Origin of the sequence: Amaricoccus macauensis, from assembly GCF_014201905.1 — a bacterium.
Lineage (GTDB): Bacteria > Pseudomonadota > Alphaproteobacteria > Rhodobacterales > Rhodobacteraceae > Amaricoccus > Amaricoccus macauensis.
The window spans coordinates 57,672-99,075 of the sequence record NZ_JACHFM010000007.1 but is presented as its reverse complement, the minus strand read 5'-3'; the positions used below and the strand labels follow the sequence as shown (position 1 = coordinate 99,075).

The 41,404-nt window shown below is 70.1% G+C and carries 34 protein-coding genes (1 of these 34 running past the window's edge); 17 read left to right on the top strand and 17 right to left on the bottom strand.

Going from position 1 to position 41,404, the window contains the following annotated elements; genetic code table 11:
- The 8 genes from HNP73_RS21735 to HNP73_RS21700 all read left to right on the top strand — a co-directional run.
- A partial coding sequence (locus HNP73_RS21735; protein ID WP_281379323.1) for a calcium-binding protein occupies nucleotides 1-602 on the top strand: 602 nt, incomplete at its 5' end.
- A 387-nt stretch (nucleotides 603-989) separates the two neighbouring features.
- On the top strand, nucleotides 990-2,126 hold the full coding sequence (locus HNP73_RS21730) for a calcium-binding protein (RefSeq protein WP_184155154.1): 1,137 nt from the start codon (nucleotides 990-992) through the stop codon (nucleotides 2,124-2,126).
- 282 nt (nucleotides 2,127-2,408) lie between these two features.
- Nucleotides 2,409-3,821 carry a M10 family metallopeptidase C-terminal domain-containing protein gene (locus tag HNP73_RS21725; RefSeq protein ID WP_184155151.1) on the top strand — a complete coding sequence of 471 codons (1,413 nt, stop codon included), beginning with the start codon at nucleotides 2,409-2,411 and terminating at the stop codon, nucleotides 3,819-3,821.
- A gap of 180 nt (nucleotides 3,822-4,001) precedes the next feature.
- Nucleotides 4,002-5,282 (top strand): glycosyltransferase, encoded by a 1,281-nt coding sequence (locus HNP73_RS21720; RefSeq protein ID WP_184155148.1) that lies wholly within the window; start codon nucleotides 4,002-4,004, stop codon nucleotides 5,280-5,282.
- A 434-nt stretch (nucleotides 5,283-5,716) separates the two neighbouring features.
- Complete coding sequence (locus HNP73_RS21715) at nucleotides 5,717-7,210, top strand: hypothetical protein (RefSeq protein ID WP_184155145.1); 1,494 nt, start codon at nucleotides 5,717-5,719, stop codon at nucleotides 7,208-7,210.
- A gap of 163 nt (nucleotides 7,211-7,373) precedes the next feature.
- Nucleotides 7,374-8,297, top strand: a complete 924-nt coding sequence (locus HNP73_RS24015; protein ID WP_221288997.1) for a sulfotransferase domain-containing protein — start codon at nucleotides 7,374-7,376, stop codon at nucleotides 8,295-8,297.
- Nucleotides 8,298-8,795: 498 nt separating this feature from the next.
- On the top strand, nucleotides 8,796-10,550 hold the full coding sequence (locus tag HNP73_RS21705) for a type I secretion system permease/ATPase (RefSeq protein WP_184155139.1): 1,755 nt from the start codon (nucleotides 8,796-8,798) through the stop codon (nucleotides 10,548-10,550).
- The gene (locus tag HNP73_RS21700) at nucleotides 10,547-11,965 is read left to right on the top strand and encodes an HlyD family type I secretion periplasmic adaptor subunit (protein ID WP_184155136.1); all 1,419 of its coding nucleotides are present in this window, start codon (nucleotides 10,547-10,549) and stop codon (nucleotides 11,963-11,965) included. Before HNP73_RS21705 ends, HNP73_RS21700 begins: the two co-directional genes overlap by 4 nt.
- A gap of 87 nt (nucleotides 11,966-12,052) precedes the next feature.
- Here HNP73_RS21700 and HNP73_RS21695 read toward each other — a convergent pair whose 3' ends face one another.
- Nucleotides 12,053-12,406: a hypothetical protein gene (locus HNP73_RS21695; RefSeq protein ID WP_184155133.1), complete on the bottom strand. Its 354-nt coding sequence runs from the start codon at nucleotides 12,404-12,406 to the stop codon at nucleotides 12,053-12,055.
- A gap of 151 nt (nucleotides 12,407-12,557) precedes the next feature.
- Entirely contained in the window at nucleotides 12,558-12,827 is a 270-nt protein-coding gene (locus tag HNP73_RS21690; protein ID WP_184155130.1) for a ribbon-helix-helix domain-containing protein, read from the bottom strand.
- A 133-nt stretch (nucleotides 12,828-12,960) separates the two neighbouring features.
- Between HNP73_RS21690 and HNP73_RS21685 the strand changes: the two genes are divergently transcribed.
- The 3 genes from HNP73_RS21685 to HNP73_RS21675 are packed head-to-tail and all read left to right on the top strand — an operon-like array spanning nucleotide 12,961 to nucleotide 16,221.
- Nucleotides 12,961-14,331 carry a UDP-glucose dehydrogenase family protein gene (locus tag HNP73_RS21685; protein ID WP_184155127.1) on the top strand — a complete coding sequence of 457 codons (1,371 nt, stop codon included), beginning with the start codon at nucleotides 12,961-12,963 and terminating at the stop codon, nucleotides 14,329-14,331.
- 4 nt (nucleotides 14,332-14,335) lie between these two features.
- Nucleotides 14,336-15,364, top strand: a complete 1,029-nt coding sequence (locus HNP73_RS21680; protein ID WP_184155125.1) for an NAD-dependent epimerase/dehydratase family protein — start codon at nucleotides 14,336-14,338, stop codon at nucleotides 15,362-15,364.
- Complete coding sequence (locus HNP73_RS21675) at nucleotides 15,361-16,221, top strand: class I SAM-dependent methyltransferase (protein ID WP_184155122.1); 861 nt, start codon at nucleotides 15,361-15,363, stop codon at nucleotides 16,219-16,221. Before HNP73_RS21680 ends, HNP73_RS21675 begins: the two co-directional genes overlap by 4 nt.
- Nucleotides 16,222-16,245: 24 nt before the next feature.
- Here the strand turns inward: HNP73_RS21675 and HNP73_RS21670 are convergent, their stop codons facing one another.
- The 6 genes from HNP73_RS21670 to HNP73_RS21645 form a co-directional block, all read right to left on the bottom strand.
- Nucleotides 16,246-16,824, bottom strand: coding sequence for a GNAT family N-acetyltransferase (locus tag HNP73_RS21670; protein ID WP_221288993.1), 579 nt, complete (start codon nucleotides 16,822-16,824; stop codon nucleotides 16,246-16,248).
- Nucleotides 16,825-16,933: 109 nt separating this feature from the next.
- Nucleotides 16,934-17,950, bottom strand: coding sequence for a glycosyltransferase family 2 protein (locus HNP73_RS21665; protein ID WP_184155119.1), 1,017 nt, complete (start codon nucleotides 17,948-17,950; stop codon nucleotides 16,934-16,936).
- On the bottom strand, nucleotides 17,947-19,881 hold the full coding sequence (locus tag HNP73_RS21660; protein WP_246400027.1) for a beta-1,6-N-acetylglucosaminyltransferase: 1,935 nt from the start codon (nucleotides 19,879-19,881) through the stop codon (nucleotides 17,947-17,949). The genes HNP73_RS21665 and HNP73_RS21660 overlap by 4 nt, the downstream gene beginning before the upstream one ends.
- Nucleotides 19,882-19,891: 10 nt before the next feature.
- Nucleotides 19,892-20,719 (bottom strand): sulfotransferase, encoded by an 828-nt coding sequence (locus HNP73_RS21655; RefSeq protein WP_184155113.1) that lies wholly within the window; start codon nucleotides 20,717-20,719, stop codon nucleotides 19,892-19,894.
- A gap of 83 nt (nucleotides 20,720-20,802) precedes the next feature.
- Nucleotides 20,803-21,678 carry an SAM-dependent methyltransferase gene (locus HNP73_RS21650; RefSeq protein ID WP_184155111.1) on the bottom strand — a complete coding sequence of 292 codons (876 nt, stop codon included), beginning with the start codon at nucleotides 21,676-21,678 and terminating at the stop codon, nucleotides 20,803-20,805.
- A gap of 66 nt (nucleotides 21,679-21,744) precedes the next feature.
- Complete coding sequence (locus HNP73_RS21645) at nucleotides 21,745-22,542, bottom strand: hypothetical protein (protein WP_184155109.1); 798 nt, start codon at nucleotides 22,540-22,542, stop codon at nucleotides 21,745-21,747.
- A 274-nt stretch (nucleotides 22,543-22,816) separates the two neighbouring features.
- Here HNP73_RS21645 and HNP73_RS21640 point away from each other — a divergent pair, with 274 nt between their 5' ends.
- On the top strand, nucleotides 22,817-23,617 hold the full coding sequence (locus HNP73_RS21640) for a glycosyltransferase family 2 protein (RefSeq protein WP_184155107.1): 801 nt from the start codon (nucleotides 22,817-22,819) through the stop codon (nucleotides 23,615-23,617).
- A gap of 56 nt (nucleotides 23,618-23,673) precedes the next feature.
- On the opposite strand, the gene HNP73_RS21635 is transcribed toward HNP73_RS21640, so the two are convergent.
- The 3 genes from HNP73_RS21635 to HNP73_RS21625 all read right to left on the bottom strand — a co-directional run bounded on the left by HNP73_RS21635 (nucleotide 23,674) and on the right by HNP73_RS21625 (nucleotide 26,069).
- Nucleotides 23,674-24,342: an IS1 family transposase gene (locus tag HNP73_RS21635; RefSeq protein ID WP_184155105.1), complete on the bottom strand. Its 669-nt coding sequence runs from the start codon at nucleotides 24,340-24,342 to the stop codon at nucleotides 23,674-23,676.
- Between the two features lie 114 nt (nucleotides 24,343-24,456).
- On the bottom strand, nucleotides 24,457-25,224 hold the full coding sequence (locus tag HNP73_RS21630; RefSeq protein WP_184155103.1) for a glycosyltransferase family 2 protein: 768 nt from the start codon (nucleotides 25,222-25,224) through the stop codon (nucleotides 24,457-24,459).
- A complete protein-coding gene (locus HNP73_RS21625; RefSeq protein ID WP_246400026.1) occupies nucleotides 25,224-26,069 on the bottom strand; it encodes an ABC transporter permease in 846 nt (281 codons plus the stop codon). The genes HNP73_RS21630 and HNP73_RS21625 overlap by 1 nt, the downstream gene beginning before the upstream one ends.
- Before the next feature lie 330 nt (nucleotides 26,070-26,399).
- On the opposite strand from HNP73_RS21625, the gene HNP73_RS21620 reads away from it, so the two are divergent.
- From HNP73_RS21620 to HNP73_RS21610, 3 genes are read left to right on the top strand one after another with little or no spacing between them, the layout of a single operon-like run.
- Nucleotides 26,400-27,752, top strand: coding sequence for a KpsE/RkpR family capsule polysaccharide export protein (locus HNP73_RS21620; protein WP_184155098.1), 1,353 nt, complete (start codon nucleotides 26,400-26,402; stop codon nucleotides 27,750-27,752).
- Between the two features lie 7 nt (nucleotides 27,753-27,759).
- Nucleotides 27,760-28,422: an ABC transporter ATP-binding protein gene (locus tag HNP73_RS21615; protein WP_184155095.1), complete on the top strand. Its 663-nt coding sequence runs from the start codon at nucleotides 27,760-27,762 to the stop codon at nucleotides 28,420-28,422.
- Between the two features lie 58 nt (nucleotides 28,423-28,480).
- A complete protein-coding gene (locus HNP73_RS21610; RefSeq protein WP_184155092.1) occupies nucleotides 28,481-30,523 on the top strand; it encodes a glycosyltransferase 61 family protein in 2,043 nt (680 codons plus the stop codon).
- Between the two features lie 216 nt (nucleotides 30,524-30,739).
- Here the strand turns inward: HNP73_RS21610 and HNP73_RS21605 are convergent, their stop codons facing one another.
- The 4 genes from HNP73_RS21605 to HNP73_RS21590 all read right to left on the bottom strand — a co-directional run bounded on the left by HNP73_RS21605 (nucleotide 30,740) and on the right by HNP73_RS21590 (nucleotide 36,387).
- The gene (locus tag HNP73_RS21605; protein WP_184155089.1) at nucleotides 30,740-31,294 is read right to left on the bottom strand and encodes a protein kinase family protein; all 555 of its coding nucleotides are present in this window, start codon (nucleotides 31,292-31,294) and stop codon (nucleotides 30,740-30,742) included.
- A gap of 10 nt (nucleotides 31,295-31,304) precedes the next feature.
- Entirely contained in the window at nucleotides 31,305-32,543 is a 1,239-nt protein-coding gene (locus HNP73_RS21600) for a hypothetical protein (RefSeq protein WP_184155086.1), read from the bottom strand.
- Nucleotides 32,544-32,649: 106 nt separating this feature from the next.
- Nucleotides 32,650-35,322, bottom strand: a complete 2,673-nt coding sequence (locus HNP73_RS21595) for a coiled-coil domain-containing protein (RefSeq protein WP_184155083.1) — start codon at nucleotides 35,320-35,322, stop codon at nucleotides 32,650-32,652.
- Nucleotides 35,323-35,526: 204 nt separating this feature from the next.
- On the bottom strand, nucleotides 35,527-36,387 hold the full coding sequence (locus HNP73_RS21590; protein WP_184155080.1) for a sulfotransferase domain-containing protein: 861 nt from the start codon (nucleotides 36,385-36,387) through the stop codon (nucleotides 35,527-35,529).
- A gap of 620 nt (nucleotides 36,388-37,007) precedes the next feature.
- On the opposite strand from HNP73_RS21590, the gene HNP73_RS21585 reads away from it, so the two are divergent.
- Nucleotides 37,008-38,249 (top strand): hypothetical protein, encoded by a 1,242-nt coding sequence (locus HNP73_RS21585; protein ID WP_184155077.1) that lies wholly within the window; start codon nucleotides 37,008-37,010, stop codon nucleotides 38,247-38,249.
- 381 nt (nucleotides 38,250-38,630) lie between these two features.
- Nucleotides 38,631-39,734, top strand: a complete 1,104-nt coding sequence (locus HNP73_RS21580) for a hypothetical protein (RefSeq protein WP_184155075.1) — start codon at nucleotides 38,631-38,633, stop codon at nucleotides 39,732-39,734.
- 102 nt (nucleotides 39,735-39,836) lie between these two features.
- Here HNP73_RS21580 and HNP73_RS21575 read toward each other — a convergent pair whose 3' ends face one another.
- Both HNP73_RS21575 and HNP73_RS21570 read right to left on the bottom strand, forming a co-directional pair.
- A complete protein-coding gene (locus tag HNP73_RS21575) occupies nucleotides 39,837-40,664 on the bottom strand; it encodes a CpsD/CapB family tyrosine-protein kinase (RefSeq protein WP_184155073.1) in 828 nt (275 codons plus the stop codon).
- A 156-nt stretch (nucleotides 40,665-40,820) separates the two neighbouring features.
- On the bottom strand, nucleotides 40,821-41,404 hold the 3' end of the coding sequence (locus tag HNP73_RS21570; protein ID WP_184155071.1) for a GumC family protein. 964 nt of this gene lie beyond the right edge of the window; 584 of the gene's 1,548 nt are visible here — the last part of the coding sequence; the start codon falls outside the window, past its right edge — the gene reads right to left on this strand; its stop codon occupies nucleotides 40,821-40,823.

Here is a 41,404-nt window from a genome sequence, read left to right as displayed (position 1 = left end):
CCCGCGGCAGCCAGGGCGGCGAGACGATCTTCGGCACCTCGGGGACGAACATCCTCGGCGGCCAGGGCGGCAACGACACCGTCGACGGCTGGCTCGGCAACGACTCGGTCTACGGCGACGACGGCAATGACCTCGTCTACGGCGGCCCGGGCAGCGACCTCGTGAACGGCGGCACCGGCAACGACACGCTGGTCGGCGGCGACGGCGTCGACCGGCTGAACGGCAGCACCGGGCGCGACGTGCTGCAGGCGGGCTCGGGCAACGACACCTTCATCTTCGCCGCGACCAGCGACTCGCCGCTCGGCGCCGCGGTCTGCGACGTGCTGCAGGCGGGCGGCGGCGCGCCGGCCTTCCAGGGCGCGGGCGCCGCGGCCGGCGACAAGATCGACCTCTCGCAGATCGACGCCAACGTCACCGCCGGCGGCAACCAGGCCTTCGTCTTCGGCGGCACGGGCAAGGGCCACGTCTGGTGCACGAACACCGGCACCACCACCACGGTCTACGCCAACACCGACAACGACGCGGCCGCCGAGTTCCAGCTCAGCATCCTCGACGGCGGCATCCTCGCCTCCGCCTACAAGGCAGTGGACTTCATCCTCTGAAGCCCGCCTGACCAGGAGCGGAGGGCGCTGGCGCGCCCCCCGCCACCCCCACCCGGACGATATTTTCCGCCGGGCGGCGATTTTCAGAAGATGGAGATTTTTCAGATGCTTCGCACTTTTCGACAGGGCCGGGAGTCCCCCCGCCCGCCTTCCCACCATCACGATCGGCACCACGATCGGCACCGGCAACCCGGCCGCGGAGGTCCGGCGCATCACCCCCGACGGGGATATGCGCCCACCTCGGCCGGCACGGCGGCGCGCTTCACCCTCTGAAGCTCCCGCCCGACCCAGGGCGGCGGGCGCCGCGCGCGCCCCTCGCCACCCCCGCCCGGCCGGTATTTTCCGACCGGCGGCCTCAAGACCCGATAGAAAATGGAGATTTTTCAGATGGCTATGCTTTTCGACAGGACCGGCGTCTCGGGCGCGACCCTCTTCTCACCCGTGACTCTCGCCAGCCCGGGCAATGACCTGATCTACGGCGACAGCTTCGACAACATCATCCGACCCGGGACCGGCAACGACACGGTCTACGGCGGCGACGGCAACGACTACATCGACGACTTTCCGGGCGGCGGCAACGACTGGTTCTTCGGCGAGAACGGCAATGACATCCTCTACGGCTACACCGGCAACGACTTCCTCTCCGGCGGCAGCGGCAACGACCGCCTCTACGGCGAGAACGACAGCGACACGCTGTCCGGCGGCGGCGGCGTCGACTCGGTCTATGGCGGCAACGGCAACGACTATGTCTACGACGACGACTTCGTCGCCTTCGACGTGAACGACGGCGGCGCGGGCAACGACTGGATCGACTACTCGCTCGTCACCTTCGGGCTCGGGCTCGTCACGATCAACCTCAACACCGGCGTCACCTCCGTGGCGGGGGGTGGCAACACCGAGCAGGTGACGGGCTTCGAGAACACCCGCGGCAGCCAGGGCGGCGAGACGATCTTCGGCACCTCGGGGACGAACATCCTCGGCGGCCAGGGCGGCAACGACACCGTCGACGGCTGGCTCGGCAACGACTCGGTCTACGGCGACGCGGGCAATGACCTGCTCTACGGCGGCCAGGGCAACGACCTCGTGAACGGCGGCACCGGCAACGACACGCTGGTCGGCGGCGACGGCGTCGACCGGCTGAACGGCAACACCGGGCGCGACGTGCTGCAGGCGGGCGCGGGCAACGACACCTTCGTCTTCGCCACGACCAGCGACTCGCCGCTCGGCGCCGCGGTCTGCGACGTGCTGCAGGCGGGCGGCGGCGCGCCGGCCTTCCAGGGCGCGGGGGCCGCGGCCGGCGACCGGATCGACCTCTCGGCGATCGACGCCAACGTCACCGCCGGCGGCAACCAGGCCTTCGTCTTCGGCGGCACGGGCAAGGGCCACGTCTGGTGCACGAACACCGGCACCACCACCACGGTCTACGCCAACACCGACAACGACGCGGCCGCCGAGTTCCAGCTCAGCATCCTCGACGGCGGCATCCTCGCCTCCGCCTACAAGGCGATGGACTTCATCCTCTGAAGCCCGTCCCTGCGAGGATCGGTCCCTGAGGATCGGCCCCTGAAGATCGGACGGCGGCCCGGCGCCTCGGCGGCGTCCGGGCCGCCCGCTTCTGCGGGCATTTCAAGACTGCCCGCTTTTCGCGGGCATCCCCCGGCCGGGCCTGTTAAGGGTGGCCCGGCATTGCCGTCACCGCCCGGCCAGCTTTTTTCCGGCAGGCCCCGGATCCCCGCGCGTCCGCGCGCGCCCGGGAATTGCCCCGACCCCGGGCCGCACTGATTCGAAGCGGGAGATCCCGAGACCATGTCGACGCTGCCGACCTATGTGAACGACCAGATCGCCGAGCAGATCGGCGAGGGGTATTATGGCGCGGACCTGCGCTGGAACCTCGACAGCACCGGCCCCCATGCGCAGGCGGGCGTCATCACCTACGATCTGAGTGCTCTCAGCCCGGCGCGGGCGGCGCTCGCCCGGCAGGCGTTCGGGCTTTACGAGGCGGTGCTCGACATCGACTTCCGCCCCGTGGCCGGGGCCGCGGACATCCGCTTCGCCGACCGCGGCAACTCGGCCAACACCCGGCTCCTTCCGGACGGCGACACGATCACCGGGGCGGTGATCAACATCGCCGCCCGCTGGGACGGCGGCGGCAGCACCACCGGCGATTATGTCTTCCAGACCTTCCTGCACGAGATCGGCCACGCCCTCGGCCTCGGGCATCCCGGGCCCTACAACGAGACCGCGACCTACGTCACCGACACCAATGACCCGGACTACGGCGACAACTCCAACACCTTCCTGAACGACAGCTGGCAGGTGTCGGTCATGTCGTACTTCAGCCAGAGCGAGAACACCTCGATCAAGGCGGACCATGCCTACCTGATCTCGCCGATGGTGGCCGACTGGATCGCGCTCGATGCCAAGTACGATCTCGGCGGCTTCACCGGCAACACCACCTGGGGCTTCAACTCCACGGTGCCGGGCACGCTCTATGCCCACCTCGCGCGCTTCGCCAACAAGACCGCCTTCACCATCGTCGACACCGGCGGCAACGACACCGTCGACTTCTCGGGCTACGGCGCGGACCAGCGCATCAACCTCACCGCCGCGTCCTACTCCGACATCGGCGGGCTCAAGGGCAACATGGCGATCTCCCGCGGCTCGCTGATCGAGAACGCCGTCGGCGGCGCGGGCTCCGACACGCTCCTCGGCAACGCCGAGGCGAACGGCCTGCGCGGCGGGGCGGGCAACGACGACCTGCAGGGCGGCGCGGGGACGGACCGCCTGCATGGCGGCATCGGCTCGGACCGGCTGGCGGGCGGCGTTGGCGCGGACGAGCTCATCGGCTTCGCCGGGCGCGACGTGCTGATCGGCGGCGGCGGACGCGACACCTTCGTCTTCGGCGCCACCTCTGAATCGGCGGGCCGCACCTCCGACGTGATCCGCCCCGGCGGCGGCGCGCCGGCCTTCGAGGGCGCGGGCGCGGCCCTTGGCGATCTCATCGACCTCTCGGGGATCGACGCCAACACCGTGCGGCCGGGCGAGCAGTCCTTCGTCTTCGGCGAGCCCGGGCGCGGCCATGTCTGGTGCGTCGAGTCCGGCTCGCGGACGGTGGTCTACGCCGACACCGGCGGCGGGTCGCTGCCGGAATTCCGCCTCGACATCCTCGACGGCGACGTCCGCGCCGCCGACTACACGGTGGATGATTTCATCCTGTGAAGGCCCGGGCGCGGGCGCCCGGGCAGGGAAGGGGGGCGTAAACCGGGCTTGAAATCCGGTTAACGCCAAAAGTTTAGTCAAGCCATATCAATTGCTTGACCAGCTGCGCACCGTGCGCGGGGCCTGGTCTGGCGTCACCGTGGTTTGACGCCGGCCCCCGGCCTCTGTTTCATGCGCGCCATGACCAGGTCACGCTCTCCCGCGCGCCCGCTCCGGCGCATCGTCTTCGCCCACAAGAACTTTCCCGCCCAGTTCGGCGCCTTCGGCGAATGGCTGGCGGGCGAGGGGCGCGAGGTGGTGTTCCTGACCCAGCGCGCCGGCGCCGCGCACCCGGCGATGCGGGTCCTCGGCTCCCCCGACCACCGGGCGCCCGCCGAGGGCACGCACCGGTATCTCAAGGGCTTCGAGGCCGGCGTCATCACCGCCCAGGCCTTCGCCCGGGCGGGCGCGGGCCTGCGCGGCGAGGGCTTCATCCCCGACGTCGTCATGGCCCATGCCGGCTGGGGGGCGGGGACATTCCTGAAGGACGTCTGGCCCGAGGCGCTCTCGGTGCCCTACTTCGAATGGTACTACAACTGGCCGCACCCGGACCGCACCCCCGAGGACGGCCCTCCCGGCGAGCCGCTCGACACCCGCGCCCGCACCCGGATCCGGAACGCCCCGCTCTGGGCCGACTTCTCCGCCGGCGACCGCGCGCTCTGCCCGACCCGCTTCCAGGCCGCGCAGTTCCCGCCCTGGATGCGCGAGCGGCTGACGGTGATGCACGACGGGGTCGACACCGACGTTCACTCCCCCGGCGACCGCGGCCGCGAGATCCTCGCGCGCTGGGGCGTGCCCGAAGACGCCGAGGTGGTGACCTCGATCACCCGGGGCATGGAGCCGCACCGCGGCTTCCCCGAGACCATGCGCGCCCTCAGCCAGCTGCAGCGCCGCCGCCCGCGGCTCCACGCGCTCATCGGCGGCGAGGACCGCGTCGCCTACGGCGCGCAGCTCCCCAAGGGCGAGAGCTGGAAGGCGCGCATGCTGGCCGAGCTCGACCTCGATCTCTCGCGCATCCACTTCACCGGGCTGCTCTCGCGCTCCGACATGGTGGCGGTGATGCGCGCCTCGGACGCCCACATCTACCTGACCGTGCCCTTCGTGCTCTCCTGGTCGCTGCTCGACGCCATGTCGACCGGCTGCCTGCTCGTGGCGAGCGACACCGCCCCGGTGCGGGAGTTCATCGAGGACCGGGTGAGCGGGCTTCTGGTGCCGCCGCACGACGTCGACGCCCTCGTCGCCCGCCTCGAGACCGCGCTCGACGCCCGCGGCGGCGGCCTCGAGGCGCTGCGCACCCGGGCGCGGGCCAGGATCACCGGCGAGCTCGACGCCCGCCGGGTGATCTGGCCGAAGAAGCTCGCCTGGCTCGAGGCCTCCCTCGCGGCCCCGGCCGGCGCCGATGTCCGGCCCCGCCGCCGCTGACGCTGACGCTCCGCCGGCGGCAGGAAACTCATCTTCGGGATCACCGGCACCGTCTGTGGCGGCCCGCTTCGCTCTCCGGGCATATGGCGGGGCCGTACTGGGGCCGTACTGGGGCGGTACTAAAGGCGCCCTGTCATGACAGCCGCATCATAACATAAGCTCTGGACCTAATCCCAAATCTTTTGCGATTATAGACCTGTCGATCGCTCCTCCCTGATTCGGTGTACTGTCAATATCATTGACAGTACCTGGTCGTTTCGAGGTGGAAACGTTCACTAACCTTGCACAGGCTTTGGCGGGAGGGGGACATCATGACCCAAGTTCGGGTTTGGCTCAGTCATGATGGATATCGGGATCCCGATGACAATCTCTCCATGCTGCTCGGTGCCGCTTATGCCCGAACTGTCGCGCAGTCATCAGGGTCATCCGTCAAGGTGGGTGGAATTCTATTCGGAGATACCAAGGACGGGGGCCAATACTACACGCTCAATCCTGGTGGCCAGGCCCCGAGCAGTTTCGGAACCGATGCCCGCTACGGCAACGCAACCGCCAACAAGCAGGCGGCGGGCAACTACGCCTTCTTTCAGGAATACGGCAAGGCGGCGATGAAGTCGCTGGGGTCGGGATGGAAGCTCTACGATCTGCTCGCCTCGGATCAGGGCGGGCTCCGGGCCTGGAACTTCAACGCCACGGCGAAGTCGCAGATCACCGGGGCGTCGCAGGCACTGGCCGATGACATCCTCAACGCCATCGGCCAGACCGGCGCGGCGACGACGCCGGCGAAGATCGTGGTCTATTCCGCCGGCGGCGGGGCAAATGTCGCGGGCGAGACGATCGGCTACCTGCTGAACCAGGGCCACAGCATCGCGACACTGCTCAAGCACTTCGTCGTGGTCCAGCACGGCAACAACTGGGTGACGAACTACGAGAGTGCGGCGCGCGATCTCACCCGCGAGTTCACCGTGGCGATCTCGAACCAGAACTATGCCAGCTACGCGAATGGTGATCCGGGGCCGGACCTGAAGCACGCGCTCACCGCGAAGGTGACGGGCGATACCGTCTTCGCCGATGCCTTCGACAAGGCGCTCGCGGTCGCGACCGGCGGGCAGGCGTTCGCGAACCTGCCCTCGGGGGCGACGTTCAAGACCACGCTCGACGCCTCGGACGCGGGCAGCCACGCCTTCGCGGCGAACCCGGCCGCGCTCCTCGCGGCGATGGCCAGCCGGCTCGCGAGCAACGAGGGGCTGCAGGAAGGCTACGACTGGGCGCATCTCATCGACACCGGTTCCGGCACCCGGCTGCGCGAGATCGTCTCGAACTTCGACGCCGCGGCGATCTCGAAGCTGCTCTGGGGCAGCAGCAGCGGGGCGAAGCCCGGCAGCCCGGCCGCACCCCCCGCTCCCGGCCCCGATACCGGCCCCGATACCGGCACGGAAGCACCCGAAGGCGGCACGGGAGTCGCCCGGACAGTCCTGAGCCTCGCTTCCGGCAATGACGACCGCGAGACCCTCGGCGGCAGCACGAGCATCGATCTCGACCTCGGCATGAACACGACCCCCACCGGCAAGCAGGCGAACCGCGTGACGCTGCACTTCGGCGACCTGGCAGCGGCCGGGGACGGCGAGGGCGACGGTCACGGCACGATCGAGAGCGCCTACCTGCTCTTCGAGGCAAAGCGCAGCGCGACGGCTACCGGGCATCTCACGATTGCCGCCGAGGGCATTGGCGAGAGCGTCGGCTGGGCTCCCGGCGCCTGGACCGCGGGGGGAAGCTATCGCTCGGCCGACGTCTCGGCGCTCGTCGAGGCGGCACTTGCCGACGGCGACGACGCGATCACCTTCGACATCACCGGCTCCGGTACGCACGTGGCGCACTCGTTCGAGGCGAACGGCGGCCCGCAGCTCATCATCGACTGGCATCTCGCCTGAGGGCCACGCGCCATCGGGTTCCTTGTGACCCGGGTTCCTTGTGACCCGGGGGGCTTGCGGTCGGGGGGTGCAGCCGGGGGGTTTTTGCGGTCGCGAACTGGACCCCCGCCGCCACGCGGGGTAAGATCGCGGCTTGCGTACCCGTTGCCGTCCGGGAGTTTCCGTGTCCGTCCCTGTGCCTCCGTCTGCGTCCGTTTCCGCTCCCGCGACCTTCGCGGGCGTCACCACAGAGGCCGCCGCGACGGCCCCGGCTTCCGCCACGGAGACCGGGCTCGCCGTGATCCCGGCCGACCGCTTCGCGCTCATCATCGGCTCGATGAAGTGCGCCACCACCTCGCTCTTCGCCTATCTCGCCGAGCATCCCGGGATCGCGCCGTCGATCGTCAAGGAGCCGGAGTATTTCTCGCGGCACCAGGGCCACCGCCATCCGGTGGCGCGCTACGAGGAGCTGTGGCCCGACTTCGACCCGGACCGGCACCGCTACGCCATGGAAGGCTCCACCGGCTACACCAAGTTCCACGAGCGCGGCGCGGCGGAGACGATCCGCGCCTACGGCCTGCGGCCGAAGCTCATCTACATCGTGCGCAACCCGTTCGACCGGATCGAATCGCACTACAACTTCATGCTGCAGGACCCCGAGTGGCGCTTCGCCATCACCGATCCGACCCTGGTGCAGACCTCGAACTACTGGCTCTTCGCCGATGAATTCGCCCGGGCGTTCGGCCGCGAGAACCTGCTGCTGCTCGACTACGAGACGCTGTCGCGCGATCCGCGGGAGACGGTGAACGCCGCCTGCCGCTTCCTCGGGCTCGCGCCGCTCGAGACGATCGCGGCCCCCGAGGCGCGCAACGTCACGGAGCTGCCGCGCTCGGGGTTCGAGCGCCGGCTCCGGCGGCTGCTGCCGGGCGTTGGCGGCGGCGTCCCGGAAGTGGTGAAGGCGCCGGTGCGCCGGGCGCTCGCGGCGCTGCGCCCCGACAAGAGCCGGCTCTCGGCCGCCGAGCGCGCCCGGGTGAAGGAGACGCTCGCGCCGGACATGGCCCGGCTCAACGCGGACTTCGGCGTCGACGTGGGGAAGTGGGGGTTCTGAGGCGGGCCCGGGGAGCAACAGGCGCCCCCCGTACCCGGCCTACTGCCCCGTAACGACCCCGGCCACCGGCCCGGACAAGCCGGGCAGGCGGCGGCCATTCGGGCCTGCTAACCGTTCTTATGTTGTCGGATCCTGCTGTCGACCGGGCGCCGGCGACAGGATCGGCCGGTTCCGCCGGCCCGTCGCGCAATCCTGTTCGAGATAAGCGAACAGCCGCCGAGAAATTTCCCGCGCGGGAACCACTCTGGTGTGATAGCTTCTGAGGGATTACGAATCTCGCCCGGAGATTTGCGAACGATCCGGGCGATCACCAGAGTAAAATTGACTTGATTGTACGGATGTGGGGCTGGCCCGACCGACGGGAGTCCGTCTATTGGCGGACCTGTCGCGGTACGGGAACCACCAGTAACCGCAAAGGATCGGATCTGGTCGATGATTCGGCTCGGGTATGATACGACCTGTGCCGACATGGCATGACCGCGACGGAAAGGGTAACGAGTGCAGACCACGGCGACGGAAAGCCCGCAAGCGGCGCTGAAGGGAACGAAGCGGCTCTTCATTTCACTCGGGCTGTTCAGCCTGTTCGTGAACGTGCTGATGCTCACCGGCCCGCTCTACATGCTGCAGGTCTATGACCGGGTGCTGTCGAGCCGGTCCACGGCGACGCTGGTGTCGCTGACCCTGCTCATCGCCGGTCTCTACATCATCATGGGCGTGCTCGACTACGCCCGCGGCCGGATCGCCGCCCGCGTCGGCGCGCTGATCCAGACCCGGCTCGATCCCAAGGTCTTCGAGGCCGGCCTCAACCGGGCGCTGGTCTCGGGCGAGCGCGGCCGGCCCTGGTCGGGCCTGCGCGATCTCGAGGCGGTGCAGCGGTTCATGGCCTCGCCGGTGCTCTTCGCGCTCTTCGACATTCCGTGGACCCCGATCTTCCTCTTCGCGATCTTCACCTTCCACCCCTATCTCGGCTGGCTCGCGGTCGCGGGCGGCATCGTGCTCGTGGGCATCTCGCTGGCCAACCAGCAGATGACCAAGCGCTCGACCAGCGAGGCCACCGCCACCGCCATGGTCTCGGACTCCTTCGCCGAGACGGTGCGCCAGCAGGCCGAGGTGGTGCAGGGCCTCGGGATGCAGGGCGCCGTGCTCACCCGGTGGCAGAAGAACCGCAACCGGGCGCTGCACGCGAACCTCGTCTCCGCCGACGTGGTGAACCAGTTCTCGACGATGTCGAAGACCCTGCGCTTCTTCCTGCAGTCGGCGATGCTCGGCCTTGGCGCCTGGGTGGTGCTCCGGGGCGAGATGAGCCCGGGCTCGATGATCGCGGGTTCGGTGCTTCTCGGCCGCGCCCTCGCGCCGATCGAGCAGCTGATCGGCGGCTGGGCCCTCGTCACCCGCGCCCGCCAGGGCTGGACCTCGCTCGAGACCCAGCTCGCCAAGAGCCCGACCGCGAAGAAGCACCTGCAGCTTCCGGTGCCCAAGCCCCGGGTCGAGCTGGTCGGCGTCACCGTGGTGCCGCCCGAGCAGCAGCGCCCGAGCCTGCGCGCGGTCAGCCTGAAGCTCGCCCCCGGCCAGGCGCTCGGCGTCATCGGCCCCTCGGCCTCGGGCAAGTCGACACTCGCCCGCACGCTCGCCGGCATCTGGAAGCCGGTCCAGGGCAGCGTGCGCCTCGACGGCGCCGACATCGAGCACTACGGCAGCGACCTCGGCGGCTACATCGGCTACCTGCCGCAGGACATCGCGCTCTTCGACGGCACGGTCGCGGAGAACATCGCCCGCCTCTCGGTCGCGCCCGATCCCCAGAAGGTGGTCGAGGCGGCGAAGAAGGCCGGTGCCCACGAGATGATCCTGAAGCTGCCCGACGGCTACGACACCCAGCTCCTCGTCGGCGGCGCGCGGCTCTCCGGCGGCCAGCGTCAGCGGATCGCGCTCGCCCGGGCCATGTACAACAACCCCGCCCTCGTGGTGCTCGACGAGCCGAACTCGAACCTCGACGGCGAGGGGGGCGAGGCGCTGATGCATGCGATCCGCGCCATCAAGGCGGACGGGCGCATCGTCGTCATCATGGCGCACCGCCCGGCGGCAATCTCGGAATGCGACCTGCTTCTCGTGCTGCACGAGGGTGTGGTGCAGGCCTTCGGGCCGCGTGACGAGGTGCTGCGCGAGCAGGTCAGGAACCACGCCACCATCGCCCTGCGTCCGCAGGACGGTGGCGCCCAGGCCGCGGCACCGAAGGCGGAGGCCGTCAACCAATGAAACTTCCCCACATGTTTTCCCGCTCCGGCCCGTCGAGGGCCAGCCAGTCAGGTGCCAGCCAGTCCAAGGCCAGCCCGCTCGCAGACGGTCAGGTCGAGACCGAGGCCGGTCCCGCGCCCAAGACCTTTGACTGGAGCTTCCGGCCGTTCGTGCTCCTCGGCTATGCCACTCTCGCGATCCTGGTGATCGGCCTCGGCGGCTGGGGCGTCTATGCCCGCATCGCCGGCGCGGTGATCGCCGCGGGCACCGTCGAGGTCGAGGGCAACCGCCAGGTGGTGCAGCACCCGATGGGCGGCGTCGTCACCGAGATCTTCGCCCGCGACGGCGACGTGGTGCAGAAGGGCGACGTGATCCTGCGCCTCGAGGGCGACACCCAGCGCGCCGAATTCCAGACCGTCGAGGGCCAGTACTTCGAGCTCGTCGCCCGGCAGAACCGGCTTGAGGCGCTGCGCGACGACAAGGACTCGATCACCTTCGACGAAGAGCTCGTCGCCCGCTCCGCGGACGAGCTCAACCTTCAGGAACTGCTGACGGCCCAGCAGGGCCAGTTCGATGCGAGCCGCGACACGCTCCACAAGGAGCAGAGCCAGCTCGACGAGCGTTCGGCGCAGATCGAGAAGCAGATCGAAGGGCTCGACTTCCAGCTCGCCGCCACCCGGGAGCAGGTGGACCTGACCGCCCAGGAACTCGCCGCCCAGGAAAAGCTCATGAGCCAGGGCCTCACCCAGCTCACCCGGGTGCTGTCGCTGCGGCGTGACCTCGCCCAGCTCAAGGGCACCCAGGGCGCGGCCCAGGCGTCGGTCGCCGAGAACCGGGCGAAGATCACCGAGATCGACCTCGAGAAGCTGAAGATCGAGAACAAGCAGCGCGACGACGCCATCGCCGAGCTGCGCGAGATCGAGTTCCGCGAAATCGAGCTGCGCTCCCGGCGCACGGCGCTCGGCGAAGAGATCTCCCGGCTCGACATCCGCGCGCCCGTGACGGGCGTGGTCTATGGCTCGGCCGCCGACACGCTCCGTGGCGTGGTGCGCGCCGCCGAGCCCATTCTCTACATCGTGCCGCAGGACGTCGATCTCATCGTCCGCACCCAGATCGACGCCGCGAAGATCGACCAGGTCCACGTGGGCCAGACCGCGACCATGCACTTCTCGGCCTTCGACGCGCGCACCACCCCGGTCGTCGCCGGCAAGGTGTCGAAGGTTTCGGCCGACATCTTCACCGACGAGCGCACCGGTCACGCCTATTACCGCGCCGACGTCGCCCTCGACGACACGATCCTCGCCGAACTCGAGGGGCGGCGCCTCGTCCCCGGCATGCCGGTCGAGGCCTTCATCTCCACCGAGGACAGGAGCGCGCTCTCCTACTTCGTGAAGCCGATGGCCGACTACTTCACCCGGGCGTTCCGCGAGCGCTGAGCGCCGCCGCCGCCCGCCCTGCCCTGTCCACGCGCCCCTTCGGGGGCGCGCGTCGTTTCAGGCCCCCTCCCGGCCGCACCCGTGCCATCAGCGCAGCCGGGCCAAGAGCTGCGTCCGCAGGTCCGGGACCGCGGCGCCGGCCACGAGGAAGACCGCGAGAACGCGGATCTCGTCCGCGGCCTCGTCCACCACGAAGGAATAGAGCGCGCGCTCGGTCACGATCTGCCTGAGCCCCGGCACCACGTCGTCGCGGCGCCTCGCCAGGAAGGCGATGCGGCCGAGCCCGGTCATCGCCGCCTCGATGGCGCGGACCCGGACGGCGGCGCGGGCAAGCGCCTCGGCGGTGGTATCGCCAAGCGCCCGGTAGCCATCGACGAGCTGGTCGAAGATCACCGCGAGATCGCGCTCACAGCCTCTGGCTCGCAGGATCTCGAGCGCCATCGGTCACCTGCCGATTTCTATGTCTGCATTCCGTGTTGGTCCCTCGGCCCCGGGGCTGAAGACCGGAGCCGAGGACCAAGGCCGAAAACAATGTCTGCACTCCGTGTTGGTCGATGCATCGGCATGGACCAACACGGAGTGCAGACATTGTTCAGAGCCCATGCGCCCGGCGCTTCGCCGCGATCGCCGTCTCGGTTGCCGCGCGTCCTGCCCCGAGCCCGGTGAACCCGCCCGCCTCGCGCTCGGCGAGGAGCGCGCGCAGGACGGCGAGCTCGGCCTCGCGCGCCTCGGTCTCGGCGCGCAGGGCCTCGATCCCGCGCTGCACCACCGCCGAGAGACTCGCATACCGCCCCTCCGCCACCAGCCGGCGGGCAAAGGCCGCCTGGCTCTCCGAAAGCGATACCGAGGCCTTGACCGTCATGGCGAACACCCGCTCTTAACCCTGATACTACCTGGTAGCATAAAGCTGGCCGTGCCGCGGCCGTTTTTCTTGCCAGCCCCGGGCGTCCCGCCTAAGCAGAAGCCTTGTGTTTCGAGTGTGAAGGGGTAGGCCCATGCGGATTGCGGTGTTCGGGACCGGTTATGTCGGCCTGGTGCAGGGCTCGGTCCTGGCCGAGGTTGGTCATGACGTGCTCTGCGTCGACGTGGATGCGAGCAAGGTCGAGGGGCTGAAGGCCGGGCGGATCCCGATCTACGAGCCCGGCCTCGAGGATATCGTCCGCAAGAACCACGCCGAGGGCCGGCTCAACTTCACCACCGATGCCGCCGAGGCGGTGAAGCACGGCCGCATCCAGTTCATCGCCGTCGGCACGCCCCCCGACGAGGACGGCTCGGCCGACCTGAAGTACGTGCTCGCCGTCGCCGCCACCATCGCCGAGCACATGGAGGAGCCGAAGGTCGTCGTGACGAAGTCGACCGTGCCGGTCGGCACCGCCGACAAGGTGCGGGCGAAGATCGTCGAGGTGCTTGGCGCGCGGGGCCGGTCCGACCTGCATTTCGACGTGGTCTCGAACCCGGAGTTCCTGAAGGAAGGCGCCGCCGTCGCCGACTGCATGCGGCCCGACCGCATCGTCATCGGCACCTCGGACCCGGAGTCCGAGGAACTGCTGCGCGAGGTCTACGCGCCCTTCAGCCGCAACCGCGACAAGCTCATCGTCATGGACGTGCGCTCGGCCGAGCTCACCAAGTACGCCGCGAACTGCATGCTCGCGACCAAGATCAGCTTCATGAACGAGATGGCGAACCTCGCCGAGCGGCTCGGCGCCGACATCGAGATGGTGCGCCAGGGCATCGGCTCGGACCAGCGCATCGGCTACCACTTCATCTATCCGGGCGCGGGCTATGGCGGGTCGTGCTTCCCGAAGGATGTGAAGGCGCTGATCCACACCGCCCGCGAGGTCGGCTTCGAGCCGAAGGTGCTGCAGGCGGTCGAGGACCGCAACGAGGAGCAGAAGTCGGTGATCTTCGACAAGATCGTGGCGCACTACGGCAGCGATCTCAGGGGCCGGACCTTCGCGCTCTGGGGCCTCTCCTTCAAGCCGCAGACCGACGACATGCGCGAGGCGGCCTCGCGCGTGGTCATGGAAGCGCTCTGGAAGGCCGGCGCGAAGGTGCAGGCCTTCGACCCGGAGGCCATGGAAGAGGCGCAGCGCATCTACGGCGACCGCGACGACCTCATGCTCTGCGGCACCAAGGAAGCCACCCTGCGCGATGCCGATGCCCTCGTCGTCATGACCGAGTGGCAGGCGTTCCGCGCGCCCGACTTCGACCTCCTGAAGGAAAAGCTGAAGTCGGCGGTGATCTTCGACGGCCGCAACCTCTACGAGCCGGCGCGCATGGCGCGGCGCGGCTTTGCCTACTACGCCATCGGCCGCGGCCTCACCGAGCCGCCCGCCGCATCCGCAACCCCCAGATCGGCGGCCTGAAAAAGTGCGCATCCTCGTCACCGGCGCCGCCGGCTTCATCGGCTTCCACGTCGTCCGCGCGCTCCTCGCCCGCGGCGACGCGGTGACGGGCTTCGACAACGTCAACGACTACTACGACGTGGCCCTGAAGGAGGCGCGCCTCGCCGAGATCGACCGCATGGGCGGCGACTGGCGCTTCCTGCGCGCCGATCTCGCCGACCGGGCGGCGGTCGATGCGGCCTTCGCCGAGGGCATCAGGGGAGAGCCCTTCGACCGGGTGATCCACCTCGCCGCCCAGGCCGGGGTGCGCTACAGCCTGGAAAACCCGCTCGCCTACGTGGAGTCGAACGTTCTCGGCTTCACCAACGTCCTCGAGGCCTGCCGCCGGGCGGAAACCCCGCATCTCACCTTCGCCTCGACCTCGAGCGTCTACGGCGGCAACACGAAGATGCCGTTCCGCGAGGACCACGGGGTCGACCACCCGCTGCAGTTCTACGCCGCGACCAAGCGCGCGAACGAGCTGATGGCGCACGCCTATGCCCATCTCTACCGCCTGCCAATGACCGGCCTGCGCTTCTTCACGGTCTACGGGCCCTGGGGGCGGCCCGACATGGCGCCGATGCTCTTCGCCGAGGCGATCCTCGCCGGCCAGCCGATCCGCATCTTCAACGAGGGCCGGCACAGCCGGGACTTCACCTACATCGACGATATCGTCGAGGGGGTGATCCGCGCCTCCGACCGGCCGGCGGCGCCCGATCCGGCCTTTGACCCGGCCAATCCCGATCCGGCGACCTCGGACGCGCCCTTCCGGCTCCTCAACATCGGCAACGGCGCGCCGGTGGAGCTTCTCGACTTCATCGCGGCCCTCGAAGCGGCACTGGGCCGCACCGCGATCCGCGAGCTCGTCCCCTCGCAGCCGGGCGACGTGGCCGACACCTTTGCCGACACCAGCCGGCTCGAGGCCGCGACCGGCTGGCGGGCCCGCGTCCCCGTCGAGGAGGGCGTGCGCCGCTTCGCAGAATGGTTCATCGACTGGAAAAACCGGAGCGCATGAGCTTTCCCCACTTCGACACGATCCGCACCCGCCCGTGGAATTCCCGCCGCTTCACGCTTCCCGGCTGGACCCGCACCTACCCGACGATGCTCACCCATGAAGAGATGCGCATGCTCGCCTGGGTCGCGGAGATGACGCCGGGCGCGGGCGCGGTGATCGATCTCGGCGCGTTCCTCGGGGGCTCGAGCGCCAGCCTCGCCCTCGGGGCCGAGAAGGCCGACCCACCGAAGCGGGTGCACTCCTACGACCGCTTCCAGCTCGACGAGAAGGTGAAGTTCCAGTTCCTCTACCGGAAGGGTCACGGCCTTGCCGAGGGCGAGGACGGGCTGCCGGTGTTTCACCGCTTCACCAGGGCTGTGGCGGACACGATCGAGGTGCATCCCGGCGACATCCAGGACGCAGACTGGGACGCAAGCCCGGTGGCGGTACTGTTCATCGACATCTCGAAGACCAAGGACATCAACGACCACCTGCTCGCCACCTTCTTCCCCGCCCTGGTGCCCGGCAGCGTCATCGTGCAGCAGGACTTCCTGTTCTTCCGCAATCCCTGGCTCTACCCGACGATGCAGAAGCTCGAGGCCTCGGTGGAGATGCTGTCCTACACCGACCAGAACTCGGTGATCTTCGGCGTGCACCGGACCCCAACGGCGGAGGAGCTCGACGCCTGCCGGGCAGAGCGGACGAGCTACGAGGAAACCGTGGCGGCGATCCGGCACTTCCGGGCGAAGTTCACCGACGTGCGGCAGACCGAGATGATCGACGCGCTGCTCGCCTCGCTCGAGGCGGCGCCGCGCGCCGACAAGGCCTGGCGGATGCCGAACGTCGCCCATCTGCCGGCGCTCGAGGACGAGATCTGAGGCCCCCGAAGCCCGGGAGAGCCGTCACAGCGGCTTTTGCAGCACGATGAAGGCGAGGTCGTCGCGCTGCGGCACGCCGAAGCGGTCGTCGCCGTAGGGGAAGGCTTCGGTCTCGCCGGTCGGTGCATAGCCGCGCCTGAGATACCAGGCGATGAGGCTCTCGCGCACGTTCACCACCGTCATGCGCACCGCGCGGCCGCCCTGCCCCGCGATCCAGGCTTCCGCGGCAGTGAGCAGCCGGCGGCCGAGGCCGGCGTTCTGCGCCCCCGGCTCGACGGTGAGCCCGCCGAGATACCAGCGCGCCCCCGCCTCGGGCACGAGCCAGACGCAGCCGAGAAGCCCGCCGCCCTCTTCTGCCGGTCCGCGCCAGAGGAGAAGCCGGCCCTCCGGGCTCGCCGCGATCTCCGCGCGCAGCATGGCGACGCTGGTCCGCTCACCCGAGAGATAATCCGCCTCGTTGGTCCAGCTGCCCTCGGGGTCGCGATAGGCGTGGTTCATCAGCGCCGCGACCACCGGCAGATCCGCCGGGACGGCCGGCTCCAGCCGCACGTCCGCCGGGGGGTGCGTCATCCGGGCTGTCGTCCCGGCGGCATCCACCTGCATGTCTGCACTCCGTGTTGGTCCGGCCCGGGGGGAGGCGGCGCTTCCATGTCTGCATTCCGTGTTGGCCGCCTCCCGGTGGACGGACCAACACGGAATGCAGACATCCGTCTCAGAACCAGCGGCCCGACGACATGAGCCCAAGCTCCACGAGCTGCTCCGATCGCTCGTAGCGGGTGCTGATGCCCGGGCTGTGGAACTCCGCCTCTGCCCCGCCGCGGCGGTAGTGGGCATACTCGCGGCCGCCATCGTAGTGCTCGCCCCGTGTCGCCTCCTCGTCCGCCTTGGCGGCAAGGGCGGAGACCAGCTTGAAGTGGAAGAGCGCCCCGGTCACCGAGACCTCGCCCTCGGTGTGCGCCCGGTTCAGCCGCCGCGGGTAGGCGTCATGGGTCGAGTGGCGGTAGTGGTAGACCCGCTGCCACCGGATGAGCGGGATCTTGTTGAGCGCCGGCGCCCCGTGCGGGTTATCGTGGAAATGCTGCCTCAGCCGCGGGCCGCCCTGGATCCAGACGCCGTTGCCCCAGCCCTCGGTCTGCACGTAGCCGTCCCGGTCGAAGTACGGGCAGACCGCGAAGGGATCGTCCCCCGGCCCGAGCACCGTATCGGCAAGCGGCCGGTCGCTGTAGGCATCGACCAGCAGCGCGTGCATGCAGGCGCGGCGGTCGTCCTCGAGAAACTGCACGAGATCGGGCAGGCTCCGCGTCTCCACATGCGGATAGACGAGGAACTCGTCCGGGTCGACGACGACGCACCAGCGGTGCACGGCATGGCGGCGCATCAGGTCGTTCAGCCACATCATGCCGAAGCCCGAGTCGCGATAACTTGCCTCGGTGTGCCAGACCGACATGTCCTTCTGCCCGGCCGCCCACTCGCGGAAACCGTCGGTGGAGCCATTGTCGACCACGAAGAAATGCCCGACCCCGAGCCCGCGATAATAGTCGACGAACGCCGGCATCCGCGGCTGCTCGTTGCGCAGGCAGACGAAGAGCAGGACATCGCGGGGCCGGATCGCCGACAGGCGGTCCTGCACGAGATCGAGCTGCCGGCCGTTCCGGCGATCCCGCCACTCGAGCCTGGTGAAGAGGCCGGCCCCCACCACCGCCTGGCGAGCCTGACGCAGACGGCTCATCCCCTGCCCTCCCGCAGGCGAGCGAACTCGCGCACGGGCCCGGCCGTGACCGCGCCCGCCCCACTGGCCGGCCCCCCGCCAGAGGCCTCGCCGCTCATTGCCTCTTCCGCTCCCGGCACGCTGGCGCCGAGCAGCGCTGCCTCCTCCGGCGTCAGCTGGCCGGGAAGCAGGCTGGCGTCCGCCTCGAACCGCTCGCTCCGGACCCGCCGCAGATCGCGGGCGAGCCCGTCGAACCAGGGGGCTCCGGCGAAGCGGCAGCTCTCGAGCGATGCCTCGAACATCCGCCGGCGCTGTGCCGGGGGACGGGCTGCCCCGGGGAGTGCCGCGAGCGCCCAGGGCAGCATGATCATGCCGTCCCGGTCGTGGCCGCCATCCCGGTCGCCGCCCCGGATCAGGGTGAGGAGGTCCTCCCGCCAGTCCGGCCAGGTGCCGGGCTGCACGGAGGCCGGGGCGTCGAGCCGGGCGCGGGCCGCCCGCGCGGGATCGACGCCGGTCATGGCGCTCGCAGGCACCCGCGCGAAGGGCGTGTCGTCGCGCAGGGCGAGGCTCAGGAGCCGCCGGTCGCGCTCGGCATCGCCGGTGAAGGGCAGGCAGGCAATGACGAGGGCCTGCGGGTCACGCAGCACCGCCGCGAGAAGCTCGGGGGCGTGACGCGGCGACCAGGCGATCACCGGCACGCCGGCTGCGCGCGCGCGCAGCCGGGTGAGAAAGAGCGCCGGGTGCATGTCCCGGATCGCCCGGTCGCCTCGCGCCAGTCCGCCAAGCTCCATGCGGAGTTCGCCCGCGTCCTCCCGGCCGAGGCCGACCTCATTCGGGTCGAAGACCTCGCCGAGCCGGGTGAGCTCCGTCCCGGACAGCCCGGCGATGACCGGGGTGGTGAGCGCCGGGGGGCCGAGCACCACCACGTAGGGCGAGGTCATGCCGGCGAGCACGCTGTCGATCATGTCGACCTGCTGGTCGCGGTAGAAGACCTGTCCCGCGCCGGGATACCAGGTCTGGGCGATGACCTTCAGCTGGTAGTCCGCGCGCCGCGGCGCGGTCGAGCCGAAGGCCTCGCCCTCGTCCGTGGCACCGGCGCGGGCGAGGCAGGCCGCGCGCAGCTTCGCCGCATGCGGCGAGACCTTGCGCACGAAGAAGCTCTCGAGGCTCGCCACGTAGTCCGCGTGATCGTCATGGAAGACGGCCGGCTTGCCGCGGTTCGAGAACTGGAAGTGGGTGAGCCCGTGCCCGGCAATCTCGCCCGGGCTGACGAGCGCGCCGACCCAGGTCTGGATCACCATCTCGTCGGGAATCCAGACGGTGCGGAAGAAGTCGAGCCGGGCAGGATCGCGCGCCATGTCCATGAGCATGGCCCGGCAGGTGTCCCAGGTGAGCGCCCACCACTGCGAGCCAAAGCGCGGCGTGAGCCCGGCGGGGAAGCGCCGCTTCAGCCGGAGCAGGCGCTGGATCTGGAAGGAGCGCCGTTCGGCTGTCGGCTGGGTGCGGTGATCGAACCAGAAGCGATACTGCCAGCGCTCGTCGCGCCAGCCGTTGCCGACCCAGCTGGCATCGGCGCACTCGATGAATTCGCGCCCGGCATTCTCGGTCAGGTAGCGCTCGAGGGCGGCGACCGGCCGGCAGGGCAGGCAGGCCCCCGAGAGCAGGATGACGTAGCCGGGATCGATCCCGGCCGCCTCGATCTCGCGGAGCGCGTTCAGCGGCGCCTCGACCAGGCCGAAGCTGCCCCAGCGCCCGGCGGCGCGCTTCGCGACCAGCCGGATCCGCGGCTCCTCGGCGGCGGCCGCCTCGAGACGGGCATGATCCGCCGCCGACGAGCGGGCATCGTAGTGGATGACCGCGATCCCGTCCGAGGCGGCGGCGACGAGGCTCCGGGCGAGCTCGATCGTCTGTTCGGGCCGGTCGTGAGCGAGAATGAGGAAGACGAGACGCATCGCTGCCACCTCAGGTCTGCTGCGCGAAATCCGCGCCGAACTCCGCCGCGAGGAAGTCCGCCTGGGGCCGGAGCCTCTCCTCGAGCCGGGCGGTGACGCTCTTCGGCACGTTGAAGCTCTGGGTCTTGTGCACCCGCTCGACGAGGCGCGGGTAGTCGTGGGGCTCGAGGCCGAGGAAGGTCTCGATCTCGCGCATCACGCCGGCCGGCTCCCTGGCGATGCGCCCGTAGGGCAGGAAGAGGATGTCGCCCGAGGCGAACTGTGCCTTCCAGCGGGGCACGTAGGTCCTGTAGTCGCCGCGGTTCGCGATGTCCCACTGGTCAGCCTGGGCGAGCCACTCGGTCTCGGTGAGGGAGCCCTTCACCGTGCGCGAGACGTTCATCTTGAGCTGCGACATGGCGCGCGAGACCGGGCTCCGGATCAGGTAGATGATCTTCGGCGCGCCGAGGAGCCCGCGCAGGTAGCGGATACCCTCCTCGGGGATCGTCGAGTACTCGGGCGTCATGTCGCCCATGAGCTTGCCGGCCGCCGCCGGCAGGTCGAACACTCGCCGATACCAGCCCTCGGTGAAGACCTCGTTCGAGCCGAGGTTCACCAGATACTGCACGTAAGGGAAATGCAGATCCTCGTTGCGCCCGACGTAGGTCTTGAGCGCGGCGGCGGTGGCGGAGCGGATGTGCCACTTCGTCCACTTGCGGTTCTCGGGCACGAACAGGTGATTGAAGTAGTGCACTTCCTTGATCGGCGGCACCCAGACCCCGGGATGCGAGTGGAGTTGCGTGAAGAGCCAGCTGGTGCCGGCCTTCTGCGCGCCGATGCAGAGAAAGGAGGGAAGCATGTCCAGTAAACCTTTAAAAACCCTCGAAAACCACTACCATCATCCACCCCCCGTGCGGCCGGACGACGCGGGAAAAAGCCCGCTCAGCCCCAGAGCTGTTCCTGGCCGTAGCCGTGCGTCCAGTCCGCTCCCGGTGCCTCGCCGCCGATCGCCTGGCGGTGGAGGATCATCGCGTCGCGCAGAAAATTGCGCTCCCCCTCCGGCCGCGCCCGGTTCACCGCCTGCAGCAGCAGCTCCGGGTGCACGAGGCTCCGCGGCTCCACCGTGGGCTCGATCCCGCGGGTCCTGAGCATCTCCACCCAGCGCGTCTTGACGTAGAGCAGGCAGTTCTGCCGGTAGAAGTAGGGAATGCGCGCGTCGTTCCAGAACGGTTCGCGGAAGATGTCGAAGGCCACATAGTCGAGGGCGCGGAACTTGCGGTTCCAGTACTCGACCCACTGCTCGTTCACGTGGTGGATGCCGCCCTGATAGGGCAGCGCCGCGGAGAACAGCACGATGTCGGAGAAGCCGCAGAGGTTCGCGATGAAGGTGTCCGCGTGCTCGGAGCCCACATGCTCGGCCACCTCGGTCGAGATCGCGATATCGTAGCGCGCCTGGTTTTCCATGCGCTTCGTCAGGTCGGTGATGGTGATGAGCTCGCGCTCGATCGCCAGCGCCTCGTCAGGCACCGGCACGAGGTCGAAGCCCGCGAGCCGGGTGGCGCCGAGGCTGCGCGCCGCATAGAGCCAGTTGCCGCCGCCGCAGCCCACGTCGGCCACGCTCGAGAACGGGTGAACCTGCGCGAGACGGCCGAGGAGCAACCCCTGGGCCATCATCGGCTGGCCGGTCGCCTGATGCGTGGCGCCCTCGATGCCGCCGGCGAGGTCGCTGAACTGGAGCGAGCCGCCCGCGGACTCCGCCGGCACCGCATGGGACGGGCCGGCCGGGGCGGCGGCGGGAAGGGTATCGGTGTCGCTCATTGGGGGGGTCCGTTCTCGGGTCCGGGGTCCGCCGGGGCGCGCGCGGGACCGGACGGGTGGGGCCGGTCAGCCGGCGGGCTGCAACTGGCGGAGGGGGATGGTGGGCGCGGGGCCGGCGCCGAGCGGGGTGAGATCGCCGATCGCCGCCTCGAGTTCGGCCCAGTTCGAAAAGCCGTCCGCGAGACTGCCCTTGTACTGCTTGCGGTAGTCACTCTGCAGATCGGCGGCACGGGCCTTCGAGCCGATGAAGGCAAGCAGCGCGTCGAGCACCTCGGGGTCGTTCGTCTGCTCGTAGTGAATGACGAAGCTCCCCGGCAGCGCCGCCAGCATCCGGCACATGGAGACGTAGCGGTTGTAGTGGAAGCAGAAGATCTCGAGCGACTCGGCGGTGAATTCGACGCGGGTGTCGAGCACCTGCTCGGAGACCTCCCGCCCGGCGCGGTTGGTCCAGACCCCGGTCGTCCGTGCCCGAAGGCCCGAGGCGTAGACCTCGAGGCCCGGGCGATAGAGGATCACCCGCCGGGTGGCGGGCGCCGTCACATACTCGACCGCCCCCGGCGCCCAGATCAGGTGCGAGGCGAACATCTTGTAGCCGAAGTGCTTGAACGGATTGATCCGCCGGAGCTCGGCAATGAAGGCTGTGGCATTGTGATTGCGCGCGGAAATGCTCCGCGGCCCGAGCTTGCGGCGGTGAAAGTCGGAAACCTCGATCTGGCCCTTCTTGAAGAGCTCGCCGTGGCAGATGGTGTCCTCGGCGGAGTTGAGCAGGCTCGTGAGGTTGTAGGAACCGGTGCGCGCATCGCAGAAGACGACGAAATCGTTGCGTCCGGCCCGGCGGCCGGCGGCTCCCTGCTCGTCTTTCAACACCCTGCTCCTTCGGGTCCTGTCCTCACCCGCCCCATTACAGGGCGGCAGGGAGCACGTCAAAGGGGAGCGGGGGGATGCAAGTGCGCGCAGGGAGATCGCGAGGGGGGATCAATGTCTGCATTCCGTGTTGGTCGGGGATTCATGCCGTCTTTTTTCCGCGAGGGAAGAACCCGGGGGCGTCCCGGGGGACCAACACGGAATGCAGACATTGCGTCCGGATGCGCGCCCGGTATCTGCTGCGACCACCACGCACCCACCCGCGACCTCGCCAATGCCACAAACCGACCCGCTCCTGCCTGATCTCACCGTCGCCATCTCGACCCATGGCGAGCGGGCGCTGGCGCTGCGCCCGGACGCGTGGGAACGGGCGCCCGGCCTCGACTGGCTGTTGCTGGTACAGGAGCCCGATGCCGATCCGCGCCTGCCGGCACATCTCGACGCGCTCGCGGCCCGGCCGGACGTGACGGTGGCGTGCCTCCCGAGCCGCGGCCTCTCCCGCAGCCGCAACGCCGCCCTCGACCTGGCCCGGGGCGAGGTGGTCCTGCTCGCCGACGACGACGTGACGCATCCCCCGGGCGCCATCGCGGCCGTCCGCCGCTTCTTCCGGGATCAGCCTGAGGCAAGCCTCCTCGTCGGGCTTTCGCTCGACGCGGAGGGCCTGCCGCGCCGACGGCCGACAGGCCCGTGCCGGCTCACCCGCTGGAATGCCGGGCGGACCGCGAGCCATGAACTCGCCTTCCGGATCGCCCCTGTCCGGGAATCCGGAGTGCGCTTCGACGAAAGCTTCGGCGTGGGCGCCGGCACTCCGGCCTTTTTGGGTGAGGAGTTCATCTTCGTCGCCGACTGCCTGGGCGCCGGGCTCACGGGCGAGCACCGTCCGCTGCCGGTTTCGGTTCACCCCGATCCGAGCACCGGCGCTGGCTGGTCGGGGAGTGCCGCGGCCCGCGCGCGGGCCACGGCACTCCGGCGCGGCTTCGGCCGGCAGGCTCCCCTCGCCCTGGGGGCCTATGCGCTGAAGAATGCCCGGCGGTTCGGCTCGATGCGGGATATCCTGGCGTTCCTGCGTGGCTGAGGCGCTTCACCGCCGATGTCTGCACTCCGTGTTGGCGGCCACCCGCGCAAGCCCGCTCAGTCCGAGCCATGGAGCCGGAGCACCTCCCGCACTCCCAACCAGGCGACGTATCCTGCCAGATACCGGGTGGCCGGTCCCCGGAACGGCGCGAGGAACCTCTCGAACCGGGCCTGCAGGCCGGGAGCGCCCGAAGGCCCGCCCAGCCGCAGCGCGACCCGCCAGGCAGCCCAACCCCCAGGAGGCACCTCACCGCGCGCGAGCGTGTACCAGCGCGGCCGTGGCGGGGCCGGACAGATACCCGGCCAGCGCGCGTGCCTCACCCATTCCCGCGAGGCCTTGCGGGATTCCCGGGTAAAGACGATCCCGCCCTCCACCGGCATGGGGCGGCGGAGGCAGCGCGCGAGCACCCGGATCCGCCAGCGCCAGACGGTCATGTGATGCACCCCGAGGCGCCTGGCGAGCCGCCGGCACGACGACGGTCCGGCTCCGAACATGTCCCTGATCACCGCCTCGAAGGCCGCCCGCCGGCGCAGCCCGGCCGCAAGCGTCCCGGTCGCGGGCGAAAAGGTGCGGCGACAGCCGCCGCAGCGCAGGCGCGCGAGCCCGCGCCCCGTCACCCCCCAGCGCTGCAACCGCACGCCGCAGCAGTGCGGACAGCCTCGCGGCATCGCCGGAACCGCCCCTGCGGCACGCGCCGGCGCACCGCCCTCGATCGACCCGTCCATCGCCGCCGGTCTCCCTCACAACCGGCGCGATGTTCTCATGATGTTCTGCGTCTGGCACCTTGCCAACACGGAGTGCAGACATACGCCTATCCGGTGCCCGGCCTACCCCACACCCTACCCCCCCAGCCGCTTCGCCACCCCCCGAACCGCGTACTGCGCAAAGTACCAGGCCGCCGCGAGCCGCGGCAGCCGCTCGTGCTCGCGGTAGAAGCGCCAGGTGTCGCGCGCCGCTCCCGCCTTGCCCGCCGAGAGCGAGCCCGGATGCACCCGGTAGTCCGCGAGCACCTGCGGCAGGGCATGGGCATGGGAGACATGGCGCAGCAGGTCGAGCCAGAGCCCGTAGTCCTGGCGCCGGGCGATCAGCGGCATCTCGGCCTTGCCGAAGAAATCCGTGTCGTAGATCGCGGTCAGGCAACCGATGACATTGCCCCGGAGCAGCCCCGCGCGCGTCACCGAGACCGGCGGGTGCACGATGCCGAGCGGCCGGCCGTCCGCGGCGATCCGCCGGTAGGCGGTGAAGGTGAGCGGATGGCCCCGGGTGCGCATGAAGTCCACCTGCAGCGCGAGCTTCTCCGGCCGCCAGAGATCGTCCGCATCGAGAAAGGCGATCCAGCGCCCGCGCGCCTCGCGGATGGCATGGTTGCGCGCCGCCGCCGCCCCGAGGTTCGTCGCATGGGTGAGGACCCGGATCCGCGGCTCCTCCGCGGCGAGGCGCGCGGCGAGCGCCCCCGAGCCATCGGTAGAGCCGTCGTCGACGAGCAGCATCTCCCAGTTGGCAAGGCTCTGCGCCCGCACCGAGGCGACGGTCTCCGCGAGCGTCGCGGCAGCGTTCCAGACCGGAGTGACGACCGAGACCGCGGGCCGCCCGGAAGACGCGTCCATCACCCCTCGATCAGCACGCTCGCATGCCGGCGCAGCAGGTAGGCGCCGATCACGAAGAGGATGCCCGAGACCCCGAGCACGTAGAGGGGCGAGGCGTATTCCGCCTCATAGGAGCCGTAGAAGCCCGCCCGCATCAGCCCGACGACGTGGATGAGCGGGTTCCACCAGAGCACGTCCTGCGCGGCCATCGGCAGCGACTGGAAGGTGTAGAACATCCCCGACATCAGGAAGAGCGGCCGGGTGAGCACGTTCCAGACGTTGCGCCAAGTGGGGAAGAAGCCGAAGAGCACGCAGTTCAGCGTGCCGAGCCCGAGTCCGAGGAATCCTGCGAGAACGAAGGCGAGGGCGGCGGAGCCCGCATCGAAATTCACCTCGAGCCCGAAGAACAGGATGAGACCGACATAGAGCAGCACCGCCACCATGAACATGGTGAGGAAGTCGAGGATGAACTTCGAGAACACGGTGTCGAGCGGCGTCACTACCGGATAGCGCAGGAGCCCGCGGTTCGAGGCCACCGCCGCCGCCACCGAATGCGAGACATTGTTGAAGAGCATGAACGGGATGACGCCGGTCGCGTAGAACAGCGCGAAGTTGTCGCCCATGGGTGGCCGCCTCAGCGCGAAGCTGAAGACGAGGGTCAGCATCAGGATGCCGCCGAGCGGCTCGGCGATCGCCCAGAGATAGCCGCCGTAGGACCGGCCGAACTTGGTGCCGGTCTCGCGCACCACCATGGCGAAGAGCACGCGCAGCCGCTGGAACGTCACCGGCCCCCGGTCTCCGCCTCCCGGGTCGATCCGGCCCGGGCCGGCCGGCGCATCCATGGACAGGCTCCCGTCGGCTGGCATACGTGCCACTCTCCGCCTCTTTCGCCGCCCCCCACTGGCCGGCGCGGTTTGCATTCCCTGCCCGCGAGGAGTAAACCTCGGACCCATGAGGGACAAGCCCGGGCGGACACCGGACACGCATCCCTTACGTGTACCACGGGTATCGGGCGAGGCAGGATGAGCGACGCGACCACGGACTCCCGGCCCGCGACACCCGCCGCTTCCAGCCCTTCGGCTTCCGCTCCCAGCGAAACGCCCCGAGTTTCCGGCCGAGTCTCTGACCGGGACTCCAGCCCGGACTCCGGGAACACCCGGGGCACCCCGACGCCCGCCCCCCCGACACCCGCCCAGATGGCGGCCCGGACGCCCGCCGAGGCCGCCGTGGCCGACCCCGAGGTTCTCGCCCGCCGGCGGCGCGCCCGCGCCGCGCGCGCCGCGCTCCGGGCGGTCGAATCGTCCTCCGCCGCGACGCAGCCGGCGCCCGATCCGCGCCCCGAACATCGCGATCCGGCCGCCCAGCCCAGGACCGAGCCGGTCCGGCCGCGGCGCCCGGCCCGGGGCGACGAGGCTCCCGTCCCCCCGGCCGCTCCGAAGCTCGAGCCCGCCCGGGTCCGGCCGCGCCACCGCGGGATGATCGCGAGCTTCCTCGCCATCGTCGTCCTGCCGGTGGTGGCGACGGCCGTCTACCTCTGGGCATGGGCCGCGCCGGAATATCACTCGGAGACCTCGTTCTCGGTGCGCTCCGAGGAGATGGGCTCGGCCGCCGCCGGCCTTCTCGGCGCCATCACCCAGATCGGCGGCGGCTCGGCCTCCGACACCGACGTGCTCTACGACTACATCCGCAGCCAGGCGATCGTGCAGGCGATCGACGAGCGCCTCGACCTGCGGGCCATCTACAACCATACGCCCTCCGACCGGGTGTTCGCCCTCGGCAAGGACCAGACCATCGAGGCCCTGACCGACCACTGGCGCAAGATGGTGCGGGTGAGCCTCGAAAGCCGCGAAGGCATCATCGACGTGCGCACCTACGCCTTCACGCCCGAGGACGCGCAGAAGATCGCCGACGAGGTGCTCGCCGAGAGCAACAAGCTCGTGAACCGGCTCTCCGACCAGGCTCGCACCGACGCGCTCTTCTTCGCGACGGAAGAGCTCACCAAGGCCGAGGCATACCTGCGCGGCGTGCGCGAGAATCTGGCGAACTTCCGCCGCGACCACCGCCTCGTCGACCCGAGGGCCGACGTCTCCGGCCAGGCCGGGCTGCTGAACGCGCTCGAGAGCGAACTCGCGAAAGCCATGGTCGAGCGCGACGAACTGCTTTCCTACGCCGACCCCAAGGACCAGCGGGTGCAGCAGATCGACCGGCGCATCGCCGCGGTGACGGGCCGCATCGACGCGGAACGGGGCTCGCTCTCGGTCGGCGGCGTCACCGGCTCGATGCCCGAAGTGGTCGGCGGCTACGAGGAGCTTGAGGTCGACCTCGAGATCGCCCGCACCGCCTATACCCACGCCCTCGCCGGCCGGGCCGCCGCCGAGGCGATGGCGCAGCGCCAGTCGCGCTACCTCGTGCCGCACATCCAGCCGACCCTGGCCGAGACCGCGCTCTATCCGCGCAGCGGGCTCATCATCGGTCTCGCAGCGCTGTTCCTGACGCTCGGATGGAGCGTCCTCATGCTGATCTACTACAACGTCCGCGACAACCGCTGAGGCCCGGATGATCGAGTTCCGGGATGTCTCGAAGTATTACCTCACCCAGACCGGCCGCAAGGTGGTCCTTGACGGCCTGAACCTGGTCCTGCCCTCGGGGGCGAAGGTGGGGGTGCTCGGGCGGAACGGCGCCGGCAAGTCGACGTTCCTCTCGATGATCGCCGGCACCAACCGGCCGAGCTCGGGCGAGATCCGCCGGCATGCCTCGATCTCCTGGCCCCTCGGCTTCGCCGGCAGCTTCCATCCCGAACTCACCGGCGCGCAGAACGTGCGCTTCGTCGCGCGGATCTACGGCATCGATACCGACGCGCTCGTGGCCTACGTGGAGGACTTCGCCGAGCTCGGCGACTTCCTCGACATGCCGGTGCGCTCCTATTCCTCCGGCATGCGGGCGCGGCTCGCCTTCGGCATGTCGATGGGCGTCGCCTTCGACTGGTATCTCGTCGACGAGATCACCGCGGTCGGCGACACCCGCTTCCGCAGGAAGTCGCTCGCCGTCTTCAAGAGCCGCCTGAAGAACGCCGGCCTGCTCATGACTTCGCACGCCCCCGAAACCCTCCGCAGCTACTGCACGAGCGGCCTCGTGCTCGAACGCGGCCAGGCGCTTTTCTTCGACGACATCGAGGAGGCGATCGCAGTGCACGAACGCAACATGGCCGAAGCCGCCTGAAACCCGGGATCCCCCTCATGCCCCCCATCCTCCGCCACGCCCCGTCCGGGAGGCGCCCATGAAGCGCATTTCCGATCCGAACCAGCCGGACCAGGCGCCCCTCGGGGTGCGCGAGGTGGCCGGGGCGACAGTCCTGCCCTGGCGCGCCGGCGAGGCCCGCGGCACGCTCGAGATGGGCGTGCTCGACGCCCGTGGCCACGTGCTCCAGGACACGCTCATCCGCCGCTCCTACGCCAACGGCCGCGAGGGGCAGGTCGGCTATCCCGGGCAGCTCACACCCGCCTCGGGGGAAGTCCGTCCGGGCACCGCGATCTATGCCGGCCCCTGGCTCGAGCACTTCGGCCACTTCCTGCTCGAAGGCCTCGCGCGCACCTGGGCGGTCAGGCGCCATCCGGAGCTGCCGGTGGTCTGGAGCGCCGCGGCGGAGAAGGAGGACGACACCGCCCTCGCCCCGGGCGAGGAGCCGGGCCTCAACGGCTGGCGGGCAGCCCTTCTCGAACTGCTCGGCATCCGGAACGAGATGATCTTCGCCACGCGGCCCCTCGGCTTCGAGCGGCTGCTGGTGCCCGAAGCGGGCTACCGGATCCAGCATTTCTGCCACCCCGAGCAGGCCGCGGCCCTCGGCGTCGTCGAGCACCGGCCCGAGCCCGGGCGCAGGCTCTGGCTCACCCGCTCACGGCTGAGGCAGTTGCAGAACCTGTCGATGCCCGCGGTCGAGGCGCGGCTCGAGGAACTCGGCTGGACGGTGATCGCGCCCGAAACGCTGACGATCCCCGAGCAGATGGACCACCTCGCCCGCGCCGAGCGGGTGGCGGGCGAGATGGGCTCGCAGCTCCATCCGCTCCTGTTCCTGAAGGAGGCGCGAGGTCTCAGGGTCGACGTCCTTCTGCGCGACCCGTCCCGGCCGCCGGAGATCTACAACCGCAACTACGACACCATCGCCGCCGCCAGGGGCCTCGACCAGCGGCTGCACCGCATGACCTCGGAAATCGTGCTGCGCAAGCGCGGCGTGCAGATCGAGAAGCTCAGCACCGATCTCGGGGAGTACTTCCGCGCCCTCGACATCCCCGAAGGGCCCGGGACGCCGGCCACCAACACGAAACGCAGACATGGGGCGCCGGCCGCCGGCACGGCGGCCAACACGGAACGCAGACATGCCGCGGCCGGTGCCAGGCCCGGCAAACGCCCTGACACGAGAGCTCACACGGGAGCCGCCCAGGACAGCACGGAAGAAGGACATCGGATGCCGAACGATCTCGCTACGCCCGACCCCGCCACCACCAGAGCCGGCACCGCCGCAGACACCGCCGCAGACACTGCCGCAGGCATGGCTGCAGACACTGCCGCAGGCATGGCTGCGGATACGGCCGCGAATGCCGCCGCAGGCACCGACACCGGAGCAGATGCGCCCGCGCCCCTCGCGACCGGCCCCGACGGGCGGCCGACCCTCGACGCCCTGGCGGAGCATTTCAATACCGACAAGGCCACGCGCTACCGCACCCGCGAGGGCAAGGAGATCGACGGCCACGCCTACGCCGACTTCTACGACCGTTTCTTCCGCGACTTCCGTGACGAGCCGATCACCGTGCTTGAGCTTGGCTGCGGCCAGGTCTGGAACATCGGCGCCTCGCTGCGCATGCTGAAGGCCTACTTCCCCCAGGCCGAGATCATCGGTGTCGATAACAAGCCCGCCGCGCGACAGCTGGCCTCGGACGGCTTCCGCATCGAGGTGGGCGATCTCGGCAAGATCGAGTTCCTGCGCCAGCTGCGCCGGTTCCGCCCGACGATCCTGATCGACGACGCCTCGCATCTCTGGTCGCACCAGATCCTCGCCATGGCCGAGCTCTACGACACGCTGCCCTCGGGCGGGATCTACGTGATGGAGGACATCAACACCTCCTTCGGCCACATGCGCGAGACCTATTCCGCCGGCGCGACCTTCTCGGGGCACGACTTCGTCAATGCGGTCTCGACCGCGCTCCACACCTTCGACGACGACCACCTGAAAGCGGTACCCTACCCCGAGTACGTCGCCTACGTGGCGCGACAGACCGCCTTCGTCGCGCAGTTCCGGCACACGGCGCTCTTCGTCCGGCGCTGAGGGGCGGGGGAACTCCCCCCTCCCCTCATGTCTGCACTCCGTGTTGGTACCGCCCGGGGCCGGGATCAGCCGACCGGAAGGAATGTCTGCATTCCGTGTTGGTCCCCGCCTCCGACCCGGGGCCGTGCTCCCGGGCCGTGCTCCCGGAAAAGCCGCCCGGGGCCGGTACATCGCCGCGCCGGCGCCAGTCCCCGGGAGGTGACGCGAAGGGAAGGATCAGTCCGGCAGAGCCGTCCAGGCCGTGTCGACCCGCGCCGTATCGACCCAGCCCGCCGCCGGCACCAGCCGACCGATCGGCCCAAGTCGGCGGACGAGTTCCTCCGGCGCGAGGGGCGCGAGGTCGGCGAGACAGCCGATCCCTGCCTGTTCCAGCGCCCAGACAAGGTTCGGCCCCACGCCCGGCAGGCGCTCGAGGTCGCTGGCCGCGGGTGACGACGCCGGGCGCTCGGGACGCTGGAAGCTCAGAACCTCGGCCGCCTCCACCACCACCGGGGCCGAAGGCGGCGGCTCCCCGGTCAGCGCCCGCAGGAACTCATGCAGCGCCGTCTCCGCTTCGTCATCCGGACCCGCCTCGGAGCGAGCGGTCTCCGGGTCGGCGATCTCCGGGTCGGCGGCCGTCTCTGGATCGGCGGGCGGGCGCAGACGGGCGAGCCGCTCGGCGCGCAGCGCCCGCAGCCGGCTGCGCTCGGCGAGCCGCGCCGCCAGCGTCGGGGGGGCCGGATCGGCGGGATCAACCGGATCCCGGGTCTCGGGAGAGGATATCTCGCTCATCGACCCGCCCTCAGCTCACCTGCGGCACGCGCGCCGGCACCATGGCCGCCTCGCGGCGCTCCAGCCGGGCGAGGAACTCCGCCAGCGCGAGACCGAGCGTCTCCTGGAAGGCGACACCCGTGGCGCCGCTCGTCACGCCGCCCTCCGCGAGCGCGGCGATCTCGCCAAGCCGGGCCGCCACCTGGTCCTCGCGGGCGATGTGGCTGTGCAGCACGTCCGCCTGGGCGTCGAGCCGGCGCAGCACCTTGGCGAGGAGTTCGGTCAGCCGGACCTCCGCCGCCGCTGCCGCCGCGCGCGACTCCGCCTCCGCGGCAAGCGCCACCTCGATCCGCGCCTGTCCTGCCTCGAACACCGTGAACCGCCCCGCGAAGTCCGGGGCCGGGTCTGCCTCGATCCGATCTGCCTCGATTCGGTCTGCCTCGGCCCGATTTGCGGCAAGCGCCGCCTCGATCCGCGCCTGCCCGGCTTCGAGCGCCGCGAACCGCAGCACGAGATCGGCATCTGCCGCGCTCTCGCCCGCCATCCGGTCCGCGGCCCTCCGGTCCGCGGCAATGTGAGCAGCGGCGATATGGGCGGCACGGGCGGCGAAGCTCGCGCTCACCACCGCCTGAACCCCGGGGCCGGCGAAATCGAGCCCGTCGGCCACCGCCCCGGCGCTGGCCCGGAGCAGGAGAAGCGGCGCATCGAGGTCGACCGCCATGTCTGCCGCCGGCTTCCGGGTGGTTGTCGCTTCTCCCGCGCCCGCCTCGGCGTCGTCGATGAGATCGGTCGCGTTCACCCAGGCCGCGTCAGGACCGAATTCGTCGGCGAGCCGCGCCTCGAGCGCCGCGCCGGCCGCCTCCGGATCCGTCCCCGCCGCCGCCGCCGCCTCGAGGCGGAAGGCATAGTGATAGGGCTCGATCCGCCAGATCGAACCGGAAACATGGGCGCAGAGCCGCCGCAGCGTCGCAGCTTCGGCCCCCGCCCCGAGCCTGGCCCCGAGCCTGACCGGATCGCCGATCATCTCATGGCTGACGAGACCCGCCGCCACCAGATCGGCAAGCGCGGCCGGCCCGGACCCCGGCTCCCCGGCCGCATCCTTCCCGGCCCCATCCTTCCCGACCGCATCCTTCCCGGCCTCGGCGCCATCGGCCGACGTGACATCGCAAGCCACAGTCTCAGGAGCCGACGTGCCCGGGGCGCACTCGGGAACGCTCGCCGATGCGGGCTCAGATATGAGTTCAGGCTCGAATTCGAGGAACTGGGTCAAGGGATCTCTCCGGGGCGGGGAAACGCGGCAAAGGCAGCATGCCGGTGTCAACTGACGGTGGGATGAAACAGGTTAACCGAAGGTTACGGGCAGGGTCGCCCCGCCCTCACTTGTGCAGCGAGATGATCCGCGGCAGCGCCCAGATCTCTTCCTCGTCCGAGGCCCCGCCGGTGGAAGCCCTGGCCTCCCTGCCATCCGGGGACATGCCATCCGGGGGCACCGCCGGGCCGACCTGGCGGGCGGCGGGCCGTGGCAGGGTCGCTTCGAGAAGCGCGAGCCGGTTGGCGAAGAGCGCGGTCTGCGTCGCGGCATCGGCGCGGAGCGCCGCAAGCTCGACCGCCACCTCGCCTGCCACCGCGAGGGCAGCCTCAGGATCATCGCGCGCCTCGAGGGAGGCGAGCCGTGCCTCAAGCGGCGCGAGCCGCTCAAACGCAGACTCGAGCGGCGCGAGCCGCTCCAGCGCGATTTCGAGCGGCGCGAGCCGCTCCAGTCCAGTCTCGACATGCCCGAGCCGGCCGAGCGCTGCCTCGAGCGTCGCCACCCGCCCGAGGACATCCTCGATCGGGCCGAGCCGGTCGAGGAGCGCCGCGAGGCCGGTATCCTTCCCGGTGAAGAGCTGCGCGAGCCGGTCGGCGGCCTCACTGACGCCCGCGCTCACCGCGGCCGTTGCCGCCGCCGTCACCGTCGCGGCCGGGCCGGCCGTGGCCTCGGCCCGGAGCGCCGCGAGCCCGGCCGCGGTCTCGCCAAGGTTCCAGTGCAGCGTTTCAATCCGGGCCCGGAGCCCGTCAACCGCCTTGAGCCCGTCAACCGCCGCGCGCGCGTCGTCCTCCGCCGCCCGGGCAAGACCGCCCTCGACAGCGGCGAGCTTTGCCTCAAGCGGCGCAAGGCGCCCGAGCACCGCCTCGACCGCAGCTTCCTTCTGGGCATAGAGGCTGCCCAGCGTCTCGGTCACCTCGGCGAGCGGGCTCCCGGTGGTCTCCACCGCCGCGAGCCGGCCCGCGACCCCTTCGAGCCGCTCGGCAAACCGATCGAGCGCCCCTTGCGGGTCCTTCGCCGCGATCTCGCGCTCGACGCCGCCGAGCCGGTCCTCGACCGGCCCGAGACGGGCGATCATCGCCTCGACGGCGGCTTCCTTCTGGGCGTGGATCTGCGCCAGCCGCTCGGAAAGCTCGGCGAGCGGGCTCTCGGCGCTCTCGATGAGCGTGACCCGTCCCGCGACCCCTTCGAGCCGCTCGGCGAAGCGGTCGAGCGCGCCCTGCGGATCGCGCACCGAGAGTTCGCGCTCGAAGCCCTGGAGACGCGCCTCGAGCGGCGCGAGGCGCGCGAGCACCGTCTCGACCGCCGCGTCCTTCTGGCCGTGGAGCGCGGAGAGCTTGTCCGAAAGCTCGGCGAGCGGGCTTCCGGCGGCCTCGATAAGCGTGAGACGCCCCTGCAGCGCCTCGATGCGGCCGAGAAGCTGCTCGATCGCCGCCCGCGGATCCTTCGCCGCGAGCTCGCGCTCGAAGTCACCGAGCCGCGTCTCGAGCGGCGCGAGCCGCCCGAGCATCGCCTCGACGGCCGCGTCCTTCTGGGCATAGAGCGCGGAGAGCCGCTCGGAGACCTCGGCAAGCGGGTTCTCCGTCGTCTCGATCAGCATCAGGCGGTCCTGCACGCCTTCGAGGCGCTCGGCGAAACGGTCGAGCGCGCCTTGCGGGTCCTTCGCCGCAAGCTCGCGCTCGAAGCCCTGGAGACGCGCTTCAAGCGGCGCGAGGCGCGCGAGCACCGTCTCGACCGCCGCGTCCTTCTGGGCATAGAGCGCGGAAAGCCGCTCGGAGACCTCGGCGAGCGGGTTCTCCGCCGTCTCGATCAGCACCAGGCGATCCTGCACCGCCTCGAGCCGCTCGGCGAGCCGGTCGAGCGCGTCCTGCGGATCACGCGCCGCCATCGCCCGCTCGAACGCCTCGATCCGCCCGGAAAGCTCGGCCCGTACCGCTTCGACCCGGGCGTCGACCCGGGCTTCGACCTGGCCCGGCGCGGTCTCGGCCGTGGCGCGAAGCGCGGCGATCTCGGTGCGCGCCTGCGCCTGCTCGCCCTGCAACGCCGCGAGGGCTGCTTCGAGCCGCTTCGTCGTCTCCCGCCCGGCACCGATGCCGCTCTCGAGCCCGGCGAGCCGGGTCTCGATCGGCGCGAGGCGCCCGAGCGCCGCCTCGAGGCCAGCGTCGCGCGCCTCGTGCAGCCGTGCCAGCCGCTCGGCGAGCTCCGACGCGCCGCCCCCCGAAGCGAGCGCCGCGAGCCGTGCCTCCAGTCCGGCCGCGCCGGCCGCGGCCCGGGTCTCGAGCTCGCCCATCCGGGCCTTCAGCCCCTCGAAGAGGCCGCGCGCCTCGGCGGGCTCGCCCATCTCCTCGAGCGCCTTCATCCGGGCGCGCAGCTGGTCGAGCCCGGTCATCGCCGTCTCGAGGGTGGCATTCTTGTCGCGGATGAGCCCGAGGAGCTGGCCGGCCATCGCCTGCAGCTTCTCCTCCGGCGCGCTTCCCGCCGCGGTCAGCGCGTCGAGCCGGAGCGCGAGTTCGGCCTGGGTGGTGGCAAGCGCCTCGATCCGGTCGCGCTCGGCTCGCCGGATGGCGGAGATGCCCGGGCCCTCGCCGCTGTCGACATCGCCGGTGCCGGCCGCGATCGCCAGCTCGCTTGCCGCCTGCAGGGCGAGCCGCCGGCGCCGGGCCCGGAAGGCGAGGCCAAAGGCGCCGAAGGTGGCGGCGCCCGCCGCGCCCAGTCCCGTGATGCCGATACCAAAGGGATCCATGGCGCGCCCGTTCTCTCTTGACTGAAACCGGGGCGATGAAGCGGGAAGTTGGTTAGCGGCGGATTAATCCCCGGGCTCGGGGGTGCGTTTTTTGCCAATGGCGGGCCGGGGCGCCCATGTCTGCACTCCGTGTTGGTCGATGCATCGGCATGGACCAACACGGAGTGCAGACATAAAAATGGCGGCGAGCGACCGCCCCCCGGCTCAGGCCGGCCAGCCGAAATCCCGCCCGAGGGCCGCGTAGAGCGCCTGGTTCATCGGCGCGAAGTAGGCCTCGAGCTCGGCCCGGACACCGGGGTCCACCTCCTCGCGGTTCGAGCCGACGTTCGCCGGCCGGAAGTCTTCCCCGCTCCTCGTCCGGTCGAGCCCGAGGAAATCGCACAGGCCCCCCATGAGCCCGGCCGGATCCTCGAAGAGATCCTCCGCCCGGAGCACCAGCAGGTTCTCCCGCGGGAAATGCGCCCAGTAGCGTTCGATCTGCTCGAGGTAGCGCCCGCGCGCCTTGTAGCTGTAGGCCCGGAACGCCTCGTCGCCGTAGTCGCCCCGCGCCAGCACCGGCGCGAGCCGCTCCTCCTCCGCCGCCATCGCCGCGCCGGGGCCAAGCTCCTCCTTGCAGCGGCGTACCGCGTTCTTCCGCACATTGTGGAAGTAGTGCGACAGCGCCCGGTCGGTGGGATCGCGCAGGATCGCCACCAGCTTCACCCGAGGCAGGATCTGCGCCATCCGCCCGGCCACCAGCGGGTGCAGCATGTAGAGGGGCGAGGCCTCGTAGGCTTGCACGCCCGGCGCCATCTCCGAGGCCAGCGGGAAGTGCGAGCGATACCAGCGCTCGCCGAAGGTATAGGTGTCGGTCCCCTCCTCGAGGCCACCGTCGAAGTAATGCACCTCCTTCACCGAACTCTCGCGCACCTGGGGGTGCTGGGTGAGATAGCGATAAAGGCTCGAGGTGCCGCTCTTCTGCGCGCCGATGATGACGAAGTCGGGCAGCACCCGGTCCTGCATCTGCCGCAGGCGGCGCCGGGCACCCTCCATCGCCGGGCGCAGCAGGCGGGTCATCGTGCCCATGGTACACTCCAGATCATCACACTCTCCAAGCAACCCCGCCGTTATCGCGGCCGGTCCCGGTCCTGTCCAGCCGCCCGGCGGCAGCGCGGCGGCCGTGACGACCCGGCCTGCGCCAGCGTGCCACCGGAGCCCGGGTGGAATCCCCGGTCAGTTTCCGGACTCGGGGTTCCTGGCTCGGGGCAAGATCAGCCCCCCGCCCAGGCGGCCCAGGCGGGGGCAACCGGCTTTCGGGCGGGTGGAGAGCCGGCGAACCAGCCGATCCATCAAAATTGACAATTGATAAAGAACAGACACGTTCCCGTTGGGAATCAATATTTTATACTGGATGCGCAACTCGCGCATTTGCATGTTTCCGCGCGTTTCTGAGCGGAACCTCGCCGAAGTCTCAAACCGTCACAATCGTTGGGTGACCGTTCCCGCCCTCATCCCCTAAAACCACCCCCGGATCCCGCCATCCTGCTCCCCGAGTTCGGGGAGATACGTCCCGGGCCGGCAAAGTCGTCCGGCGGCGAGCGTCAGGCAGCAAACCGAAGGCAACGACACCCCTCCGCACCCCCGGCGGAGCGCGGTGACCGGGGACGTGCGCGCGCGTTCCCGCAAGAAAAGTGGAGACAGTGACGATGGCAGTGACCAGGACCTACGGCCTCACCGGCGGCAAGGTGAAGGTGCAGATCGAGGATCTCCTCGGCAAGACTCCCGGCGGCGGCTGGGTCTACCAGGCTCCCGGCGTCGGCAACAAGAACGCCGAGGGTGCGCACTATTACTACAAGAGCCAGACGGCGGACGGCTCGCACAAGCAGGCCCCCGCCGCCGGCCGGTTCAGCTTCAACCTCAACATCACCGAGGCCGGGCAGTACAGCATCCTGCTGCGCGCCTCGCGCGACACCAACAACCCGGGCGACGCGCGCAACGACATCTGGATCAAGGTCGACGGCAACACCCAGAGCGTGATGCCGAAGGGCACGCCCAAGCTCACCTCCGGCGGCGACGGCTTCGTGAAGTACAAGGGCGCCACCACCTCCTGGATCGACGCCAAGCAGTTCTCGACGCCGATCGAGGGTGACCGCAACGCGCCCTCGACCGTGGTCTTCGACAAGGGGATGCACTCGATCACCTTCGCGCCGCGCTCGACCGGCTACCACATCGACTCGGTGCAGGTGATCAAGGTCGGCGGCAGCAAGACCACCGCCAGCACCACCCAGGTGGCCGCGGCGACCGAAGCCGAGACCGGCAAGACCGCCGTCGAGAAGCTTTCCGAGACCGTGACCAGGCCCGAGGGCACCGACAAGGTCGGGGTGGCCCTCGACAAGGCGGCCGACAAGACGGCTGACAAGGGCGCTGACAAGGCTGCGGCGGACGGCGTCGTCTCGACGAAGATCGCCGCCGCGAGCGACGACTTCGAGGCGAACAAGGCGGCTGCCAGCAAGGACCTCGAGTTCGGGCATGACGGCGCCGGCGAGCAGTCGGTCGGCCTGCGCTTCAAGGCGGTCGCGCTCGACAAGGACGCCGAGATCAAGGCGGCCTACTTCGTCTTCACCGCCGCCGAGACCAGCAAGGGCGCCGCGCACTTCGAGATCGAGGTCGAGGACACCACCCACGCCGCCACCTACACGCGTGCGAACGGCCCGGACGCCCGCGCCTACCTCGCCGACGACGTGGACTGGGACGTCCAGGCCTGGAAGAAGGGCGAGACCTACAAGTCCGCCGACATCTCCGAGCTCATCAGGGACGTGATCGAGGACGGCGGCAGCGACGCGCTCGACGCGCTCGCCTTCCGCGTCAGCGGCTCCGGCGAGCGGGTGGCGGAAGCCTTCGAGGCGAAGGGCGACAACGCGCCGGAGCTCGTCATCGAGTACGCCTGAGCCCCCGGGCCCGAAAGGGCCTCGGGTTGCCCCATCAGGTCATGGTCTGGCCCCAGGTTCTGGTGGCCAGATCATGGGCGCAGATCATGGGGCCAGACCATGACGGCAGCCTCGGGAAGGCATGTCCGCCGCAGGGCGCGCAGGTTCCGCGCCCTGCGGCAACCCTCACGAAATAGGCGACAAATCGCCGACTTACGGCAGGATACGATTATCCCCCTGCCCGGATCCGGGCTCCCTCGCTAGGTTTCGGCACCGCCTGCCCCAGCCCTGCACGCAGCGTCCCCACCACGAGGAAGCTTCCCCCCGTGGCCCGGCCGCCTGCGCGTCGTGCATGCACCCCCGGGGCCGGCAACCCTCGTGGTGTGTAAAAGGACTGGTCAGATGGCAGTGACGCGGAAATACGGGCTCGTCGACGGGCGCGTGAAGGTCCAGATCGAGGACCTGCTCGGCACGAACCCGACCGGCGGCTGGGTCTACCAGGCCCCCGGCGTCGGCAACAGGAACGCCGAAGGCGCGCATTACTACTACAAGAGCCAGACGGCGGAGGGCTCGCTGAAGACGGTGCCGGCGGAAGGCCGCTTCAGCTTCAGCCTCGATATCAAGGAAGCCGGCACCTACAGCATCCTGCTGCGCGCCGCCCGCGACACCAACAATCCCGGCGATGCCCGCAACGACATCTGGATCAGGGTCGACGGCGACACCCAGTCGGCGATGCCCGAGGGCACGCCCACCCTCACCTCCGGCGGCGAGGGCTTCGTGAAGCTCAAGGGCGCCCAGACCAGCTGGGTGAACGCCCACCAGTTCTCAACCCACACATCGGGCGACAAGAACCCGGCCTCGACCGTGGTGTTCGGCGTGGGCGAGCACACCATCACCTTTGCCCCGCGCTCGATCGGCTACCACATCGACTCGGTTCAGGTGATCCAGACGAGCCGCTTCGAGCCGGGGCCGGCCCCCGAACCCGAGCAGCCCGAGCCCGTGACCGAAACCATCTCGGTGGCGGTCAGGGCTGGCAGCGACGACTTCGAGTCGCAGAAGGCCGGCCCGAGCCAGGTCCTCGAGCTCGGCAAGATCGGCGGCGTCGCCCAGTCCGTCGGCCTGCGCTTCCAGGGAATCGGCCTCGACGGCGACGCGGACATCAAGGCCGCCTACTTCGTCTTCGAGGCCACCGCGACGAGCAGCGGCACCGCCCGGCTCGCGATCGAGGTGCAGGATGCCACCCGGCCCGGCACCTACTCGGCGCTGAAGGGTCCCGACGCGCGGGCCTATCTCGACGACGAGGTGATCTGGAACGCCACCGCCTGGCAGAAGGGCGAGACCTACAGGTCCGCCGACATCTCGAGCCTCATCGAGGCGGTGATCGCCGACAACGGCATCGACACGCTCAATGCGCTCGCCTTCCGCGTCACCGGCTCGGGCCAGCGCGCCGCGATGGCCTGGGAAGGCGCCGGCGCGGCCCCCGAGCTCGTCATCGAGTACGTCTGAGCGGCCCGGCCCGGGCCACACCCGGGCCGCAGCACCAGGATCAGCAGACCTGAATCCGGCGGCACCGGGCCCGGCAGCGCCGGGTCCGGTCGCGCGCGGACCTCAGTAGCCGAATTCCTCGCTGGTGTAGCGGCACATGTTGAGGGCGACGCCGAGCACGTTCGTCTGCTCGGCGATGTCCTTCTCGCACTTGTCGACCTCGTCGAGCCGGCTCTTCTCGGCGCCGGCCACGAGCAGCACGCAGTCGAGGTGCGGCAGGAACGCCATGGCGTCGTCGGTCTGCAGCATCGGCGGCAGGTCGTAGAGGATCACGGTCGGCAGGAACGCCCGCTTGATCGCCGCGACGCTCTCGGAGGTCGTCGCCTGCATGAGCAGCTCCGCCGAGTTCGACACCGTCTGCGAGTTGGCGCCGATCGCGAGGTTGTCGCCGTAGCGCACGAAGCTCTCCTGCAGCGACCGCTGGCCCTGGAGGAACTGCGCGAGCGAGCCCGCGGACTTCATCCCGATCATCCGCGCGATCGCCGGACGGCGCAGGTCGAGGTCGACCAGCACCGTCTTCACTTCCGGCTGCTGCGCCAGGCTGAAGGCGATGTTCGTGGTCATCGTCGTCTTGCCGCAGCCCGCGGTCGGCGAGGTGATGCCGAGCGACACCCAGTTGTTGCGCCGCATGGTCCTGAGGATCTTGGTGCGCAGGATGTCGAAATGGCTCGCCGCCGGATCGACGTCGGCGATGGTGACGATGTGGTGGCGCCGGAGCGCGCCCTGATCGGGCTCGAAGGCGGCCAGCTCGGGCCAGAGCGGCCCGGTCGGCGCCGGCCGCACCGTGCCGCGCGTCAGGCCTCCGCCCACGCCCGCTCCCATGCCGGCGCCGGGCACTGCCTCGCCGCGCTGTTCCTTGGCCTTCTGGATGGCAGCCTGAATGCGTTCCATGCTTTCTCGTCTTCCCCCGCTGCCGGCCCCAGCCGGACCAAGGTCACGTTCTCAAGTCTCGCCCGTCGCTCCCTGCCGTGACCGGCAAGTATCCTCCGCTTCGGGCCGCCGGTCCACGCGCTCGGTGGGCCGGCCTCTGTTCCCTGTCCGGGCTTCCTAGCCGAGGCCCGGGATCAGCTGGTCCAGCGGCTCGTAGTAGGTGTGGATCATCAGCAGAATGACCGGGATCGCCACGATGATCAGCAGCATCGCGCCCACCACCGCCCATCGGCGCCAGCGACGCTCGCCGGCGGTGCGGATGTAGGGAATGGTGATGATCGGCTGGATCCCGAGGCGCTGGCTCAGTTCCACCGGCCGGCGGATCGAGCGGTTCAGCATTTCCCAGAGCACGACGAAGCCGAGCGCCGCGCCGAGGCCGCCCACGAGGCCGGCGGCGGAGATCAGCACCCGCTGCGGGCTCACGGGCACGTTCCTGTCGAACGGCGCCTCGATCAGGGTGAAGCGCTGGCCCTTGGACATCACCTCGATCTTCTCGCCCTGCTGCGCCTGGCCGAGGGAGCTGACCGCGTTGGTGTACTGGGTCTGCAGGCTCTGGAGCTGCCGCTCGAGGTCGTTCAGCACCATCTCGTTCTGCGGCGTCGCCTGCTGGGCGGTGTCGAGGTCGGCGAGCTGCTTCTCGAGCAGGCCGCGCTCCGCGGCGATGTCGCCCAGCCGCTGGTCGAGCGGCGCAAGCTCGACGT

Excerpts from the sequence above, each read along its gene's own strand:
- HNP73_RS21615 (WP_184155095.1), top strand. The coding sequence starts at position 27,760 with ATGATCGAGTTCCGGGATGTCTCGAAGTATTACCTCACCCAGACCGGC.
- HNP73_RS21635 (WP_184155105.1), bottom strand. The coding sequence starts at position 24,342 with ATGGACGGGTCGATCGAGGGCGGTGCGCCGGCGCGTGCCGCAGGGGCG.
- HNP73_RS21675 (WP_184155122.1), top strand. The coding sequence starts at position 15,361 with ATGAGCTTTCCCCACTTCGACACGATCCGCACCCGCCCGTGGAATTCC.
- HNP73_RS21625 (WP_246400026.1), bottom strand. The coding sequence starts at position 26,069 with ATGCCAGCCGACGGGAGCCTGTCCATGGATGCGCCGGCCGGCCCGGGC.
- HNP73_RS21590 (WP_184155080.1), bottom strand. The coding sequence starts at position 36,387 with ATGGGCACGATGACCCGCCTGCTGCGCCCGGCGATGGAGGGTGCCCGG.
- HNP73_RS21575 (WP_184155073.1), bottom strand. The coding sequence starts at position 40,664 with ATGGAACGCATTCAGGCTGCCATCCAGAAGGCCAAGGAACAGCGCGGC.
- HNP73_RS21685 (WP_184155127.1), top strand. The coding sequence starts at position 12,961 with ATGCGGATTGCGGTGTTCGGGACCGGTTATGTCGGCCTGGTGCAGGGC.
- HNP73_RS21585 (WP_184155077.1), top strand. The coding sequence starts at position 37,008 with ATGGCAGTGACCAGGACCTACGGCCTCACCGGCGGCAAGGTGAAGGTG.
- HNP73_RS21620 (WP_184155098.1), top strand. The coding sequence starts at position 26,400 with ATGGCGGCCCGGACGCCCGCCGAGGCCGCCGTGGCCGACCCCGAGGTT.
- HNP73_RS21725 (WP_184155151.1), top strand. The coding sequence starts at position 2,409 with ATGTCGACGCTGCCGACCTATGTGAACGACCAGATCGCCGAGCAGATC.
- HNP73_RS21640 (WP_184155107.1), top strand. The coding sequence starts at position 22,817 with ATGCCACAAACCGACCCGCTCCTGCCTGATCTCACCGTCGCCATCTCG.
- HNP73_RS21650 (WP_184155111.1), bottom strand. The coding sequence starts at position 21,678 with ATGAGCGACACCGATACCCTTCCCGCCGCCGCCCCGGCCGGCCCGTCC.
- HNP73_RS21730 (WP_184155154.1), top strand. The coding sequence starts at position 990 with ATGGCTATGCTTTTCGACAGGACCGGCGTCTCGGGCGCGACCCTCTTC.
- HNP73_RS21720 (WP_184155148.1), top strand. The coding sequence starts at position 4,002 with ATGACCAGGTCACGCTCTCCCGCGCGCCCGCTCCGGCGCATCGTCTTC.
- HNP73_RS21610 (WP_184155092.1), top strand. The coding sequence starts at position 28,481 with ATGAAGCGCATTTCCGATCCGAACCAGCCGGACCAGGCGCCCCTCGGG.
- HNP73_RS21695 (WP_184155133.1), bottom strand. The coding sequence starts at position 12,406 with ATGGCGCTCGAGATCCTGCGAGCCAGAGGCTGTGAGCGCGATCTCGCG.
- HNP73_RS21655 (WP_184155113.1), bottom strand. The coding sequence starts at position 20,719 with ATGCTTCCCTCCTTTCTCTGCATCGGCGCGCAGAAGGCCGGCACCAGC.
- HNP73_RS21665 (WP_184155119.1), bottom strand. The coding sequence starts at position 17,950 with ATGAGCCGTCTGCGTCAGGCTCGCCAGGCGGTGGTGGGGGCCGGCCTC.
- HNP73_RS21605 (WP_184155089.1), bottom strand. The coding sequence starts at position 31,294 with ATGAGCGAGATATCCTCTCCCGAGACCCGGGATCCGGTTGATCCCGCC.
- HNP73_RS21660 (WP_246400027.1), bottom strand. The coding sequence starts at position 19,881 with ATGCGTCTCGTCTTCCTCATTCTCGCTCACGACCGGCCCGAACAGACG.
- HNP73_RS21670 (WP_221288993.1), bottom strand. The coding sequence starts at position 16,824 with ATGCAGGTGGATGCCGCCGGGACGACAGCCCGGATGACGCACCCCCCG.
- HNP73_RS21595 (WP_184155083.1), bottom strand. The coding sequence starts at position 35,322 with ATGGATCCCTTTGGTATCGGCATCACGGGACTGGGCGCGGCGGGCGCC.
- HNP73_RS21580 (WP_184155075.1), top strand. The coding sequence starts at position 38,631 with ATGGCAGTGACGCGGAAATACGGGCTCGTCGACGGGCGCGTGAAGGTC.
- HNP73_RS21630 (WP_184155103.1), bottom strand. The coding sequence starts at position 25,224 with ATGGACGCGTCTTCCGGGCGGCCCGCGGTCTCGGTCGTCACTCCGGTC.
- HNP73_RS21700 (WP_184155136.1), top strand. The coding sequence starts at position 10,547 with ATGAAACTTCCCCACATGTTTTCCCGCTCCGGCCCGTCGAGGGCCAGC.
- HNP73_RS21690 (WP_184155130.1), bottom strand. The coding sequence starts at position 12,827 with ATGACGGTCAAGGCCTCGGTATCGCTTTCGGAGAGCCAGGCGGCCTTT.